The following is a 57,671-nucleotide window of genomic DNA, read 5'->3' on the forward strand; positions in this document are numbered from 1 at the left end:
TTCGTACTCTGCACATCCGCTTTGGATACCCCGTTTTGCTTATTGGTCATGTTTGCACCTCCTTTATGCTCAACAACGGCAAGCATTATGTTTATCATTGTTCGGATAAATTATGCAGCTTTCGGTGGGTTTTTGATATTTGTAGGAGTTTTATGCTCACTGTCAATAATTTTCTCATGAGCTGGTTTGTAGAACCGAAAGCCACAGATATGAAAAAGCGTACTCAATAAAAGGTTAAGCTAAATGGGAAACGATAGCTCAATAAGAACAGTGCAGCAGCCGGTCGATATTGACCGGCTGCTGACAAGACTAATGGAAAGGAAGTACGATCGCAGAAAAAGAAGGTCGAACCAGTAAGTTCTGGTGAACTCGAATCCGATCCGTTAGGTTATGAATTCATGAGAGATATAACCGGGCTAAAGAACAGGGAATCTTGCTAGACCTGACAGACATCCAATGCAAGTAACGATCTATTCTTTAGTGCTAAGTGACAACAAGTGTTTTAGATTGTCATCAATAAATTGATTATCGGCACTGTTGATTCCACGACCGGCAAAATGGCCCCAGATCGATTGGATTGGTTTTAAGACAGCATTAGGTATACGCTTAGCTTCATATTCATTATCGTCCGCTGTGCAGAAGAGATCCGTGCTTCCCGGCATGATACAGGCAAGAGCTTTTATGCTCTGAAGTGCTTTATCAAAGTCTCCGTTATAGGAGGGGGTTGCGCTGATATCTGCATGTTGGCCTGTCCATAACATTGCCAGAACATTATGAGGATCCATATTCATAAAGCTATCTTCCCAGACACCAGCTACAAAATCCTCCAATGTGTCAAATCCCATCTCACGGTATAGCTCTCCTCTATAAAACGCATGTGATAGTCCCCATCCCGCATACACCCGACCAACAGCACGCATGTCTGTAGAACTTAGTTGGTTTAATTTACTTGAGTCGAAGCCGACTGCAGATAGCAGTGAGGCTTTTACACCTTCCAGCACTACATATGTGTGAGGCCAAGGTTTGGCGATGCCTCCGAAAGGTGCGATTCGTTCGACCATCTCCGGGTAACTTGCCCCCCATTGAAATGCTTGAATGCCGCCCATCGACCACCCGACGACGAGAGCAATCTTTTGAATACCGAATTTTTCGGTCAGCAGTTGGTGCTGGAATCGAACGTTATCATAGATGGTTACCTGTGGAAATTTAGCCCGATCAAATGGAGGAGGCGTGTTACTGGGAGAGGAAGATAGCCCATTGCCCAGCAAATTGGGAACAATAATAAAATATTTCTCTGGATCGAGTGCCATCCCGCTGCCAATGAGCCATTCATTCTGAACATGCTGATCCCCAAAAGCCGTTGGATAGACAATAACATTATCCTTCTGTTCATTTAATTTTCCGTATGTTTTATAAGCAAGAAAAGTATTTGGTAACGTCACTCCTGATTGTAAGAGTACATCACCCAAATTAAAAATTTCATAGTCCATCGTATAGTCGCTCCCTTCAAAATGAAAAATCACATGTTCACTGTGATCTCTTGTGCTCAGTATAGAGCTGTGATACCCTCAATAAAAGTGAAAAGAATTCAAGATAGCGTTCAATAAAATTGAAAGATGAAGGGGGAGCATCGGATGGAATTGCGTCAACTGAATACGTTTTGTACGGTTGCAACAACATTGAATTTCACGCGGGCAGCAGAAGTGCTGAGCTACGTTCCTTCCAACGTCACGATGCAAATTAAAGCATTGGAAGACGAGCTAGGTGTTCGCCTCTTTGATCGGTTGGGCAAGCAACTCGCGCTCACAACTGCGGGTAAACGCTTTTTAACACACGCCCAAGGCGTTCTTGAAAAAATGGACGAAGCTCGTAGTGCTGTCCATGATAATGAAAAACTAAGTGGTACCTTAACGATAAGTGCGAATGAGGTTATTTGCTCCTACCGGCTTCCACCTGTCTTCCAACGCTTTCGTTCGCAGCATCCGGGAGTTCGTCTAATTTTCCGCTCAGTTCCGAATCAAGAGCTCAAGCAAACGCTCTTTGAGGGAACCACGGATATTGTTTATATGTTGGATGAACCCATTCGCTCGAGTGGACTTTCCGTGGAACCTTTGCTGGAAGAACATTTCCGATTGTTAGCTGCTCCAGATCACCCACTCGCCAAACGAACTGTGCTTCAGTTGGAAGATTTTCACGGAGAAGTATTCCTGACGAATGAAAAGGGTTGTCCTTATCGAACTATGTTTGATCGATCATTTGAGAAAGAGGGCATTGATAGCATTACATATTTAGAGTTTCAAAGTGCTGAAGCCATTAAACAATGTGCAATTTCAGGAATCGGTATTGCCTTTCTTCCTGAGATCGTCGTGGAATCCGAAGTTGAACGCGGAGAACTTGTTGTCCTCCCATGGCAAATTCCGGACTTGCAGGTATATACACAGATGTTGTGGCATAAAGACAAGTGGCTTTCACCAATCATGTTATCTTTCATAGAAGCAACAAGGTCAGTTTTTGGTTCACAGAATGAGAAACTAGTTTTTCCGACCAAGGGCAAGAACTTAACTCCATAGCTGAAAAGGTTAAGAACATGGACCAATGTCGATTAGAATATTAATCTGTTTCGTTAAGCTAACGGTGAATCGTACCGAGGGAGTTCAATTAATCAGGTTTATTAGCCTGTTTTAAGTAAAAAGGAATACTGATAGTTCATATTTTTAAAGTGCTCCTTAATAAGAATTCATATTTTTGTAGTGTTCTTAATTACGGGATATGTTATTTTTTATAAGTAATTACAATTAATAAATTGGTCTTGTTTGGCGCAACAGAAGCAAAAGGCCGCATGGTGTTTGGTTGTTAGTAAATGAATTTATTTCAAGGAGGTAGAACAATTGGAATTTAGATGGATTAATGAAAGCGCAATCACTGAAACAAATGGTAGAATAGAAATATATGCTACAGAAAAAAGCGATTTTTTCTGTAACCACGGAGCAGATTCAGATGAAGGAATCACACCAAAAACATTGTGTAACGCACCTTTTTACTATACGCAAGTATCCGGGGATTTTGTTATGCGAGTAAAAGTATCGCATGATTTTAAAGATACTTACGATTCCGCTTCCATCATGGTAATGAAGGATATGACCCATTGGGCAAAGGCTTGTTTTGAATTAACTGATTTTGATACTCATGCAGTCGTTAGTGTTGTTACGAAGGAAGAATCAGATGATGCAAACGGCTGCAATATTGATAATAATACGGTATGGCTCCAAATGTGCAGAAGTGGAAAATCATTTGCTTTCCACTATTCTACGGATGGAGAAAACTTTTATATGATGAGATATTTCACCTTACCTGTGGATGAGGCAACTGTCAAAGTAGGTTTATTGGCACAGGCACCGCTAGGAAACGGCGGCAAGAGAATTTATGAAAATCTGATTATTGAAAGAAGAACAGTCAAGAATATTCGTATGGGTAAGTAATGTTGTCTTGTCGTGCTGAGCTTGCATAAGAGGATAAGTAAATAGAAGGTTCAGAAAAGCTAATCGAGAAATCATCCTAATTAACTATCAATTTAGAAGAACATACTAAGAATGTTCAGACTGTCGAGAAGGTCTCGGCAGTCTTTCTTTTTGTCCAGATTGTTTATCAACGTCACCTTCGACTCTTAAACTTCATTACTCGATAAGCGCCTTTTAGGCGTTTTTCTTTTTGAATAGCAAAAGGCAGCCCATCGGCTGCCTTTTTGTATGATAATCTTGCAAGCGAGTGGGAAATCGGAAATGGCAGAAACCGAGAAGTCTATGAGTTATCAAATAACTCTGTTATTAAAATAGCCTTGTCAAAAAGAGGGATTGAAAATAATAAGACAGAGGTGAAGATTTATAAATATGCATCAAAAAAAATAAGGAAACACCTTGGTCATATTAAAAAGTATGCTTCTAAATATAAATGGATCGAGATGAAGAAGTACAAGCTTAATTTCCGAAAGACAAAGATGAATCTGAGGAGACTAAAAAGATTAAAAAAGAAATTTAGAAAGCATGGAATCAAAGCTCTCGATATTTTGAATAAGCATAATAAAGTGCATAGTAGAAATTTAGCTATAGTAAATAAAAAACGCATTGTAGTCATTGATTATGGAAAGTTCAAATTGCTTCGTAAAGGCTAGACGGTATTTTTGTTTGGTTGCATAAGGCACAACAATTCAAATTATACCGAACAATAAAACATACTGACCTTATTAAGCTATCTGGGAACTATAGCTCAACAAGAAAAGAGCAGACGGCGATAATACCGACTGCTACACTTTCTTAACTATGGCAGGATAGTGTAATAAAGGCATTACATAACCATCTCCGTGTATCCATCGTCCTTCCCCTTGTCCCCCCTTAGGAAGCTATACATCGATATCGATGTTAGCATTGTCTGTGTATTTATTGTGGCTCAATATCAAATAATAACGTGGTTACCTATAAAAAAAAGGATGTTTTTACAATTTAAAACAAATAAGAGGTGGCCAATGCAAAAACTACAAGACGAAAACAAGAGCCAAACAGATGGAAATATGTCTAATAAATTAACGTCAGCTGAAATCGGAAAATTATGGGCGACCTATATGGGGAACAGCATGGCTCGGTGCGTGCTGCGCTATTTTTTGCAAAATGTGGATGATGCAGATATTCGAAATGTTCTGAATGAGGCGCTTCAGATGGCCGACCGGTTCACCAGTACGGTAGCGGATATTTTCACCCGGGAGGGTCATCCGGTACCTATCGGCTACACGGAAGATGACGTAAATTTAGAAGCTCCCCGGTTGTATGCCGATGAATTTTATTTGCATTATTTGAAGTATACCAGTAAAGCGGGGATTAGTATTTACGGAATCGCAGTGCCTTTAATGAGCCGGCAGGACGTCCGCGAATTCTTTACCGATTGCCTCACATTAACAGTCAAATTAGTTAATGACGTTAATGATTTGCTTGATGTGAAAGGACTTTTGGTCAAACCGCCGTATATACCCGTTCCGGACAGAATCGATTTTGTCAAAAAACAACGGTATTTAGACGGTTTCTTCGGGGATGTTCGTCCGCTTCAATCGCTGGAAATAACCCATATTTACGATAACATTCAAAACAACGCTACTAGCTGTGCAGTATTGGTAGGCTTTTGCCAAGCGGCCAAGCTCGAGCAAGTTAGGAATTACTTCAAGAGAGGGAAGGAAATCGCACTGAAGGAATACGATATTTTGACCCGGCTGCTGCACAAAGAGGATTTGCCTACACATCCGCTCTTGAATCACTTCGTTACCGATTCAACCATATCGCCATTTTCGGATAAAATAATGCTTACCCATAAAATGGACATGTTTGCCATGCGGATCAGGACATATGGCAATGCATTGGCTTTCAGCGCAAGACATGACGTGGCGGCTACATTCGCAAGATTCATCGCCGAAGTAGGAAATTATGTAGAAGATGGAGCCAATACAATGATTGATTTGGGCTGGATGGAACAGCCCCCTCAAGCGGCGGATCGCAATGCGCTAACAAAGGGGTAGGAAATGGCCAGAGCGTCCCGAACCGAGGCTTTATTGTGGAGTATCGCTTTGCCAGGATTCGGTCAGCTCCTTAACGGTAAATATGTAAAGGGCATCCTGCTGATCACCTTGGAATTTCTTATTAACTTGAAGTCCCATTTGAATTGGGTTATTATAACGAGCTTTCACGGCGATCTTCCAACGATCGAACAAACCAATATGGAGTGGCTTATGTTCTACCCTTGTGTCTACATGTTCGGAATTTGGGACGCCTATAAAGATGGCGGGGATGATCTAAAACCAAATGCTTCATTCCCTTTCGCTTTCGGAGCCTTCATTGGGACGATTGGTGTGGTTTTTTCAAAGGATTTTTTGGGAGCAGTTTGGCTTGGGCTATTAGGAATCGGAGTCGGTGTTTTAGTCGGAATAGGCCTTCAATCTTTCCTGCGAAACCGTTAGATGACATTTAAACATTTACGAGTAACTTAATGAAAAACTAAAAAACCTGACAATATGCAATTAATTGTTCAACTAAACGGAGAACGGTTGTTGAATACAAGCAGTTTAAAACCTTCTATCTGAAGCAAACTAGAATTAATTGCTTCAGTAGGAGGTTTTGTTATGATTATATTAACTCCTATAGAACTAAGAAGGCAGCAGTAGCGTGAAATATTGATGAATATCACAAATTGGTAACTGAAAAAGCACTGGAACCTTTATTAGTTATTGAAATTATTAGTACGAATCGTGCAAAATTTTTATCCATGAATACTAAATCCTGCTTATTTATTAGGATTGAGGCTGTCCGCTACATTGCATATAATGAAGGTACCACCCTTCGGGGAGATCGTTAAGGAGGCCGCGATGAACGAGACTGCATTTGACGAACCATTATTTGCAAGCTTGAAGCCGGGCTTAACCTCGTTCTGTTACCGAATGCTAGGCTCTATGGACGATGCGGACGATGCCGTTCAGGAGACGAGTATTCGGGTCTGGCAGAGCTGGAGCACGTTCAGACAGGATTCCTCGTTCAAAACTTGGGTCTATCGGATTGCCTCCAACCTGTGCTTGGACAAGCTGAGACAATCCAAACGCCGCGCGCTTCCCGTTGACCTGTTCGACCCGGCCGTCGCCATCGTCGAGCCGCGAGACACGCTGCCGGACTCTGCCTGGATCTGGCCGTCTCCCGACTTTGGGGGCAATCCGGAGGATCGGCTCGTCCGCAGAGATACCCTTCAACTGTGCTTCATCGCTCTCCTGCAGACCTTGCCTCCGCGGCAGCGCGCGGTACTCATTTTGAAGGATGTATTTGAATGGTCCTCCAAGCAGATCGGGGAAACGTTTGCGATATCGTCGGCAGCGGTGAACAGCGCCTTGCAAAGAGCCCGAGAGACGATGGACCGGGTGCAGCTTCGATCGGATGAGCTCAGCAGCATGGACGTTCAACAGGAGCAGCAGCTGCTGTCCCGGTATGTGGAGGCCTTCGAGCGATTCGATATTGCTGCGCTCGTCGCGTTGTTCCACGAGGAAGGCTGTATGTCGATGCCGCCCTTCGAGATGTGGATCCGCGGCAAGGAAGATTTGTCAGCCTTCTATTCGCTTACTCGCTGGCATTGCGAAGGTTCGCGATTTGTGCCCATTACGGTGAATGGCGGTTATCCGGCGTTGGCCCAGTATATGCCGGGTAAAAAGGGCTCTGGCTTGATACCCTGGGGCATCCACGTCATCGAAACCAAAGAAAATCAAATCCTGCACGTTCAAAACTTCATTCATACGCCATTATTTTCGCGATTTGGGCTGCCTGAGCGAATTGACCAATGAATTTCGTCATTGACTTACGTCTATATCATTGAGAATAACCAAACAACAAATATCATGAGAGAGGTGTTTATTTAAAATGGAAACGAGTCAACCGACGAAAGTAACCGTGCAAGCCGTCATTCAAGCCCCTGTCGAGAAGGTATGGCGCTATTGGACTGAGCCGGATCACATCACGAAGTGGAATCAAGCGTCCGAGGACTGGCATACGCCGAGAGCCGAAAACGATCTGCGGGTCAGAGGCAAGTTTCTGACACGGATGGAAGCGAAGGATGGCAGCATGGGCTTTGATTTTGGCGGTGTCTACGATGTCGTGAATCGGCATGAGGCGATCGGCTACACCATGGAAGACGGAAGAAGAGTGGATATTGCTTTCGTCGATCAAGGGAATGAGACGAAGGTCATTGAAACGTTCGACGCGGAAAGCTCCAATCCCGTCGAGTTCCAGCAAGCAGGCTGGCAAGCGATCTTGGACAATTTCAAAGCCTATACCGAACAAAACTAATCATCGCGAAGAAGACGCCGGGGAAGATGCCCGGCGTCTTTCTTTTTGAACCCTAGTACGAGCGTGCTCTCCGTTAGCCTTAACCTTGTGCCGCATCCATGTTCATGTAGTTAATGGCCCACAGATGGCCGTCCAAGTCCACGAAGCCCCAATGATACATGAACCCATGATCTTCAGGTTCAGCGTGCAATTTCCCGCCCAAGGAGACCGCGGTATTCACGATTTCATCGACCTTTTCCCGGCTCTCAAAGGCCAATGCGATCGTCATCTGCGCATACTTGCTCGTATCGACGGATTCCTTCTCCGTGAGCGTATTAAAGAATGCTTGATTGATCAGCATGACCTGAAGGTTGTTGCCGATCACGATGGCTACCGAATTCTCGCTCTCGGGGAATTGCAGGTTGAGCTCGAATCCGAGTCCAGTGAAGAACGCCTTCGATTGTCCTACGTTTTTTACAGGCAGGTTGAAGCTTGTGAATGCGGACGTTAATGCCATTTTCAAAACACCTCTTCGTCAAATTAGTTTGTGTTCATTTATGCCTTCCTTTATATAGACGACAGCCGATCCGGGAATTCATCGGTCTTATGGATCTCAATCAGATCGCGACAATCGCCTTATCTAACCTGACAAGCAGGCTGGATTAGGCGATTTTTCATTTATCGTCGACTTTTATGACTGCAATAATCTCATGTAGTCCAGGTATATGCTTATGCTTACTCTTGTAAGCGATAAACAGCTCATTATACACCTTTAAGCTGTCGAAATGAGTATGAATACTTGTTTTCGAATCGTTAAGCAGATAAGTAGGGACAACACTAATTCCTATTCCCATTTCGACGGCTTTCACTATCGCATGCAGATTAGGAATCACATGCTTTGGTTTAATTAAAGGGCGTCTTTTAAAATGCTCCCTCCAAAGTCGTCTAATGATCGGGAGCTCCAGACCGTATGAAATCCATTTTTGCGCGGCTAGCCATTCCTCCTGCTCCTTCAAACTGCCCAGGGGTGGAATGGCCATGCTTCCTGGAGTAATGATTTCAAATGTCTCCTCAAGAAGCTTGTCATATTCGATGCCAGGAACGGCGAATTTCTTAGAAGTTATAATTAAGTCAACCTGATCTTCCTTCAGAAGCTCGATCAGTTGGTCAGCAGTCCCAAAATATGACACACTGCATATCGATACATCTGTAAGCTTGGGAAGGATCCGCTCTTGAAAATATTCAAGAGATAACCCGATCCGAAATACTTTTGAATAGGGTAGTGAAGAAGCTTTCAGGCCTGCGGTCTCATCCTCTAAAGATTCCACCAAAGGTGCAATCCGGGAGTAAAGCTGTTTGCCCCTTTCTGTGGCGACAAGCCTTCTCGATACACGAGAGAATAAAGCCTCGCCTACTTCCGCTTCCAAGGCAGCGAGGTGTTGACTCATCGCAGGCTGTGTCATCATTCTTGTTTTTGCTGCTTCAGAAACGGAGTTATGCCTATAGATCGCGATGAAACTTCGATACCATTCAAAATCAACCATCTAGTCCTTCCTCTCCTACAATCAAGCTGATTGATTAGATTATAAATATATTTATCATTAAACTCAATTTATATAATTAGTTTTATTGTTTGGTGATTAGTATACTTGATGATGTGTTCTTCAAAGCAGGGCACACTAGGCTATAGCCGTGCAAGTGCAGGGAATAAAAGGAGGAGTTTTACTTGAACCACTTATTTAGTCCATTCCAGGTTAAAGGCCTGTCTCTTAAAAATCGTGTTGTTATGCCGCCTATGTGCCAATACTCGGTAGCCAATAAAGATGGTATTGCAAACGACTGGCATTATACTCATTATGTAAGCCGTGCTGTTGGTGGCACAGGTTTAATTATTATTGAGATGACCGATGTTGAACCGGATGGCCGTATTTCTGATTTTGATCTCGGGTTATGGTCCGATGAGCAAATTCCGGCATTAGCCCGTATTATTGAAGCCAGCCATCAGCACGGTGCAAAAGTAGGGATTCAGATCGCACATGCGGGACGTAAAGCTGAAGATGCGGAAGTACCTGTTGCGCCATCTGCAATTCCTTTTGATGAGAAATCCAAGACTCCTAGAGCGCTGTCTACCGAGGAAGTCGAAGAGATGGTTGAGAAATTCCGGCTGGCTGTGCGCAGAGCTGTCCAAGCGGGCGTAGATACAATTGAACTCCACGGTGCCCATGGTTACTTGATTCACCAGTTCCATTCGTCGCTGACGAATAAGAGAACGGATAAGTATGGTCAGGATTTGACGCTGTTTGGCAAAGAAGTCATCCAAGCTGCGAAAAGCGAAATGCCAGTCGATATGCCATTAATTATGCGGATTTCTGCGAAAGAATATGTGGAAGGCGGTTATGGCATTAACGAAAGTATTGCATTCGCCAAGGAATATCAAGAATCTGGCGTTGATTTATTCCATATTAGTGCAGGTGGTGAAGGACCAATCGCCGCTGCGGGCAGACCAGGAACACATGTCGCTTATCAAGTGCCGCTCGCAAGAGCAATCAGAGAAGCGCTCAACGTTCCGGTCATTGCAGTAGGTAGACTCGATGAGCCATCGCTCGCCAACTCCGTAATTGGCAATGAAGATGCTGATCTTGTAGCCGTAGGCAGAGGAATGCTTCGCAATCCTTATTGGACTCTTGAAGCAGCAACTGTACTCCACAAAGAAATCGAGCTTCCAAGGCAATATGCTTTTGGGTTCCCAAAGGCTTAATATAACTTTATTACCACCAGAGGTGCAGAGAACATTCTGCACCTCTCTTTTTTTGCCCTCAGATCCTTTGATCCCTGGTCTTTTATGGTTAAACTTGCGCAGTTTGCGTTTTACCCTAATTTTTTATAGAAAACTAAATAGCATCTGTTGCGTAAAACAGCCCTGCCAGGCAGCGTCAAAAACGTTGCGAGCAGGGCTGTTTATTTATCCATGAGATAGAGGTGTTACTTCACCGTAATCCGTATCGAAGCGGTCTTGCCGCCGAAGGCTGCTTTGATCGTGGTGCTGCCTTTGCGGACCGCTGTAATTTTACCATCCTTGACGGTTGCGATCGACGTATTGGAGGAAGTCCATACGGTGCTATCCGTCACTGCCACCGGGCTTCCGGTATAGTAGATGGCCTGCACGTTGATCGTTAGCGTGTCGCCAACCGACAACTGAGCGGATTTGCTGGAGAGCTGCAGAGCTTTCAGCTTTGGCATGACGGTGACAGGGACTTTAACCGTTTTGCCTTGATAGGCGCCTTTCACTGTAGTCGTCCCCACATTGAGTGCCTTAACGGATGAGGAACCGCTGATCGTTGCGATCTTCTCACTTCCGACGACCCAATTCATCTTCGTGCCGATGGATACCTTTTTGCCACTCTTATAGTAACCTGTAACCTTGAGCGATTTGGATCGTCCCGGATTTAGCTCAAGCTTTGTTGGTTCGACGACTAATTTTACGATCTCCTCTTCGACCTTGACGCGAACGGAGACCGTTTTACTCAAGTAAGTGCCCGTCAGTGCAACGCTCGACGCCTCCAGACCTTTCATCGTTTTCTCCAATAGCACGATATTGTCGGAGGTTGTGTTCCATTCAATTGCTTCTGAAATATCGGCTTCCTTGCCATCCTCATAGACGACGGTTACTTTAGGGAAGTCGGTCTCTTTGCCCAAAATAATGCTCAGATCCTTCGTTTCGGTCAATAGTTTAATCGGCTTCAAATGAACGATAAGCGCAACTTCAACTTTCAGATCCTGCACGGTTCCCGTGAAGGTGGTCTCGCCTAGCTGCTTAGCCGTCCAGACACCGTCCTTCAGATCGGCGATTTCATCATCTGAAACCGTCCATTTCACTAGCTTCGAGACATCGATGCTGGAGCCGTCGAACGTAGTTGCCGTTACTTTTGGCATTTCGCCTTCAATTCCTTTAAAGCCGTCAATTGACGTTTTTTCTGCTTTCAGCTTAGTAATGCTCGGATACACCGTTACATCTATGCTGCGGCTTACACCTCGGTAAGATACCGTAATCTTTGTTGTACCAACTGCCTTTGGCGTCACTTTGCCTTGCGACACGGTAGCGGCGGTAACGTCGGACGATGTCCAGTCGCCTGCAGTCGTAATGTCTGATGTAACATTCGAATTGCTGAGCACCTCGGCTTTAATCTGCAAAGGAGTGTCCTGCAATTGCATATGGTACTCTTTATCGGGAGCGATCTTGATGGACTGGTAAGGCGTCCGAACGACAATGCTCAGCGTATCGGTTACTCCCAGATGGGACACGTTGACAGTTGCTTTGCCTGCGCCAACTGCGGTAATGACGCCTTTGCTTACTGTCAGCACCTTCGTATTGGAGCTTGTCCATTTCGCTTCGCTCGTCACATCTAAAGTTCCGCCTGAGTTAGGAACTGCGGTTGATTTCAGCAGGTAATCATCGCCGCCAACCTCGAGTTCTAGGAGGCCGTTAGCTGCTTCCGGACTAATTGCAATCGATTTGTAAGGCGAGGAGACTGTTAGTTTGATCGAGTCGGACTTGCCCTTATACTTTCCCGTAATGGTAGCTGTGCCAACGCCAATCAGCGTGATGACTCCTTCATTGACGGTTGCGACGGAAGAGCTGGACGTGCTCCACGTCGCATCGTCGCTAATGTTCTGGCCGTCTCCATCGAGCGTGAAGACAAGTGATTGCCCAAGAAGAACATCTGTTAAGGCTGCAGGAGCAGATTGGCCATTCTGCATGATTGTGACTTGGTCATAGACGTAATCCGAAGTCGCTTTAATAGATATCGAGAAACCTTTATAGGTAGCGGTGATTGTAGCCGTTCCTTTGCCTACACCGCTTAAGATGCCTTTATCGACTTTGACGATAGAGCTGTTGGATGATTTCCAGGTTGCGTCTGTCGTTACCGATTTTTTAGATGTCGCACCCGATATAGTAGCGAGTACGGTGAGCCCGACGGTGCCGTCCTCCACGAACATTTCCAGTGAGGACGTGCCAGTATTGTAATCGGAGTCCTCGTAGCTCCACTCGATGCCGGTCACGGTATCCTCCGCCGCATAGGCGGCTCCAGCCATACTTCCCATGACTAGCGTCATGACTAACGCGGCTGCCAGCCATCTGCGGGCTAACTTGAACGACAGAATTCTCTTGCTGTTTTCTTTCACTACATCCCTTCCCTTTCCTTGGAAAATGTTTCTACCTTTCATTGATAACGGCATTTGCATGGCGAAAATGAACCTTAAACGCGGAATATTGCTTTATGTAAACATATAGAGGAACCCGATGGCCGGCTTCTGCCCTTATGGAAAACGTCAGGGATTTTCTGAATGACTTAAAATTTCTGTTATATTTTACATACTAGTTAACGAATGGTAAGTAACTTTAGTTGCAGACAAGACAAAAGCAGCTCGCCCTCGGATAAGGAACGAGCTGAGTTAATAATCATTAATCGAAATGAAGAAAAGCAGGATGAAATGGGTATGTTGGTATGATTATGGTGAGGTAAAGTTTACCATATTGTTATTGTAACGTGAGTGTTCCGTCAGTCGGATGCGATTATAATCAACCTTCGTTTGAGATACGATAATGATAGAGTTTTTCCTATAATTGGTGGGAATCTGTCATGAAAAACGGAGGTGCGACAATGGAAGGCTTTGCATGCCTGTATGTTATTCGCGGTGAGCCATACCGATCGGGCACCTGCATTAATCTGAACGAGGATGAGACGCTGATCGGCCGGTTATCCAATCAGATGACGCCGGATATCGCTTTTACTAACCCTTTTCTCTCTCGGAAGCATCTCGTTATCAGAAAAGAGAAGGATAAGGCAGTGCTTTATGATTTGGGAAGCCGTCATGGTACGGAAATTAACGGAGTACGGTTAACCTCATATACGCCATATCCACTGAAAAACTTTGATATCATTAAGCTCGCCAAAGGGATGACGGTCATCCATTTTTCGTATCTGTTTGCTGATCAAACGATCGAGATTGAACCATTCAGCCATACGAGGAAGCCGGAAGTCCCGGAATCGTCATTGTCGTTTCATTGGGAGAAGAGGGAATGTGTGGTGGAAGGCAAACGAATCCCGATGTCTGAGAAAGAATTCTTACTTATTCGCGTTCTATATGAGAATGCGAACCGGCTTGTCCCGCTGGAAGAAATCAAAGTAAGAGTATGGCCAGAACGTTTGCCTGGGGCAGGAGGTATCCCGGATGTTTCGCTTGATGAATTAAACGCCTTGATCTACCGGGTACGTAAAAAATACGGAAAAGAGACCTTCCTAATCAGTGCGGTGCGGGGCAGCGGATACCTGCTCGAATCGGAATTAATAACGTCATAACGGAGGAGATGACTTCTGAATGTTCAGGAGTCGTCTTTTTTTATTCCCGGTCTCTCAAGTTTACACAAAAATTTGCGCTATAATTGACTGGACACATTATTAAACGCTATAATTTCCTTATTGTGCAAAAATTTTCGTAAGAATTGGAGGGAGCTCGTATCAAACTTAAAGAGATTGCAAAAAAAGCAAATGTTTCAATAAGTACAGTGTCCAGGATCATAAATAATCAGGGCAACTTCAGCGAGGAGACTCGCCGAAAAGTATTGGATATTGCGAATGAACATTTAAAGCCAGGGACCGCTCCCTCCAAGCTTGTAGGTATATCCTATAATATTATCGTCATCGTACCAGGCGATAATGATTTCTTTGATAATGACCCCTCTACCTCTGCGGACTTGAATCACTTAAAGGATGAATTTGAAGCATACGGTCATCAGATTCATATTGTGAAGCATTACACGGACATGCATTCTTCTCCAGCCTATAAGCTTTTGAGTGAGGAAAAAGTGGACGCGGCCATCATATTTGACCCTTTTGTGGGCGATAAGATGTTTGAGGAATTTAATAAACTCGGCATTCCGTATTTATTTACGAATGGAAGAATCTATAAGTCCGGTCAAAACTATATTGACTACGATAACCGAAAAGGCGCTTATGAGGTCATTCGATATTTGCATGGATTGGGTCATCGGAAAATCGGGATGATTGCAGGGCCTAAGAATCATCTGGTGAACTCAAACCGGCTGGATGGATGCAAAGACGCCTTTCGTGATTTAGAAATGCCATGGACCGACACCAATGTTGTAATGGGATCATTTGATCCTGCACATGGTTATGAGGCAGTGAAACAATTGATGAGTGATCAGCCGTCAATAACGGCGATTTTCGCATTTAACGATATCATTGCTTATGGGGCTATGAAGGCTTTGGCTGAGATGAATCTCCGTATTCCTAAGGATGTCTCCTTGGTTGGGTTTGATGATCTAAAGCTCTCGGAGTTCATGGTTCCGCCATTAACGACCGTTCGAAGGTTTAGATATGATATCAGCTCAATTATCGTAAAAGTACTGACTGAATTGATAACAAACAAGAACATCTCAGAAGTATTCATTAGTCTTAAGACCGAGTTCATTGAGCGGGAATCATGCTCAAAGGTAGTGGCTAAGCTTTAAAAAGCTCTCTCGCAAATGAATCGAAAAGCCGTCCTCCGATCATACGATGATCGGAGGACGGCTTTTCGATTCATTTTCAGTATGATTCTCATTGACGAAGCAAACGATGGTAGAATATACTAAGAGCGCAAATTAGTTGCGCAACTAATTTGCGTAAATTCCACTAATCTGGGAGGGATGATTGATGAAAGGGATTTATTCAAGGTCAGTTTTGAAAGCGTTTTCCGTTTTGCTATCATTTGTGTTACTGACAGGAGGTTTTGTATTGCCGTTTCCTGATAAGGCGTCAGCAGCGGTTGGTTCAATCACGGTTAATTTAACGGAAACGCCAGAGGCGTTCAAAAATCCATTAAAGGGATTTAGGCCGACCCGGTTCATGAATGACACTAGTTTTTCGGATCAAGAGTACGGGACTGTGTTTAAGCACTATATCAAATACACCGATTTGGAGAATGCGGCATCCGACTCCGTTCAGAAGATTAAGGATTGGAGCAATACAGCTTGGGCAGGGATTGAAAGCCAGAATAAAAAGGTTATCCCTCGCGTGTTTATCGTCTACCCGAATGGAGGGGAGTATTGGCCGGAAGGCGTTCCTCATGGAGACGTGACGACTCAATGGACGACAGAAACATTGAAGAATCGTCTGACAGCTTTCATCCAGAAGCTTGGTCAAGCTTGGGATAATGATCCAAGAGTCGCCTATGTCGAGCTAGGCTTATGGGGGAATTGGGGGGAGCATCATATTTGGCCGGATAAGCTTGCCGACGGGACTGACCGGATGCCGCTCACGTTCCAGACGGCATTAGGCGACGCGGCTTCGCAAGCTTTTCAGAACAAGAAGGTCCAAGTGCGATATCCCGACACCTTCACAAACTATAACTTTGGATTCTTGTGGGACTCCTTCGCATTAATAGATGATCTGTCAGGCGGGGAAGGTATTGTTGCAAGAAATTCCTGGAGAACGCAAGTTAACGGCGGCGAGGTAGCCTACGATTGGGGGCAGAAGGAAATTCAGCCGGGGGATTCGCCAAATGATACGTTAAGCGATCCGAACCATCGGAATTATGTCATCGACTGGATTAAAAAAACACATACAACAAGTCTAGGATGGATTGATTTGTACGATGCAGGCAATGCTGCTGTCGCACAAGGAGCAGCATTGATGCAGAAGGAATTTGGCTATCAATTCGTCATCAACCAGGCTACATATTCCGGAAGTGTGCAGCCAGGCGGGTCGCTGAATGTGTCCTTCTCCGTTGTAAACAAAGGGTCGGCACCGTTCTACTATAACTGGCCTGTGGAAGCAAGTTTGTTGAGAAGCGATCGTACAGTAGCTTGGAAAGGCATATTCAATGGTGCTGACATTCGAAGCTGGATGCCGGGTGACGACTGGAACAGCACGACACGTCAATATAATCAAGCGCCAGCCGTTCAACAAGTTTCCGGTGCATTTACCATCCCATCAAATATGCCGGCGGGAACATATACTTTGGCGCTTTCCATTCTTGACCCATTTGGTTATAAGCCAAGCGCTAGATTTGCCAATACGAACTACTATACAGGCGGCAGAACTCCGCTTGGTAAAGTGGGAATCGGTATGGATCCCGTTGATCAAAATATAGGGCCATTCAATCTGTTGAAGCCAGATAATACGCTCTCGTATAACCTGACCCAAACAGCATATGATGGCGGCTATAGTGGCGGCGGAAGCACAGATACTCAGGCACCAACTGTTCCGGGGAATCTGGCAGTAAGCGGCACGACTTCGAGTAGTGTCAGTCTTACATGGTCGGCTTCAACCGACAACGTAGGCGTGACCGGCTATGATATTTACCGTGGAGGCGTATTGGCAGGCTCTGCGACAGGCACTGCTTTTACGGATACGGGACTTAGCCCGAGCACGAATTACAGCTACACCGTCAAAGCCAAGGATGGGGCGGGGAACACCTCCAGTGCAAGCAGCTCTGTAAGTGTGACCACAAGCGCTTCCGGAGGAGGAGGTACATCAACGGCCTATGAAGCAGAGGCTGCTGCTAATGCACGGACCGGTGCAGCGATTGTTTCCACGTGCAGCACCTGTTCAGGAGGCTCGAAAGTGGGGTATGTCGGCAATAATGACGGTACATTGCAATTTAACGGAGTAAGTGCGTCAGCAGCTGGAACGTATACAATGACCGTTTCTTACCTCAGCGGCGAGGCTCGTTCCGCTCAAATCCGTGTGAATGGCGGTTCAGCTACAACACTCAATATGCCGAGCACAGGAAGTTGGACGGCTATTGGCACCGTTACGACGCAAGTACAATTGAATGCAGGTAATAACACCATCCATTTCTCTAATCCAACAGGATGGGCGCCTGATTTTGACCGCATTCAGATCAGCGGCGGCGGTAGCAACGGAGATACCCAAGCACCAACTGCGCCAACCAATCTGAGCGTATCTGCCACAACAACGAGCAGCGTCAGCTTAGCATGGACTGCTTCAACAGACAATGTGGGCGTGTCGCAGTATGTGATCTACAGAAACGGGAATCAAGTCGGCACGTCAACGGCGACCAGTTTTACGGACACAGGCTTGAATGCCAACACAGCATACACGTATACGGTAAAAGCGAAGGACGCAGCTGGCAATCTATCGGCTGCCAGTGCAGGAATTAATGTAACGACCAATGCCGCATCCGGCGGAACATTGCTGGTAGATAACTTTGACAACTCGCCGAGTTGGCCTGGTAGCAACGATCTTGGCAAATGGGCAGGTGCAAACAGCTTCCTAAACAATGCAGGCGTTATTGACTCAGGGGCATTGAAGCTTGAGTACAACAACAATGGATGGTTAGGTACGGATATTACTCAAAACATCGGCAGTTACACGAAGATGATCATTCGCATCAAAGGCGTAAATGGCGGCGAGCAAAGTCATATGCAGATCACGCTTGGCGGAGTAACTCAGACCCTGGCGGATTTCAGCGGGGATACGGTTACAACGAGCTACAAGGATATTGCTATTAATTTGGTGTCAAAAGGGGTAGATCGCACCACCCCTGGCCAGTTGACCATGACATTCTGGCATGGAGGTAGCAGTACCGTCTGGATCGACGAGATTCGTTTCGAATAAATAAATCAAAATGGGCTCAAATAAAAAGTTTCTGGGCAAACCGAAAAGAGAGGCAGCATCATGCTGCCTCTCTTTCTTGTTGAATTTAGTGGAATAAGTCCAACGTAATGGCCTGGTTGGGGAGTGATGTATTCAGAGTGTACTCAAGATTTGGGCTACGTTGGATTACATACATTAAAATGCAGCTTTTTCGCTCAATAACTTAAGCTATGTTGGATTGCATGCAGTATAATTCCATTCATTTGAATGATAGAAGTCCATTTTTTCGATTTTTACTGGAGTAATTCCAACGTAGCGCCGGGCTGCATCCTCATTATCTGATTTTAGTGGAGTTAATCCAACGTAAGGGAGGAAGGACTAGCACTCGATGCAAAAGATTGACGGAAGTGCTTCATGTCCACTACGGACCCGCCATTCAGCCTGGATTCCTCGGCAGCGAAGGCCATGAGATGACTTTCCAGAGAGGCTTGCGCGGAGGTCAAGGTGTCGATATACCGCTCATTTCGCAGATCGGACACAAATTGCCGCATGATTCCGTCGTCGCCTCCTTGATGCCCGCTTTTACTGACTGGAATTTGAATGTCAGACTGCGTGCCGGATGAGAACTCGAATAATTCGATACGGCTGCTTAACAAATCACCGCGAATTTCTCCTTTGGTCCCCATGATTTGAACGATGCGATTAATATCTCTAGTAAACCCGCTCATGCTGAACATGACGGTAACGCCATTCTCGAATTCCATATTTACCGTTTGATGATCGACTACATTATTATCTGTTCGATAAACGCATTTGCCATAGGGACCTCCCAGTATGGCGTTCATTCGATTCGCTTCGGTAGGCGGATCGGCTATGAGTGCAGCAAAATGATTGGACTCCGTGTCTTGCATATAAAATCGTAATGCCGAATAGGGACAGGTTGATTCTACTTCGCAGCCATCCGTACATCGGTCAGTCGAGCCTGCGGGGGCATGCTCGATCCTGAAGTGGCTTAACGAACCAAAGGAGCTAACCTTCGTACAGTCTGCATCAACAATCCAGCGAATTAGATCCATGTCATGACAAGATTTGGCTAATATCATTGGACTTGAGAGCGTGTCGTTCCGCCAATTGCCTCGGACAAAGCTATGAGCGTAGTGGAGGTAACCGACGTTTTCATTATGTTGAATGGACATGATGTCCCCGATAGAACCATCACTGATGAGCTGCTTCATTTTTTGCCAGAAAGGAGTGTATCTTGAAACATGACAGATCGAGAGTAAGCGCCCCTCTTCACGGGCGATGGCCTCCATTTCGACGCACTCATTCGGATTGTTGGACATTGGCTTCTCTAGAAGGACATGATACCCCTTCCTGAGAGCGGTAATCGTAGGCTCGTAATGCATCTGATCCTGCGTACAGATAAGGAGTGCATCACAGAGCTTTGGCTCGTTCAAGAGCTCTTCCCATGATGAATAGAGCTGCTCTGAATTTAGGTTTAGGGCTTCCGCAAATCTCATTCTTCTCTCTTCGTTTGGTTCGGCAACGGCGACCACCTCTACCTCGCGGGGAAACCTCTGAACATACGGCATATAGGATAAGAAGCCTCGTGCGCCTGCTCCTATTACAGCTAGTTTGATTGTTTTCATAAGCTGATCTCCTCAAAGGAACGATTTATATTTTTCGATACCATGGCAACCGGGAAAGAGGTGCATTCACTTCGATCTGGATAGGGCCTTCAACTATGCTTTCGTCGTCACCGAGCCATCGGCCTTCCGGGAATTGAATCACTCGAGTTCTCTGTCCCTTTATTAACACCGGAGCTACCAGAATGGAGTCGCCAACCATAAATTGATCTTGAATTGTATGATAGCCTTGCTGCGGAAAAACAAATTCCAAGCTGCGCATGATAGGAAGTCCATCTTCAGCAGCTAGACTCGCAAGCTCAAAGAGGTGAGGGCCTACCTTCGTTCGGATCTGGACAGCGTCCATACACCAGGATAATTCCTCTCCATTTAGTACTCGCCAAGGAGCCATGGAGAACTGCATGGCGGGGAATAAAGCGGAACATTGCACAAAACGGATAAAGAGCTCAGAATCAAAACGGAAATCTGGTGAATTAATATCACCATCCATCCCGCCGCCAATCATATCCGGACAATTATAGGCATATCCCATCAAGCCTTGGGCGATGGCATTAGGGATTAGTCCCCCGAGTCCAGTTGCATCCCATGTATGTGTTTTATCGCGCTGGCGCTGAATGAGTGCTTGACCTCCAAGCTTCCAGCACATGCGCAATTCGCTAAGTGCATAACCGATTCCAAGCCTCGCATAACATTCGCAGTCTTCCATTGGGAGGATAGGACGTGACCATGCGACATCCTGCGAAACGTCATCCAATAGGCCTGGCAGCACAGGTTCTCCCGCATCGAGTTTGAAGCCGTCAACTCCATAATCTTCTACTAACCTATCTAATTGCCGCTTAAACCATGCGGATCCTTCTGTGGTTGTATAGTCAACGACCGCACTGTACCCATTCCACCATCTCCTTAGGACAGGCGTGCCATCAGCATGCTTCATTAATAGACCCTTCTCACGTAATTGCCGGAAGGTGATACTGTCAGGACTTACATATGGACATACCCAAAGCATCACCTTGAACCCTAGTTCGTGCAGGGAATTAATCATTCCAGCAGGGTCGGGGAATCGATGCTTCTCAAAGTCCCACGTTCCGTAGTCTTGCATCCAGTTATCGTCAATGATTAACACACCTGGCGGGAAGCCGTGCTCAATAATAGATTTCGCATAATTAAGAAGTTTGTCCTGTGTTGGTTCATAAAACATTTCTACCCAAGTGCAGTATTGCGGCGCTAAAAAGGCTAGTTTGTCAGGCGTATCGCCGGAAGGCGGGAAATGGTTCATACATGCATGCTGGTATGCGCCCTGAAGGGTAACATGACCTTCTTCAAGCTCGATCTTCTCTTTGTGGTTGATTGTAACAGTATCTTCATTAAAGGAGAAAGCAAACGGCTCTTCACACCAAATATATCTTCCCATATTAGAAAGTAATAAGGGAGAAGCTTGGTTATCATCGGTCAAACGCAAGTCACGTGAATGCGGCCCGTCGCCAAACGGCATAAGATGGCCTTCATTTATAACGCCTCCCCACCAGAATTCTCCTGGCTCTCTTTGCAGTACAGTAATCGTCATCGCAGACACTCCCAATTTGTGTTATGAAATAATTTGCGCAATTATTTACTGATATTATGGAGGATTATGTAATCGAATGCAAACCTTTTTTCATCTTAACAATTAGGCATGTAATCTTAAAAAAGGGGCATTTAAAGCGGTTGTACATATCGATTACACTAAACATGTAAAGAGGCAACGCGGTTTGCATTTACGCAAATTTTTGCCTAAACACTCAAATTTATTAGGGGGATATCAAATGGTGAAAAGAAACAAATTTTCATTCATGTTAGTGGCTGTGATGATGGTTTTATCTTTAATCACTGCAGCATGCGGCAACAACTCGAACAACAGCTCAAACAACAAAGAGAGCAACAAACCAGACAACAGTGCGAGCAACAATGCTGGGGCAGCGACTGAAGCACCTAAAAAGAATGTCACGCTGACCTATGCGATTTGGGATAAAATTCAACAGCCGGCGATGGAAGCCATCGCGACAGAGTTTACTGCTCAAAATCCAAACATTAAGGTGAAAGTCGAAGTCATCCCATGGGGCGATTTTTGGACAAAAATGTCCGCAGCTGCTCCTGCTGGCACATTGCCTGATGTGTTCTGGATGCACGGAGGTCAATTCGCTACCTATGCATCTGGTAAATTCCTTGAGCCGATCACAAGCAAGGTAGAGGCTGGAGAAATTGATCTGAATAACTATGCCGCGAATCTTGCTTCTATTTATACGCTGAACGGCGAGAACTATGGTATTCCTAAGGATTTTGACACAATTGGTTTGGCATATAACAAAGAACTGTTCGACCAAGCGGGCATTGCTTATCCAGACGACACTTGGACTTATGCGAAGCTAGCTGAAGTTGCTAAACAACTGAGCCAGCCTGACAAAGGCATCTATGGTTTCGGAGCGAAGATGGACACGCAAACCGGCTATTGGAATGATATTTTGGCTAATGGCGGTAAAATTATTGCCGATGATATGAGCAAGTCGGGGTACGATGACCCAGCTTCTATCGAAGCTTTGCAAGCTCGTTATCAAATGACGGTTGACGGAGCTTCTCCAACTCATCAACAAATGACGGATATGGAAGCAACTGAGATGTTCAAATCCGGCAAATTAGCGATGATCTTCGATGGATCCTGGCGGATCAGCGATATTGATAGCAGCGATATTATTAAAGGGAAATGGGATTGGGCGAAATTGCCTATGGGCAAAGTGAAAAGAGCTAATATTATCAACGGTCTTGGCAACGTTATGGCTGCAAGCGGTAAAAACAAAGAAGAGGCTTGGCAGTTCCTTAAGTTCCTGGGATCCCAAAAAGCAGCAGAAATTACGGCTCAAATGGGTGCAGCTATACCGGCATTTAACGGTACACAAGATGCATGGCTGACTTCGAGACCATATTTGAATCTGAAAGTATTCACGGAGCAAGTAGGGGATGCAACTCCTTATCCAAGTGGTTCGATGGCGTATCCGGTATGGTTCGCGAAAGAGCCTGAGATTATGTCCCAAGCATGGGGTGGAGCGATCTCGGTAGAAGAAGCTGCGAAGAAGGTTGCTGAGATGATGAATCAAGCAATCGCGGATACGAAATAAGCGTACTGAACAAGAAGTGATTCAGGAGACGTTCCTAGCGATTAGGAACGTCTCGAATGAATAGGGAGTGGTGAATTTGAATTCCAGAAGCAAATATGTGTGGGCCTATTTCATGATTGCGCCAACTCTCATAGGCACATTGGTTTTCTGGGGTTGGCCGGTTGTTCAATCGATTTTGCTGGGATTCCAGCATTCTTCAAATTTCGGAACCGTTAACCATTGGGTTGGATTTGATAACTATGTCAAGTTAGTTCATGACGAAGAGTTTTGGCAGAATTTACGTAACACCCTGCTTTATGTGGCTATGTTTGTGCCCGTTACACTCGTGCTCTCTACCTTGTTTGCTGTTCTGCTAAATACGAAGGTCAAAGGGGTTTCCCTTTATCGTGTTATTTTCTTCTTGCCTCAAGTGACCATGCCTGCCGCGGCAGCGATGGTATGGGTTGTCTTGTTCGCTAAAGACTTCGGACTTATCAACCATTTATTGGGAACGCATGTTGCATGGCTGTCTAATGGAAATTATGCGATGATCGTGCTCGTTATCGTTGGCGTGTGGGGGGCCATCGGCATGAATATGCTGCTCGTTCTCGCAGGCTTGCAAGGGATACCGAAATCTCTTTATGAAGCGGCAGATATTGATGGCGCCAAGCGATTTAACAAGTTTCGCTTTATTACGATTCCGATGTTGACGCCTACCTTGTTTTTCACAAGTATCATTCTATTAATTGGAGCGACGCAGATCTTCGACTCGATCTATCTGATTATCGGAAAGACGAATGTAGCGCTTCCGTCGGTTCGCTCGCTTGTGTATGCCTATTACCAAAACAGCTTCATTTATAATGATCGCAATTATGGCGCTTCCATTATCAATGTATTACTGATGATTAACCTTGCACTGACAGGTATTCAATTTGCATTTCAGAAAAAATGGGTCTACTACGAATAAGGGAGGGAGGAGACCTAACTATGCACAGCTTATCGCCTAGGAAGATCAATCTGGTTGTTCATATCATTCTTATTATTAGTGCCATTGCTATGCTTGTTCCATTTGTATGGATGGTGCTGACTTCGCTGAAGACAACGACGGAGGCTACGCAAATTCCGATCCGTTATTTCCCGGATGCTCCTAGCCTTAGAGGATATATTGAGGCAATCAAGCAATCGGAGTTTCCGCATTATTACCTCAATACGATTATTTCAGCTGTAATGAAGACCGTGTTTCCGGTTATTTTTAGTTCAATGGCGGCGTATGCCTTTGCTCGAATAAAGTTTCCAGGAAGCTCCCTTCTGTTTATCTTGCTTCTCTCGGTCATGATGGTGCCGAATCCTGTTTTCTATACGCCGCAATACATGATGATGAGTGACTTAGGACTCGTCAATACTGTTACTGCTCTTTGGATTTGTTCATTGATCAGCCCTTTTGCTACTTTTCTTCTAAGGCAATTTTTCATGGGTATATCGAAGGAATTGGAAGAAGCCTCCGTGCTGGATGGCTGCAATCCGTTCCAAATTTATTGGCATATCATGCTTCCTTTGGTCAGGTCGGCTTTGGTAGCTATTGTTATTATTCAACTGCAGTGGGCTTGGAATGAGCTGCAATGGCCGCTTATTATTAACAGCTCTCCAGAAAAGATGACCTTGTCATCAGGCATAGCGACGTTAGTGTCTATGTTTGGGACCGATTACCCGGTGTTAATGGCAGGTGCCTTTATGGCGGTCGTTCCGATGATTATTCTCTTCTTTATATTCCAAAAGCAATTTATTGAAGGGATCGCCTTCAGTGCGACAAAAGGTTAATAGGTATCCGGACTTCTGTGAGTCCGGATTAACTTGCTGCGCATTGACAGCGCTTTCAAAATTAAAAGGAGGATTTTGATGAAACGATTATCCGTGCAAGATCTTAGGAAATCATCATTAAAAGTGATGCTCATTGTAAGCTTGTTATTGAGCACGTTCTTTGGGAATAGTCCGAGCAGAGTTAGTGCGGACCCAGCCCCAGTCCCAACCCTCGCGAGTGTACCAACGAATCCCTATCCCAGTCCTGCGGTGGATAATGCTCTAACCAAGCATGACCTGACCTATGCACCAAGCCCGCTGGACAATCCGTTGAAAGGATTCGCTCCCTTCTATCCTTGGGAAACGGAAACTTCATTTCCCCACAGCTTGGAATGGTATTATATCCCGCTGAAAGCGGTAATGAATGGCCCGGATTCCTATACCTTTGATGCTGGTCTTGAGCCAGCGCTAAATGCCATTGCGGCAAGAGGGAATCAGGCGGCGATTAGAGTCTATCTGGAGTATCCGGGTAAAGAGGATGCTGTACCGGCGTTTATTCACGACAGCGGTGTTGCGATGCGTCATAACGATACCTTTAACCAGGACGAACCTGATTATGACGATCCGTTAATGGTCACGTATTTGACGAACTTTATTAAAGCTTTTGGTGCAAAGTATGATGGTGACCCGCGTATTGGGTTTATTCATATGGGCCTCGTTGGTTTATGGGGGGAGTGGCATACTTACCCTTATGATGAGGATGATGCAGACGGGCTGCCGAACTACATGCCTAATGCCGATACAATCGAAGAACTTTTCACCGCATATGATACGGCTTTCGATCAAACGAAGATAGAGGTCCGATATCCTGGCCTGCCTGGTGCATCGGAATACAATATGGGCTACCATGATGACTCGTTCGGATATAAGGAAGGTGATCCGCTGCAAAGCGTAACGCAGCCTGAGAGTATGGACGGAGCCTATTATTCGTTCTTGACCAAGATGCTGGAAGCTGGTTCGGAGAACAAATGGATAACAGAATCGGTTGGCGGTGAAGTGCGGCCGGAAATTCAGAGCAATTTCTTTGCTGGCGGCTCTAATGTGGATAATGCTATGGATGATATTGAACTGACGCATGCGACGTGGATGATCAACCAAGGTGGTATCAGCAGCTATGATGCTAACAATGCAGCTGTTGCCGCTGGCGTGAGAAAGATGGGCTACGACTTGAATGTGAAGAGCTCCTACTATAATGATGTTGCTCAAGGTGACCCGCTTAAGGTCGGTGTAACCATTCAGAATAATGGTGTTGCACCTTTCTCTTATCCTTGGAAAGTAGAGCTGGGAGTTAAGAGTGCAACGGGTAAGCTTGTTAAACAGTGGGATACAACATGGGATATGACCAAGGTTATGCCTTCGGAGATCAGAACGTATCCCGAATGGAATGTATCTGGCGATCCGAAATATGTCCCATTTGGTGAACCCTATTATTTCGATACGACAATTGCTGAACCAGACTTGAATGACGGTTACTACTATTTAGTGATGAAGGTCGTTAATCCGTTAGAGGCTATAAGCAATAAGGCGAAAAAGGTAGGATTTGCGAATACGGATCAAGACAGTGCAGGTTGGCTGAATTTGGGGCCAGTACGGGTAGGGGATTGCACTTCACCTTGTTCGGAGCCTCCAACTTCACCGCCGGCGCCGCCAAAGCGCTTACTCGTAGATGATTATGACGGTACGCCAGCCTGGTCTGGAGAGACTGCAAATGATCTGAACCAATGGACAGGATCAAGCAATTTTGCCAATGGGAATGGCGCTGGTGTTGTTGAGAATGGCGCATTAACGCTGCAATATCAAAATATGTCACGTATGGAGACCAATATCGGACGAAACCTTGCAGATACAAGCAAACTGGTTATCCGGGTGAAAGGAGCCGCCGGAGGCGAAGAGAATCAGGTCAATGTCAGTATTGGCGGTGTGACGAAAACACTCGGACAATTCAGCAGTGATACGATAACAACAAGCTATAAGGATATCGTAATCGACTTACCTGCCCAAGGAGTGAATTTATCACAAACGATCTGGAGCATTGCGATTTCACAAGCTGCTTGGGATACTACCGGTACAATCTATATAGATGAAATCTACTTTACAGACAAGTATGAATCAGATACGAATCCTGGTACGGATCCCGGCACTGATCCAGGCACCAATCCTGGTTCAGGTTCTGGTTCTGACAAACCGGGGCTCATAGACGATTTCGAATCCTATGCAGATAACGCTGCTCTTGGGCAAGCATGGACGGAAGCATGGTCCGACAAACCGGGCTCCGTTACAAGAGCACTAGGCCAATCAAGCGGAAGCAAGGGCCTAAAGCTTTCGACTGCAATTGCTGATTCGGAGTGGTCGAATATCATTCATTCCATTCCTACAGAGAAGAAAGACTGGTCCAAGTATGACGGGTTAAGCTTCTGGGTGGACAACACAACAAACGATAATAAGGATTTCAGCTTAAATGTCGCACTCCAAACCCCTGTTACGAAAGGCGAGTTTGGGCTAAAAGAAGGCGGATCGGCCTTAACGATCTCATCTGATGGAAGCTGGCACCCTGCAGCATTTAATGGAAGCTCGCTTAATGTTCCTGCAGGCTTCAAGGGTGTCGTGAAGATTGCCTGGGATCAATTTGTTCAATCCGCGTGGCAGTGCGACGGTGTTCAGGCAGACTGCGCAGCCGCGCTTGATCCAAGCGAAGTAACCGGACTTCAGTTCGGATACCCGCCAGCGGGCTATAGTCATAACGTCATCACTATTGATGACATCATGCTCTACCGGGCAGATAAAATATTGGATGATTTTGAATCGTATGCTGATGATGCAGCATTGCAAAATATCTGGAAGATAGACTGGGAATCCGGAGAGCCGTCTACGCTTCGTGCGATTGACCATGTGAATGTCTCGAATGGCAGTCAAGCAATAAAGTTTTCTGTTTCTCCTCCTCCGGGCAAAACGACATCCGATTGGGTAAACATCAAACGTGCAGCCTTTAACCAGGCGGAATCAGATTGGTCTGCTTTTGACGGACTCACCTTCTGGGTCAACAATACGTCGCCAAGCAACAAAGCTATGGACTTGAACATTTCGCTTGTAACTGATGCGCCAAAAGGCGAGTTTTCCTTAAAACAAGGAGGAACTGTACAGTTCTATCAAGCTGCTGGGGGCTGGGTATCAACCACTCTTGGCGGAGGCTCCCTATCCATCGCTGCAGGTTACAAAGGAATGGTTCGAATTCCTTGGAGCTCATTCGTTCAATCGTCATGGCAAGGCTGCGACGCTTGTGACGCTGTGTTCAACTCTAGCAAAGTTCTTCAAATTCAATTCGGCTTTGGTCCAATAAATCAATCTGACAATGTTCTCAGCATTGACCAGATTAGCCTCTATGCGTTAGCCGGCAGAACCAGCGGATCAGGGGGGGGCTCAACAACAGAGCCTGTTGACCACCCTGCACCGCCAGCTTGGGCAACATCTGCAGGAACGGATGCGCTTACGTATCAAAGTGCACCTGTAGACAATCCGCTCAAGGGCTTCCTTCCTTTCTATGATGCAGCGGAGGAATCCTATTTCACGGAAGGCGATGACTGGAGAGATCAGCCGACACAGCTGCCTTACAGCATGGAGTTCTTCTACTTGCCGCTTAATAAGCTGATGAACAACCTGAATGACTTTGATTGGACGGAGCTGGACAAACGACTTGAAGCCGTAGCATCCAGAGGCAACCAAGCTGTATTTAGAGTCTATCTGGACTATCCGAATAAGCCTTCAGGAATACCGCAATTCCTTATCGATGAAGGGCTGGACACGTATGCTTATTCGGAATACAACAACGGTAAAGATGCAACGAGTTTAGCACCGGATTACAATGATGAGCATCTAATGGGAGCTTTGGACAATTTCATTGAGGCACTAGGAGCACGCTATGACGGTGATCCTCGCATCGGTTTCCTGACAATCGGATTGATTGGTTTCTGGGGCGAGTGGCATACGTACCCGTATGACGGAAATATTAAATCACCAAACTTAATGCCAACCGACGCCAATCTGAAGCGGGTTCTTACCGACATGGATAACGCATTTAACGAAACACAGCTCGTATTGCGTTATCCAATGGACAACAGCACCCTTAAAACCAAAAACTTCGATGTCGGCTATCATGATGATTCCTTTGCATTCCAGACACTCCCGCCAAGTCTTGGAGGGCAAGGCTGGCACTTCTGGGGAAGAGTTAATGACGCAGGGGTAACGGATTTCTGGAAAACAAACAGCATGGGCGGAGAGATGAGACCGGAAATTCAAGTGAAGATGTGGAACAATGATCCGCCAGTATACAATGAACCATCGACACCGATCGAGGGTGCCCAAGGTGAAGATTACTATACAAGTCTAGACTTGACCCATGCATCCTGGTTAATTGCACAAGGAATATTCCAAACTCCGCTGGAGTCTGCGGCACTAGCAAGAGCGACAGAAGGATCGCGCAGCATGGGCTATGAATATTATGTGCCTGCAACCTATCTGGACGCATCGGATGGAAGCTTGAAGGTAGGAGTAGAGCTTGAAAACAAAGGAGTAGCGCCGTTCTACTACAACTGGAAGGTAGAGCTTGCTGCGCAATCAGAAGATGGCATTGTGAAAGTATGGGAACCAGGCTGGGATCTGAAGGATGTTCTTCCAAATACGAATGGATTTGATAACAATAAGCTGTTTGAATCCACTAGCAACCCGGAATTAAGTAATGGAAGCTATCAAATATTGATGCGTTACGTGAATCCATTAGAGCAGATCAATGCAGACGCCAAGAAATTCCGTTTCGCTAATGCGGAGCAGAATAGTGACGGATGGCTGAATCTAGGTCGTGTAGACGTATCGAATAGTGCTGCCGCAGCACCAATTAGAGTTACGGGTTTAACGGCGAATACGGCAAACCAAATTCAATTGACTCCAGACTCCACTGCCCAAATTAGTGTGACAGTAGCACCTGCAGAAGCTAGCAATAAAAGAGTAGTGTGGTCTTCAACAAACAAGAAAGTCGCCTATGTATCTGCTGCTGGCTTGGTCAAGGCGGTTGGCGTTGGCAGCACTGTGATTACGGCTAAGTCTTCTGATGGCAATCTGGAACAGCAATTCCAGGTGACAGTTGCGTCGGGTTCAACTTCGAATCCGTCCACCGGCGGCTCATCGACACAACCAGCTCTCGAACTTACGGAGAACGGAATCAAGCTGGGACAAAATGGAGTAACCATTATTCCATCAACAAATGGCGTAACTGAAGCAACCATTGATTCGAAGAAGCTACAGGATGCGTTCCAAGCTCTTCACAACAAACCAACTAGTGTAAAATCAAATTCGGTTATTATCGAATTGAAAAACAAAGGTGGAAGTGTGAAGGTCAATATTCCGTCATCTGCACTAGCAGAGGCAGGCAATGGACTGCTGAATGCTTCAATACTAGTACAGACGGATTTTGGCAGCTACAAGGTTCCTGTCCAATCGTTTGGCCTCACAGCTTTAGCACAAAAGCTAGGCGTGAGTACTGGAGATATGACGATAAGTATTGTCATCGACAAAGTTGCAGGCAAGACGGCGGATCTATTGACTGAACAGGCAGGTAAAGAAGGGTTGACATTGCTTGCCCCTGCTCTGGATTACAAAATCTTTGTTCAAGCAAAAGGACAGTCAATCGAGATCGCTAGCTTTGGCAGCACCTACATCGAGAGAACGGTTATGGTGCCGGGAACTCTTGATCAAGCGAATACGACTGCACTTCTATTCAACCCAGATACAGGGACATTTACGTTTGTTCCATCGCTCCTTCAAGATAATGGGGGCCATACAGAAGTTGTCATCAAACGAAATGGGAATAGCATTTATGCGGTGGTGTCTAGCTCAGGCAGCAAAACGTTCGCTGACCTTAATGGTCACTGGGCAAAAGCAGATATCGAATTAATGGCTGCCAAGCGGATTATAAACGGTGAGGCACCTAATCGCTTCTCACCGGACAAATCAATTACTCGTGCAGAGTTCACGGCTATACTTGTTCGTTCCCTTGGACTCAGTGTTCCGAATAAAGCAGCCACATTTAGTGACGTAGCCAAAGGTGAATGGTTCGCAAATGCGATTGCAGCAGCGGTTGATGCGGGAATCGTTAACGGCTTTACGGATGGTTCATTTAAACCAAATGAACAAGTCACCCGTGAACAAATGGCTGTTATGCTAGCTAGAGCGCTGAGCTATGTGAACAAATCCGTCGAAGTAAATGAAAATGCTCTTGAGAAATATACGGATAAAGGTTCCATTAGCGCATGGGCTAAACCTGCAATTGCTGAGTTACTCACTTCTCAAATTATGAAAGGGAAATCAGACACGACAATCGATCCTGCTGCGTTTGCAAGCCGAGCAGAAGCCGCTGTTATGATCAAACGGTTCTTACAGTTTGTACAATTTATAAACTAAAGGTTGAAAGGAATAAAGGAGCACATGACGGTAGTATTCATGTGCTCCTGTTCTATGATGGTAAGCGTATTCACGTTAATAGAATTAGTGTAGACTAGCAATGAGACTCTATGGTGAAGGGGAAGCATTATAAGATGAAGCCTGCTGCTGTAATTGGTAGTGTTGCGATACTTTTCTTATTTCTTATGTACATCTTATTCAACCATTCTAATAGCCCAGGCCAATCACGTTCGCAAGGATCCCCTAATACTGATCTAGCGAATAACGAAGTTGAGGGTGCTCCAGAATCATTTGTCACGTTAAAAATGATAATGCCTGGTGACCAGTCGGCGCGTATGGGTGACTTTGTTGAGAATGAATTAAACGATCGCTTGAAGAAAGATTTGAATATGAATCTTGAATTGACGTATATCCCATGGTCGAATTACCAGCAAAAGCTGGAGCTCGCCTTATCAACGGGAGAAGATTACGATTTGTTCTGGTACGGTGCACCATTTGTCTCTGTCTACTCCACGAAAGGTTATATTCAACCGTTAGATGAGCTTCTTGACCAATATGGTCAGGATCTTATTCAACATATCCCCGATGAAAACTTCAAGCAAAACCGGATTGACGGGAAGCTTTGGGCGATACCGTCTCAAGCCTTTACGTCCGCCGGGAAATTCTCATCTGTCATGGTCCGCCAGGATTTGCTGGAGAAGGTTGGCATGACAGACATTAAGACGATAGCTGATTTAGAACAGTTTTACCAAAGCATGCATGCGATAGATCCGAGCTATTACGGTTACTTGGAGACCGATCGTGGTCATGAATTGTTGTGGCGTGAATTAACAGATCGCAACTATTCCTCACTGGATGAACGAATGTTATTTATGGTGGATGAGGATTCTGGAGAGATGTTAAGCTACGTGGAATCTGATTTATTCAAAAAAGTAGCTCAATTACGTGAGTCATGGGTGAATAAAGGGATTATTGATAAGAATCTTGTAGGTAATCCAGCAGCGAAGATCGACCAGGAGAATGCCGGTAAGCTTCTTTTCCGTGTAGGTGCGGTGTCCAGGGCGATGGAGAATCTGCAAACGGCACGGAATGCCGATCCAAATGCAAGACTCCGTGAGTATTATCTTGCAACGGCGAAACCCAAGTATATTACGACCCCAAGCAATGAAGCCTTTATGATTACCTCAGCATCAAAAAATCCTGAGCGCGCGATGATGTTTATGAATTGGATTTTGCATAGCAAAGAAAATTACAATTTTATTATTTATGGGGTAGAAGGCAAGGACTATGAGCTGGAGAACGGTAAAATTAAGCAATTAACCAATGATCAGCTGATGTACGAATGGATGTGGCGGAATAAGGACTACTTTATCGCGCCAGCTAGTGTAGAGGACGACATTATCGATGATATGCTTAAGAATGACGAGAACTCTCGCATATCGAAACTATTTGGTTTTCATTTCAACGAGGCCCCCGTTAAGAATGAAATCGCGCAAGTCATGGCGGTCTATAAGGAGAAATTCGAGCCGATCAATTTTGGACTGGCCAGTTACGATCACTATTATGAAGATGCCCTCGCAGCCCTCAAGAAGGCGGGCTTTGACATTGTTTTTGCTGAATTGAGAAAGCAGTTCTCTGAATTTAAGCTTCAGGCTCGAAGTGGAGAGGATAATCCATCATGAGCAGATTCAATATATTCACCAAATTGATAGCTACTTTGTTAATTTTACTTATCCCAATCCTACTCCTATTTGCTGTGTCGAATCGAACAAGTACGAATGTATTAACGGACGAGATTATTAAGGTAAAGCGATATCAGATTGAAACGTTCGCCAATCAATTGGATCAGTTGTTTTTCCGGCTGGACACCTATAAGAAAATGCTGTATGAAAGCACGGATGTACGAAATTTAGCCTACCCTGATTTGCTTGACGATGTCTTAGGTAAATATAGAATCAATCGAACCGTTTCTGAAGAAATTAATCGGCTTGCCGGTTATGGGGATTGGAAAGCCGTGATCGCTGTTGTTTATCCGAAGACCCAAATCGTCATCAAAAGCAACTCCAGCTTGAATGCTCTTCCAAAGGAGCTTCCGACCAAGGATACATTCTGGCAATACTATTCCGATGCCAATGAAGATTATTTCATGGAGATATTATCTTATCCTGAGAACTCAGCGGAGTCAGGCGAGGCGCATATGCGAGTTGTGCTTAAATTCGGCGTAGCGGCACTAAGAAGCGCCTTATCTGAATTTAAAGCGAATGGTTCGGGAGATCCGTTCCTGTACCATCCAGGTGCAGAACCTATTTATAATTATTCGGTTAATGTGAAGCAAATCGATGAGTTTCTACCACGGCTTAAGGAGATCGATCCCTCGAAAGAAAGTGGATACCTGTTACTGAAATCCGATAAGACGAAGTTTCAGGTTCATTATCAAAAGCTGGAATCATTAGATTGGTACCTTGTTGATTACGTACCCATCAGTCATATTATGGCGCCTATCAGTCGGAACCAGACCATGTTTTATGTGATAAGCGGTATGCTTCTGTTTATGGGAGCCTATCTGGCCTTTGTTATGTATCGTAATATTCAGATTCCATTCCGGAAGATGATCCGCAACATGAATTTGATCGAAAAAGGGATTTATTCCGTCAGAATGACAGATAAGCCAAAAGGGGAGTACCGGTTTCTTTATGAGCGATTTAACTCCATGGCATCAAAAATAGAGGAATTGATTGTGGATGTGTATAAAGAACAGCTTCGGTCGAAGGATGCGACGCTAAAGCAGCTGCAATCGCAGATTAACCCGCATTTTCTATATAACACGCTTGCTTATATCAAAAGTATGATTGAGCTGAATGAAAACAAAGCCGCCATTTCGATGACCATGAATTTGAGTAAATATTATCGATATACGACAAAGACGGGAAGCAAGATGGTGCCACTGAAAGATGAACTGGACTTGATCCATTTCTATCTGGAAATTCATTGCATGCTCCGAGACGATTTTGAATTTCATATAGACATTGAGCCGCAGATGGAGGATCTCGAAGTGCCGCGGTTAATTGTGCAGCCGCTTGTTGAGAATGTGATTCTTCATTCATTCAATAATCAACAAGGTTACGGAATGATTCAAATCAAGTGCTGGAGTGAAGAGGGGATGAATCATGTAGCCGTTGAGGATACGGGTACTGGAATGGATTACTCGGTAATCGAGTCTATCCGAAAGAAGATTTATTCGAGCAACGAAGAGATAGAATCCGGGCTGAAAAATGTTCATCAACGTCTGCGGCTTATGTACGGCAGCGACTCAGGCCTGCAGCTTAGTCAATCCGATTTAGGCGGACTTTGCGTACAATTAAGCTGGAGCAGCAAGGAAAGCGTGACCTGATGGAAAGGGGAACATAATATATGTACGAAATATTGATCGTGGATGATCACACCCACTTGGTTGATAGTCTGGCAATTGGGCTTCCGTGGGAGCAAATGGGGATTTCCCATGTCTACAAGGCCTACTCCGGCGAAGAGGCTCTTGAGCTGCTGAATTATCGTTCCGTGGATATTGTGGTGACGGATATCCATATGAACGGAATGACTGGTCTCGAATTGATCGCCCGAATAAATGAGAAATGGAAGAACACGAAGGCTGTTATTATTACGGGCTATGATGAATTTCAATATGCGAGAGAAGCCATTGGGCAGCGAGTATGCGATTATCTGCTCAAGCCGGTGTCGAACGAGGAATTGGAACAAACCCTCCGAACTATTATTGATCGGATTACAGAAGAAGGAATTGAGCTGGTCAATCAGCAAAAATTTGCTTACCGTTTCCGGGAAAGTCTGCCGAAATTAAGAGAAATGTTCTTGTTTGATCTGATATCAGGCAAAAATTATCCCCTATCTGACTTGAAGGACAAGATCCAGTTATATGGTCTTCCCTTTTCTGTTGAAAAGGAGGCGATCCTCTTATGTATGAGAGTAGAGGAGGATTATTCGAATACGGATCTTTATAGTCTCTCGTTAATCGAATATGCCATGTTTAATATCGTAGAAGAAGTTTTTACGAACAAGTTAAATGTGATGTATTGTAAAGATTCACATGATTATTTGATTTTCCTGGTTCAAGCCAATCAGATCGAACAAACGGAAAAAGCTAGTATAGAAGATTTGGCCAGGCTCTCCCAGCATCAAATCAAATTATATTTAAAGTCGAAAGTTTCCATTGTACTTAGCAATTGGGGAGCATTCCCTAAGGACATCATGCCCATGTATCACTCAGCATTATCGATCTATACCGATTACATAGGCTATCAGACGGAAAGCTTTTTTCATGCGACGCAAGAAAAAGAAGTTTTTGAAATTCAGCCGCTTGCGGAGCTTTATCGCTCCCATACTTTTATGGAGTTAATTGACTTCGAACAGTGGACGGCATTTGAGACTAAGCTGAACCGGATTTTTGATGAGCTTGAAGGTGCAGGCAGTGGAGCCCGTGAATACGGGGTTGAAATCTACGTTACCTTACTGCAAGCCTACTCCTATTATTTGCACAAGAAAGGTAAAAGGATTTTTGATGTGTTTGGAAGAGATATTGAGAAGATGTTGAAAATTGATGCCAGCTGGAGTGTGGAGCCGTTAAAAGAATGGGCCTACAGCAGTTTTATCCAAATCAAAGCTTACAGCGACAGACGTTCGGACAATATACGATCTGACTTGATGGAACGCATTCGCCGATTTATACAAGAAAATATCATTGATATAACGCTTCAAACGGTAGCCGATCATGTCAATCTGCATCCCGTATATGTATCCAACCTATTCAAGCAGGAGACAGGAGAGAATTTCTCCAATTATGTGCTTCGCCTGCGAATGGAGAAAGCCGTTCAATTGTTGAATCACAAGGATTTGAAGATAAGTCAAATTGCGCATGAAGTCGGCTATCAGAAGCCGCAATATTTCATTAAGCTGTTTAAAACACAATTTGGGATGACACCGCAAGAGTTTAAGAACAGTCTATGAGAAGGATTCATGGCGGGTGTCTAACGGTATTCGAGAACACCTAACCAAAGGCAGATGTTCTCCAATTGTCTAGGGCTTTCCATGGTCTCGTTTTAGTGTTCTTCCTAGTGGACGTTAGTTGAATGGCAGGGGTTCACCGTCTATTTTACTCTGAAATAGCGATTTCGCTTTGGCTTGGTTTTTTGCGAATGCTTACTAGTTCGAAAGCTTCTTTAGGAATCCCAAGTTCTTGGGCTTTGTTCTTCTTAATAACCATGGCCTGCTGTAAGCTGGTGGCTTGAAATTCAATTGTAGTGCCGGCTGGATCTTCGAATGAATAGTAGTTCTTCTTATTTGACATGAACTAAGCGCCTCTCCTTTACTCATATGATGCTGCACTTCGTTGTTATTCTCGCAATAAACTTAACTCATTATGCGCTTCTTATTTATTATGCTGACAGACATGTTTGTTTAATAAAACAGCAGCAGTTAGGTCTGTCCATGACTGCTGCTGTTTAGGTCCTAAAATCTAACAGTTATTACTTCAACACAACCGATAGTCCCGTGAAAATAACACCAAGTGCATAAGCGCCGGCATCAGGATAACCGATGCTGCGTTCGCCAACCGTGCCGGCGCGGCCCATACGGGCAACGATCGTCGCGGTTTGCTTGGCGCCTTGGACAGCAGCCTCAGCAGCTGCAATACCGGCAGCCTTCAGCTCTGTTCCAGCAACAGCAGCCGACTTCCAGCTTTCCGCATAAGGAATCAGCGCATCGATTAAAGTCTTATCGCCAACAACAGCACCGCGGCCAAACGATCTTTCTCCAGTCGCTTGAATACCCTTCACAACAGCGTCGAGCAGCACTGCAACCTCTGCGACCGAAAGCTCTGTTTTGCCTTCAGCATATTTGCCGCCTGCACGGAAAGCCGAGCCCCAGATTGGACCGGACGCGCCGCCGCAATGCTCCATAATGATGAGCGAGCAGGCATGCAGGAAGCTGCCGATATCGGCGGATTCACGAATGATTTCATTCCACTCCGATTTCAGCTGCTTGAAGCCTTTGGCTACACTCATGCCAAAGTCGCCGTCGCCGGCATGGGAATCCAGCTCGCAGAAAGGCACTTCATTCTCAATAATAATCTCGCTCATCTTATCAATGAGATAAATCATATTGTTAAGCGACAGCTTATTTCTCTCTACTACCGCAGACTCTTCGCTTGTCTCCACTCGGTAAGACACCGATTGGCCGACTTGTTCTAGCTCTTCTAGCGCCACATAAGACACAGGCTGGGAAGCATCTCCGCCGCGTACGAGGAAAGCAGATGTGTCGCATTCTGCATTCAGAAGCTGCTTCAGCTGCTCGTCCAGCTTCATAATGGAGAGTGATGCTCCAGCCATATCGATACTCGTCATGTAATTGCCGACAAACACTTTATTTACGGCAATACCTTTTGTATGCAATTCACGCATCACAGCGTTATTGAGCAGGTACAGCTCTTGAAGAGGGGTGCTGCCAAAGCCGTTAACAAGTACAGCAATCTCCTCTGCAGCATGGTCTTTCAAGTTCAAGCTTGCTAATAGTTCAGACACCATACGATTTGCCAGCTCGTCTGCGGAAATACGCTTTTCTCTACGGATACCTGGCTCACCATGGATGCCAACACCGTACTCCATTTCGTCCTCGCCAATCGAGAACGTTGGAGTGCCCTTGGCAGGAACTGTACAGGAGGTAAAAGCGAACCCAATGCTTCTGACATTAGCAATCGCATTTTCAGCTGCATACTTCACCTGTCCTAAAGTCATACCCGCTTCCGCTGCTGCACCTGCAATTTTATGAACGAGTACTGTCCCAGCAACGCCCCGACGACCAACCGTATACAGGCTGTCTTCAACTGCGATATCGTCATCCACTTTGACATAATCGACCCGGAGGCCATCTTCCGCAGCAAGGTTTGCAGCATTTTTGAAATTCATCATATCGCCGCTGTAGTTCTTAATAATAAGAAGCGTACCTTGTTCGCTGGCTGTAGACTTGATCGCTTGGTAAACCTGAATTTGAGATGGAGAAGCAAATACGTCGCCGCATACGGCTGCATCAAGCATACCTTTGCCAATAAACCCGGCATGAGCGGGTTCATGTCCGCTGCCGCCGCCGCTTATTAATGTCACTTTAGAAGTATTAATGTTCTGCTTTTTAATCACTTTATATTTAGAGACAAATTCCAAACCCGGGTGCGCCATAACAAAACCGTTGCACATTTCTCTTACTAGCGTCTCCGGTTGATTCATGATTTTTTTCATGTTTTTAGTTCCTTCCTTGTTTGAAAGCCTGGCCGAGCTGATCTGCTACAATGATCGCAGCTGCTACAGCTTCCTCCGTAATCGGGAATGGCATAGCATGAATCGATTCCTCTGGGATACAGGCCAGCTCAGCTACCTTAGCAAGCTCCTCCTCCGTCATACTGTTTACACCGATGTCAGCAAGACATACCGGGAGTCCAACAGATACGCAGAACTCGAGTACTTCATTCACTTCTTCCTTCGGCGCATTCTCAAGAACGAGCTGAGCAATTGTACTAAAAGCAACCTTCTCGCCATGGAAATAATGATGAGTACCTTCGAGTACAGTCAGGCCATTATGGATCGCATGTGCTGCTGCAAGTCCGCCGCTTTCGAATCCAAGACCGGACAACAGAATATTTGTTTCGATGATGTTCTCAAGAGCAGGCGTCACTTTGTTGCTGTCGCAAGCTGCTTTCGCCTGGAGTCCGTCTTCAAGCAGTGTTTCATAACACAACTTTGCAAGGGCAAATGCAGCTTTAGTGCCGCGGGCAATCGGTGCTGCACCAGCGTGTACGCCGTTTGGCAGGCCAGCATTCACTTTGGAGAAGGAGCGGGAAGTTGCTCTCGCTTCGAAATACGTCGATAACGCGTCACCCATRCCGGATACAAGGAAGCGGGTTGGAGCATTCGCAATAACGGTAGTGTCGATCATCACGACGCTTGGGCTTTGTTTGAAGTAAGCGTAATCCTCGAAAGCTCCTTCATTCGAATAAATAACAGCAGAATGGCTTGTTGGAGCATCAGTAGCGGCAATGGTTGGAACAATAATAAGCGCATCGCCTTCCGCTACACATTTCGCCGTATCAATCGCTTTTCCTCCGCCAAGACCAATTGTGCAGGAACAGTTTTTCTCACGAGCGAGGTCCTTGAGCCGCCCGATCTCATCACGGGAGCATTCTCCGCGGAAACCGCTTTCTACAAGCGTAATATTGAATTTATTTGAAGTGAAGTCCAGCTTGTCCTTTACACGTTTCACATCGTCTGGATGAGCAATAAGAAGGGCGGAATCACCGTACGTTTGAATAAAATACCCCAGGTTTAGAAGTTCGTTTTCACCTTGAACATATTTACTTGGACTAATAAATGCTTTTCTCATTATGAATGACCTCCTGGAAATGAATTGATTACTGCCATTATAAGCGTTTATGAAAGGGGATTCATTGTACGATAAGCGCAAATTTATGCATAATCTGATGGTGTTTTTTTGTGCAAAACGACCTGGAATTGTACTATTTTGTCATCAGTCCGCCTTCGAGTATAATAATGTTGTACACATTAGGCTGGACGTTTGGGGCGAACAAGATGAATTCACGATACGATTTGAAGAAAATTATGGATATAGATAAATGGCATAAGCTGCAGGACTCAATGTCGCTGGTCACGAGGATGGCCATTATTACAGTGGATTACAAAGGTGTCCCTGTATCGAAGCATAGCCAGTGCCAGGCATTCTGCTCAGCGGTGAGGGAGGATCCCGCTCTATCTTCCTATTGCCAGAAATGTGATGCGCGGGGCGGGCTTGAGGCGGTGCGGTCGAATAAGCCTTATATATATCAGTGCCATTTTCAAATACTTGATATCGCCATTCCAATTGTAGTCGATGATCAATATATTGGTGCCGTCATGGCGGGGCAGGTCAAGCTTCGTGATCCTGATGTGCCAATCGAGCAGATTGTAACGAGACCTCCCAATGTGGAGACGGATAAAAAGTTTAAAGCGCTAAGCGAGGAATATGAATCGCTGCCAGTCTTGTCCTTCGAAGAGGTTGAGAAGATTGCGGATATGCTGTTCCATCTATGCAACTATATCGTAGAGGAAGCGATTCGGAAGAGCGATATGCTTGAGATGTACCGTAATTCTATAACGCTGGAGCATCCGGCACATGCACCAGACTCCTCTTATGAGCATATACAAGCGCTGCAAAGCGAGCTGTCGAATACATTAATTGAAAAGAAGATCAAGAAGTCTTCTAATGTTTATCAGGCAGGTAATTCGCTCTTACAACCTGCTTTTGACCATATATTCCGGCATAAGCACGAGAATGTGGACTTAAAGGATATGGCCGCCTTGTGCCATGTCAGTCCAAGTTATTTCAGCCGGATCTTTACGAAGGAGACAGGGGAGAACTTTTCGGTGTTTGTCCCTCATCTAAAGATTGGCTGGGCGAAGGAGCTGCTAGAGACAACGGAGCTGGCTGTTAATCAGATCAGCGACGAGCTGGGCTTCGCTGATGCAGGTTATTTTATAAAGACGTTTAGGAAATTCGAGAACCTTACACCTGCTGCCTATCGGAAAATCTATCGGAATAATCGAGAACTTTAGTAAAAAAATTAACTATACTAGCGCGATTGACATAAACTTTTTCACGCCCATATAATTTGAGAAACCGGTTACGTAACCGGAGACACTACTTTAGCGGGAATGAGAGGGATGTTACGCCATACGTTGGATTTTCTCCAGTAAAGTAGAGCTTAGTGCTGTCACTTAGCCTGATTATGTTGGATTCCATCCAACATAATCAGGCTAATTGAATAGTTACTGTCTGATATGAGCTCATTATGCTGTATGGAATCCAACATAGCCGAGCAAGTAAGAGTAGCAGCCGGGATTCTACTGTAATAAATCCAACATAGTATTGGGCGGGCGCGTCAGCGGCGTTTCTTTTTTCATACTTGTCGTGATTTTCTAGTTTTATATTGAACAATCTCTCCCAGATGTTATCATTAATTGACATAAGAGGCTTGGACGAATATCAGACAGCTGATAACGACAGTCCGTTATGAAAGCGATCTCAATATCTCAGGTTGTGCAAATACGGAGGGGATAGGATGGCGGATCAACAAATGGCAATCATAAGGGAGGAGCTGGAACAATGAATATACTTATTACGGGTGCCAATCGGGGACTTGGTTATGAAATGGCAATTGAGGCGCTTGAGCGCGGCCATCATGTAATAGCTGGAGCAAGGCAGACAAGCCAAAAGCTGGCGGGTTTACAAGAGAAGTATGTTGAGCAGCTTGAGACTGTACAACTCGATGTTACGGATGAGGCTGGACTGGCTGTTCTAGCGGCTTCTCTGAAGGAGCAAGGAAGGACGTTAGGTGCCATTATTAACAACGCAGCGATTCTAGCAGCGCGGAATACACCAATCGAAGAGCTTGATATGAACGAGGTTCTGCAGTCTTTTGATATTAATCTGTTTGGACCGATGCGAGTTGTGAAGCATTTCCTTCCTCTCTTAACGGAGCCGGGCGCAGCCATTATGAATATTTCCTCTGAAGCGGGCAGCATCACGAATGCTTATCCGGGCGATTATCCGTATGGGATAACGAAGACAGCATTAAATATGTTCACTCAACAGCTGCTTTCCGCTGTGAGGGAGCGGGGAATTCAAGTAGTGAGTGTGCATCCGGGATGGATGAAGACAGACATGGGCGGGGAGCAGGCTCCTACTGATCCACGGCAAAGCTCGAAGGGCATTCTCGATATGCTCGAGGGCCGGATTGTACCTCAAGGCAAGTTCAACTTTGTGGATTATACAGGTAAGGAAATGCCAATCTAACCGATACATTTTCTCTTTCTCCGCTTCTGAGGTTGATATGTCAATTCAACTTGGCAAATAACATATATCATGATATATTATTATATATATTGAACACTTGTCAGGTGGAAGACGGGGGAACGAACAGGATGAATGAATCATCGAAACCGATGTATGAGCGTATATTTGAAGCTCTCCGCGAAGACATTCGTGAGAAGAAATATGAACCGGGCGACCGTGTTCCTTCCGAGAAGGAGCTAGGCGACGAATATAATGTCAGCCGGATCACAAGCAAGAAGGCGCTTGAGCTGCTGGCCACTGAAGGGTATATAGTGAGGCAGCCGGGCCGAGGCTCGTTCGTATCCGATCAGCCAACGCCGCAGGCGAAGCAGTCCGCCGCCGCAAGCATTCCGGCTCAAAAGACGCGTAAAGAAGACGGCAGACTGCTGATCGGCCTTGTCATTACGGACTTTGCGGACAGCTATGGCAATGGATTGATCTATGGCATGGAGGAGGCATCGCGCCAGCATAACTGTTATCTGGTCCTTCGGCGGACGTTTGGTAATCCGGCTCTCGAAGAGGAAGCTATTAAGGGGCTGCTGGAGCTTGGGGTAGATGGCCTCATTATTTTCCCTGCGCAGGGCGAATATTTTAATGCGGAGATCTTGAAACTGGTCATCAATCAGTTTCCATTTGTGCTTGTCGACCGCCATTTGAAAGGCATTTCGGCGAGTTCAATTGCAACAGACAATGTAGGCGCGGCGAAGGATGGTACAGACCATCTGTTCGAGCTTGGGCACAAATCAATTGCCTTTCTTACCCCTCCGCCGGTTGATACAACCGCGATTGAGGAGCGGATCGAAGGGTTTATTCAGGCCCATGCGGAGAAAGGTATTGTTGTGGACCGTGAGATCTGGATGGAGAATATTACGTCTACGCTCCCGAAGCATAATACAGAAGAGAATAAGCAGATGGATATTCAGAAGATTATTGACCATCTGATCAAGCATCCGCAGATTACAGCGCTGTTTGCGACTGAATATAATATCGGGCAGATTGCTTATCAAGCGGTGCGGCAGATGGGCAAGTCTGTACCTGAGGACTATTCAATCGTCTGCTTTGACTGTCCCGAGACGAACGGACGATATCCATTCACTCACCTTAGTCAGAACCAGCATGAGATGGGGCGTGTTGCTTTCGAGAACGTGCTCAAGCTTTGGGGTGGACAATCCGTACCAAATAAAATCCTGCTGGATGCTTCGCTCGTCATCAGCGACTCGACAGGTCAGGCTAAACAATAAGGCATGATTAAGGCGACAACAGCCTCCATTCTTGGAGGCTGTTTTTTGTTGAGTCCAGGCAGTGATTTTGTCGAGGTATGGCGGAAGGGAACTCAAGTTTCCAGATGAGGGGCTTTTTTTGTGTGCCATAAGTCCTGCGTAAATAGTATAAAAGATTGGTATAAACAATATAAAAAAATACATATTGACATACCATATGCATGCCAATATAATAGCAATATCAAATGAAAGCGTTTTACAAATCATTGATTAACGGCAACAAGGAGGAAGGAATAGCATGGCTCAATCGACAGAAATCCCTGTATCCCTCACAAAACTGGTGGATCGTATAAAGGATAAATTACCGGACCACCCCAATTGGGCCGCAATATTCGAGAAGGCGATCCATAATACACTGCAGACAACTATTCAGCGGATGCCAGATGGTACGACATTTGTTATAACAGGTGATATACCAGCTATGTGGCTTCGTGATTCGGCGGCTCAGCTTCGTCCGTTTCTGGTGCTGGCATCTGAGGATGCCGAGCTGGCTGATCTAATTGAAGGTCTGGTCCGTAGACAAATGGCCTCGGTGCTCATTGATCCGTATGCGAATGCCTTCAACAACGGACCAACGGGGAAAGGTCATCAGGATGACCTGACAGATACAGGCCCTTCCATCTGGGAACGCAAGTACGAAATTGATTCGCTTTGTTATCCGCTCCAGCTCAGCTACCTGCTGTGGAAGAATACCGGCCGCACCTCGCAATTTGATGAGACGTTCAGGCAGGCGGCAGATGCAATTCTGAATCTATGGACAACGGAGCAAAATCACGAGACCGCTTCACCTTATAGGTTCCAGCGCTTTAACTGTGCACCAACGGATACGCTTCTCCGTGAGGGGAAAGGGACAGAGACTGGCTATACCGGTATGACATGGAGCGGCTTCCGCCCAAGTGACGATGCTTGTACATACGGCTATCTCATTCCAGCGAATATGTTTGCGGTTGTTGTGTTGAACTATTTGAAGGAAATTGCGGAAGAAGTGCTTGGCGACCAAGAGCTTGCAGCTCGTGCGGCTAAGCTTGGCGGGGAAATTGATCAAGGTATTCAAACTTACGGCATTACCGAGCATCCGCAATTCGGAAAAATTTACGCTTATGAAACAGATGGACTTGGCCATTACAACTTTATGGATGATGCGAATGTCCCAAGCCTCTTATCGATTCCATATCTAGGCTATACCTCGCAGGAGGATCCGATCTACCGCAATACGCGAAGTTTTATCTTGAGCAGCAGCAATCCTTATTATTTCGCAGGCGAAGCAGCAGCCGGAATCGGCAGTCCGCATACGCCTGACCAATACATCTGGCATATTGCGCTGGCGATGCAGGGTTTAACGACGGAGGATCGTTCCGAGAAGGAAAGACTGCTTACTCTCATGGAGGCAACAACTGCCGGAACTGGCTTCATGCATGAAGGTTTCCATGTGGATGACCCGTATCAGTTCAGCCGTCCATGGTTCTCCTGGGCGAACATGATGTTCAGCGAGCTTCTTCTCGATTATTGCGGGATTAAAGTGCAGACGAAATAACAGCGATTTCATAGAGAGACCTGCTAATAAATGCAGCTTTCTTTTGAAATAGATAGGGTAACTAAAAAAGGGAGGCATGAAAAGTGAAAAAATGGATCACGATGATGGCCTTGGTCACAGTTGTAGCAACAGCTGGCTGCGCAAACACATCTACAAGCAGCAACGGTAACAGCAATACGAATGCAAACAGCGGGACAAATGAGAAAGCGGATAACGCATCTGGGAATTCTGGCGGCGGCAAAGCAGTAGATCTGACGTTCTGGGGTGACTGGGCTGGTGACGGCCAGAAGCAATTCGAGACGATGGTTGATGCCTTTAATAAGTCGCAGGATAAAATCCATGTCAAATATGTGCTGCAGCAGGACTTGATTACGAAGTTCCTGACAGCTGCTACATCCGGCGGCGCACCGGACGTTCTGCTCTGGGATAGATGGCGTACACCACTCTATGCTCCGAAAAATGTCCTTCACCCGATCGATGAATTTATGACAACGGACGGCTTAAATAAGGATGATTTCTACGGAGAAGCACTGAAGGAATTGACCAATGGCGACAAGCTTTACGGCCTCCCTTTAACGGTAGATGCCCGGGCGCTCTTCTATAATAAAAAGCTTCTGGCTGATGCAGGTGTAACGACACCTCCTACGACATGGGATGAGCTCGAGCAGGCGGCAATTAAGACAACGAAGTGGAATGGAAGCAAGCTAGAAGTGTCGGGCTTCTCCCTTGGTGATAACGGCCTCTTTAATATGTATCTTCAGCAAGCAGGCGCTCAAATGCTGACTGACGACGGCAAAACAAACTTCAACAATGAAAAGGGTCTGGCGGTGCTTAATTTCTGGGACCGCATGCTGAATCAGGATAAAGTGTATAAGGTCGGCTTCGAGCAAGGTCTTGGCGAAGGGACAGATGCCTTCGCGACTGGCAAGGTTGCTATGACTTATAACGGTCCATGGATGCTCAGCACTTATAAGAAATATGGTAAAGATCTGGACTTTGGAGTTGTTCCTCCTCCGGCAGGACCAAATGGAGACAAGGGCGGCGTGATGGGTGGCTTTGGCCTTGTTATTCCGGAAGCCTCGAAGAATCAGGAAGCAGCATGGGAGTTCATCAAATGGTGGACGGCTAACAAAGACAATGCACTGATGTGGGCGAAAACAAGCCTTAACATCCCAGGCTACAAACCGGCGCTGGAAGATCCGTTCTTCCAAAATGATCCGCTCTATAAGCCATTCCTCGATACGCTTGAATTCGCAAAAGTTCGCCCGGCTCACCCTGGCTATTCCGTCATGGAGACCGAAGCACTTATTCCGAACCTGCAGTTGTTCCAGCAGAAGAAGCAAAATGCAGAGGAAACTCTGAAGAAAGCGCAGCAGCGGGGAGATCAGCAGCTCGCAGACAACGAAGACGTAAAATAATATCGCAGCCTTACAGCTTATAGAAGAGGGATAGAGGGAGGGAGACCTCCCTTTATCACTTTTCAAAATATAAGAAAGTATCAATTTATTCTATACTGCGCTTATATTTTCACCCGCGAAACGAATGCTCCTCATAAGGAGGGTGCAGCCGTTTACGCTTGCACAAGGAAAGGAGAAGTGCTGATGTCTTCAATGGGTAAGCTGAACCAACATCAGGCCCGCATGGCCTATCTGTTTGTTACACCAACGATGCTGCTGTTTATCGCTTTTACCGTTATACCAGTCATCATGGCGCTCTACTTAAGCTTTACGAATTATGATGTGGTCAGCCGGATGGAATTTGTTAAACTCGATAACTACAAAAAGATGCTTGAAGATGATTTGTATTGGACGACGTTTAAAAATGTATTCTTCTACGCGGTAATCTTCGTACCGCTCAACATCATTATTTCCTTATTGCTTGCCATGCTCCTTAACTTCAAGCGGTTTGGCGTTAAGCTGTTCCGCACAATGAACTATCTTCCGACACTGACTTCTTCCGTTGCGGCTGCGACGGTGTGGATATGGCTGCTTCATCCGGAGTTTGGTCTTGTTAATAATCTTCTAAGTTATGTTGGTATTACAGGTCCGGCTTGGCTCGCTCAGACGGAGACGGCAATGTTATCTATTATTATGGTGACCTTATGGCAGTCGGTAGGTTCTAATATGGTCATCTATATTGCCGGCCTGCAAGGTGTACCAGACTATTTGTATGAATCCGCTAAACTTGATGGTGCGACCGCTTTTAATCGTTTCCGCTACATTACATGGCCGCAGCTCCGGCCGACAACCTTCCTTGTCAGCACGATGGCGATTATCGGGGCGCTTCAGATGTTTGACCAGGCTTTTGTTCTGACGCAAGGTGGTCCGGGCAACGTGACCAAGACGCCGGTATACCTGATTTATAATCAGGGCTTCAACCAGCTCAAGATGGGTTACGCTTCCGCACAAGCCTTTGTGCTCGCAGTAGCGATCCTGATCTTTTCTTTCATTAACATGCGCATTAATAAATCTGAAGAGCCCATTGTGTGATAATGCTTACGAGGTATGAATAATCACAACTAGCTTTAAAACAGCTATGGATGATCATTCATTTTAGGAGGACTTCATATGGCACAGCCAATTGTTACATCAGTTTCAACGCCTACACCTAAGCTGCCTTCTCAGGCCTTGAAAAAGGTGCTGGTTACCGTCTTGTTTTACGTAGTCGCGGTGGGCATAGCAATAGCCATGTTTTTACCATTTTTCTGGAGTCTGATTACATCATTCAAACCAAGTAATGAAATCTTCGAGGTACCTATCAAATGGATTCCGTCAAAGCTTACTCTTGAGCATTATAGATCGGCATTTACGACGGTTCCCTTTGCCGGCTATTTCGCTAACTCGTTTATCCTGGCTACGGCAGGTGTATTGTGTAACCTGTTCTTTGGTTCAATCAGTGGTTACGCTTTTGCAAAGCTGAACTTCAAGCTAAATAAGCCATTGTTCCGCATTCTGCTTGCTGCAATGATGATCCCGGGTATCGTTACGATGATCCCGAGTTTCTATGTACTGAAGCATTTTCCGCTTATTGGCGGCAATGACATTCTCGGAGCCGGAGGCAACGGCTTCCTGAACTCGTTCTGGGGGATTATCCTGCCAGGTGCATCAGGTTCCTTCGCGGTCTTCTTCATGCGTCAGTTCTTCTTGACCTTGCCTTCCGACATGATGGAGATGGCGCGGATCGAGGGCGCTGGAGAGTTCCGTATCTTCTGGAACATCTACCTGCCGCTGACTAAGCCGGCACTTGCAACACTTGCGATCTTCACCTTCCAAGGAGGCTGGAATAACTTCCTCTGGCCGATGATCATCCTGAACGATCCGGCGAAAGCAACGATTCAGATGGGGCTACAGGCCTTCTCGTATAACCATCAGACCGACTTTGGACCCATGATGGCCGGAGCGCTGATCGCGATTTTACCAATTCTCATCTTGTTCCTCCTTCTTCAGAAGTATTTCGTGCAAGGCATTGCCTTTACGGGGACTAAAGGGTAAGCGGGGGATTCGAATTGAAACAAAAGAAGCTGATAGCCGGCTTGGCCGTGCTGCTCATTCTTGCGGCGGCCGTTATCTGGCAACAGACGCGTAACAACGAGACAACTGCCCCCTCTACCTTATGGCAGGAGCGGGCGGAAGAAGCGCAGCTTGAACTCTCGAGCTCGTTCTGGGACGAGAAACGTGGACTCTTTAGTAATGCGGCACCATGTATTGCGCAGCTGTGCTCTGACCCGTTCAATTACTGGTGGCTGGCTCATGCCGTAGATGTATTAACAGATGGTTACGAGCGTACCGGTGATGAACGGTATACCGAGCAGCTCGTCAAGCTGTATCAGGGACTACTCGACCGTAATGCCGGCGTAATGATTAACGATTATTACGATGATATGGAATGGATGGCACTTGCCTGGCTAAGAGCCTATGATGCGACCAAGGATGATCGGTATAAGCAGGCATCGCTTGAACTGTGGGAGGAAATTAAAGGCGGCTGGAATGAGGAGATAGGCGGCGGCATCGCATGGCGCAAAGAGCAAATCGATTATAAGAATACGCCGGCGAATGCGCCAGCTGCGATTTTGGCGGCGCGTCTCTATGAACATTTTCAGAACGAGGAAGATCTGGACTGGGCTAAGAAGATTTACAACTGGCAAAAGCAGACGCTCGTTGATCCGGATACCGGGCTCGTATGGGACGGCATTAACCGGACTGGCGATGGCAATATCGATAAGGACTGGCAATTCACGTACGGCCAAGGTGTGTATATCGGAGCCGGCGTAGAGCTATACCACGCGACAGAAGATAAGGCTTATCTGGAGGATGCCCGCCAAACGGCAGCTAATCTGAAGGACATATTCCTATCTCCTGCAACCGGCATGCTTCCTTCGGAAGGTGAAGGGGACGGTGGCTTGTTCAAAGGTGTATTAGTTCGTTATGTAGGAGAGCTGATTGCTGCTGAACCGGATGGTCCGGAGCAGAAGGAACTGATTGGCATACTTGAGACAAACGCAGACAGCTTATGGCAGTACGGCAAAGCGGAGGATAAAGCGGTATTCAGCAATTCATGGGTACAGACGCCAGATGCCGTGGTGCAGTTAAGTACGGAATTAAGCGGTATTATGCTGCTCGAGCAGATGGCCGTATTAGAGAAAAATGGACAATTACATTAGGCAGTAGATATGGGGAGAGTGAGAACTATGATGTGGGCAGCACGGGCGGAAGAAGCGCAGCAGGCATTGGAGCAATTATATTGGAATCCCTCGATTAACATGTATGACATCGAGATCCCATGCCCGGATGGTGCTTGTAATACGATTTTTCATTATTGGTGGATGGCGCATGCCGTAGACGCCTTGGCAGATGGTCTGAACCGGACGGGCAGCGCAGCTTATCGAGAGCGACTGGCTGCTTTTTACGAAGGGATCCTGCAGCGTAACGACGGCGCTTGGCCAAATGAGCTGTATGACGATATGGAATGGATGGCGATTGCTTGGCTCAGGGCTTATCAGGCAACCGGAGTAGAGAAGTATAAGGCGGCGGCCCTCCTATTGTGGGATGATATCCAGACCGGATGGAATGATCATGTGGATGGAGGAATTGCTTGGCAGAAATCTCAGCTGGATTATAAGAACACTCCTGCGAATGCACCAGCTGCTATTCTGGCAGCACGGCTATATCAAGAGTTCGGCAGGGAAGAAGATCTGGCCTGGGCAAGCAACATTTATAACTGGCTGAAGGCTAAGCTCGTTAATCCGGAGACCGGCTTTGTCTGGGATGGCATGAACCGTACCGGAGACGGCTCGATCGATAAGGACTGGAAATTTACGTACTGCCAAGGTGTCTTTATTGGCGCAGGCGTGGAATTGTACCGGATTACAGGTGACGCAGGTTATTTGCAGGATGCTGAACGTACGGCACAGGCAGCTCGCGATGAACTGCTCAGTGACGGGTTATGGCCTGATGAAGGTAATGGGGACGGCGGTTTGTTTAAGGGGATACTCGTCCGTTATTTGGGAGAGCTGGCCGCCGTATCTGCGAATCGGGAGGAGCTTGCAGCTTTGCTGGAGCATCAAGGGCAGATGCTATGGCAAAATGGCATAGATGCTTCACGTAAAGTGTTCAGCACCTCTTGGGCCATTCAGCCTGAGGAACGCGTCACGCTCAGCACGCAGCTTAGCGGCATTATGCTGCTGGAGCAGCTGGCAACGTTGGAACAGCGCGGCTTGATCATCACGGAACAGACAGAGGAGGTACGCAAGTAATGACCGTACAAGTTAAAGCGGAATGGGAACAACGCGCGGCAATTGCGCAGGAGGACTTCAAGCGACTGTTCTGGAATGAAGATCGCGAAGTGATGGATCAAGTGGTGCCATGTAACGGTACCTGTAATGATCATTGGATTTATTGGTGGCATGCGCATGTTATAGATGTGCTGGTCGATGCTCTTGAGAGAACAGAAGCAAGCGAAGATGAAGTGCTGCTGGAGCGGGCGTTCCGTGGCGCGAAGAAGTGGAACGGCGATACACTGCTGCATAACTACTATGACGATATGGAATGGATGGCATTAGCGCTGCTGCGTGCCTATCATAAGACAGGGAAATCGTTTTATAAGGAAGGCGTTCTTGAGCTTTGGGAAGATATCAAGACAGCCTGGAACGACAATATGGGCGGCGGTATGGCGTGGAAAAAGGATCAGCTGGATTACAAGAATACGCCTGCTAATGCTCCTGCTTCTATTCTGGCTGCACGAATCTATCAAATGGACCGCCGGGAAGAAGATTTGGAATGGGCGCAGCGGATCTATCAATTCAATAAGGAACGCCTTGTTGATCCGGCGATCGGATTTGTCTGGGACGGCATGAACCGTCTGGGCGACGGCCAGATTGATTACGACTGGAAGTATAYGTATTGCCAAGGCGTCTTTCTTGGCGCCGGCATCGAGCTGTTCAACTGTACGGGAGATGAAAGCTATCTCGTTGATGCGCAAAGAACTGCAGCAGCAACCGTTCGGGAGCTTGTAGATCCAGACACGGGTATGCTGCCGCGTGAGGGTAATGATGATTGTGGTTTGTTCAAAGGGATTCTTATCCGTTATTTAGTGAATCTCATTCACATTCAGCCAGATTTATCACTGCCATGGATCAATCTGATCCAGCATAATGCGGTCTCCTTATGGGAGCAGGGCCGTTCAGAGGCCGGCTTGTTCAGCTTATCCTGGGCAGGAGAGCCGGAACCGGAGGTCCAGCTCAGCGGCCAGCTTAGTGGAGTTATGCTGCTTGAGGCGATGGCGGAGCTGGAGAGAACGGGCTTCCTGGACCCTAAGTAGAAGACGAGAGCTGCCGGTACTGCATCCGGAACTGCTTTGGGGTCTTGCCGGTACGCTTGTGAAAACAGCGGACGAAATACGGGAAGGAACCAAAGCCAGTCTCCTCCGCAATAGTTCCAACAGGCACATTCGTATGAATAAGCAGCCGTTTCGCCTGTTCAATCCGGAATTGGGTCACATAATCGAGTGGTGTGCAGCCAAACGTTCTTTTCATGCATAAGGCAATATAGTTCGGATGAAAATGCAGCTCCTCTGCCATCCGCTTATAACTGAGCGGGTCGCGGTAAACTTTACGCAAGTAGAGAGCGGCCTCCTCAGCAAGCTGAAGATGAGAGTTTTGTGCCGCTTCTTCCTTACTATCCTCCTGAAGCCGGAGCAGAATAGCATGGAACTGCTGCTGCTCCTGCCAGCGGGTGTTGCCGGAGGGGTTCTCATACAGCTGAAGAAGCCCATGGAATTGTTCTTCTGTGAGCCCAAGGCTTTGTACGGAACCTGATCGCGGCATATAGAAGGAGAAGTATTCAATTGGGGAATACAGATGCTCTTGCTCAGGCGGCAAGGGCTCTTTTTCATAGGGCTCGTGATGCCATTGTCCGGTCGTCTGGAAGTGCAGCCAATAGAAATGTGTTTCTTCCCTGCAAGGGGAGACGGTGCGATGCTCTAAATCCGGGCGGAGGATGCCAAAGTGTCCGGCTGGCAGGGTGAGCTCATGCTCGCCTTCAGCCAGATATAGACAGCCGCTTGTCACAAACAGGAGGTCAAATACACCAATGCTGCTGCGGTCGGGATGTTTTCTGCCGATGCTGTAGGTATCTTGGCCAATTTGGATGAAGTGGGGCATAGGCGGACATTCAAAATGAAACATTATTGTTCTCCTTATATCACGGAATTATGGTTCCAGTATAAGTAAATACAAGAGATTCGTAAATAAGCGGATTCTCCCTATTATGTTGTAATCGGATAAATAGTGGTTGCGATTGTCTATCCATCGGCAGACGGCTCTAGTGGTATATTCGAAGGAGTTGCAACAGAAAGGGAGGGAATCTAGCGATGAAGAGTGCATTTGAGGCACTGCCGCTTGGCAGTATTCAGGCGGAAGGGTGGCTGTACAATCAGCTTCGGATTCAGGCAGATGGATTAACGGGGCATCTGGAGGAGCATTGGGCAGATGTAGGTCCTGATAATGGCTGGATTGGCGGGAACGGTGAAAGCTGGGAGCGTGGTCCGTATTATTTGGACGGATTGCTGCCGCTTGCTTATATCTTAAACGACGAGAAGCTGATCGCTAAGGCGGGCCGCTGGGTCGAGTGGGCACTGAACAGTCAGCAGGAGAACGGTATGTTTGGGCCGGCACGGATTGAAACTGTGAATAACGATATAGACAAGGAGCAGGACTGGTGGCACTACATGATCATGCTCAAGGTGATGATGCAGTATGAAGAAGCGACTAGTGATTCCCGGGTTATTCCTTTCCTGACGAAATTCACTAATTATGTGTCCGGACAGATCGAACAGCATCCTTTGCGTGGATGGGCCAAAGCCCGTGGAGCGGAGCTGTTGCTCTGCCTCGTCTGGCTGTATAAGCGGACCAAGAAAGAAGAGCTGCTGAAGCTCGCATCTATTGTGAAGGAACAGACAACGGATTGGACCGATATTTTTTACGATTTCCCGTTCTGGCGGAAGGTAGAGCAGTGGGATTGGAGAACACATGTGGTGAATGTGGCCATGGGACTTAAAACTCCCGGAGTCCTCTATGAACTGACGGAGGACAGCCAAGAGCTGGAAGCGGTGTACCGCGGGATTGATAGTCTGATGAATTACCACGGGCAAGCACATGGTATGTTCTCTGGCGATGAATGGCTGTCGGGAACAGACCCAAGCCAAGGCGTTGAATTATGCGCGGTCGTTGAATATATGTACACACTTGAGCAGTTGACGAGGATTTCCGGAGACGGCAAGTTTGCGGATGTGCTGGAAAAGGTGGCCTTTAACGCGCTGCCTGCTGCTATTTCGGCAGACTGGACTTCCCATCAATACGATCAGCAGGTGAATCAGATTATTTGTAATGTTGCACCACGCGCTTGGAGCAACGGTCCTTATGCTAATGTGTTTGGCCTGGAGCCGAATTTCGGCTGCTGTACAGCGAATATGCATCAGGGCTGGCCTAAGCTGGTCTCGCATTTATGGATGCAGGACAATGAAGGCGGACTAGCAGCGGTGTCATACGCTCCTTGTCTCGTTCGTACAACGGTTGCAGGAGACGTAAAGGCTGAGCTTCGTGTATCGGGAGAGTACCCTTTCCGGGAGCGGGTGAAAATCGATATCCAACTGGACCGTTCTGCGAACTTCTCTATGCAGCTGCGAATTCCAGAATGGTGCAGTTCCCCAACTATTATGGTGAATGGAGAAGAAATTACAGTTGCCATCAAGCAAGGATATGCTACAATTGACCGCGAATGGCGCACTGGTGATCGTGTGGAGCTTACACTGCCGATGGAAGCGAAAACGGTATCACGTAATCTGTTTGCCGTGAGTGTGGAACGTGGCCCTCTCGTTTATGCTCTTCCTCTGGAGGAGAACTGGCAGCTGCTGCGGAAACGCGAGCGGTTCCATGACTATGAGCTGTATCCAGCTTCGCCATGGAAATACGGCTTGCTTGCGGATACCGAGTTCAAGGTAGTCGTGAATGAAGGGGACCTGCCTTATCAGCCGTTCTTGGCTATGGATTCTCCTATTAAGCTGGAGGCGCAAGGCAAGCTGGTGCCGGATTGGCGGATGGAAGGCAATAACGCGGGAACCCCGCCACTTGCTCCAGCTACAGATGATCAGCCAGTAGTAGATCTCGAGCTTGTACCGTATGGCGGAGCCAAGCTGCGAATCGGGGAATTCCCGCTGATTGGCGAACGAAAGACATTTAGAATGAACAGCAGAGGAGAAGGATGAGGACGATGAATCAAGCTAATGAAGGATTGTTTAATGGCGAACGCGCGATCTGGCTGCGTTCAGGGCGATATGAAGCGGCGCTGCTTCCGGAGATTGGCGGCAATCTGATCGCATTCCGGGATGTAGAAGCGGAGCACCGTTTTCTGCATGAGCCAACGATGGATGAGATGGAGAGCTTCAAGGCAAGACCGATGATCCACGGTATTCCTGTGCTTTTCCCGCCGAATCGTTATGAGGATGGCAAATTCCCTTGGGCTGGGAAGACGCTTCAGTTCCCTGTGAATGAGCCTGCAACGGGCAATCATCTGCATGGTTTTCTCTATCAAACGCCATGGCAGGTAGATGACTATGGTTCTACGAAAACGGAAAGCTATGTAGTCGTATCCGTTCAAGTGGATGAGCAGCATCCTTCCTATGAAAGCTTCCCGTTCAACTATACGATCCAGCTTCGTTACTCATTAAGCGGGAACGGTCTGCTTCAGCAGGTTACGGTCCGTAATGACGGGCAATCGGATATGCCATGCCTGCTTGCTTTCCATACCTCGGTGAATGCACCATTCGTGCAGGGAGGACAAGCTCAGGATTACCGCATTCATATGACAATTGGCGAGCGCTGGGAACTGGATAAGCGGATGCTTCCTACTAAGGAGTATCAGCCGCTGAAGGAAGAAGAACTCCAAATGCAAGGCGAAGGCGTGTACCCGTTCTTCGAGGCGATGGATAATCATTACACATCTCGTTCGCAGAACGGACGTAACCGGATGGAGCTTACGGATACAAAAGCAAATATTAAGCTTGTCTACGATGTAGGAACCTCCTACAAGCAGTGGATGATCTGGAACAATAACGCAACAGAAGGCTTCTTCTGTCCGGAGCCTCAGATCAATCTGGTGAACGCTCCTAATGTGGATCTGCCGGCAGATGAGATCGGCCTCCTGAGCCTGGCTCCTGGGGAGATCTTTGAGGAATCCAGCAGACTTTATGTGATCAAAGGCTAGTCTTATATATCGAAGTGGACTGTCCCATGAGCCGTTGGCTTATGAGACAGTTTTTTTTTGTATGCCTTTCTGTCGTACACCAACATAATTGGAACTTAATAGGAGGGTTATGCGTTACTATGTTAAGTACTAGGTTTGCTAACGAATCCTCATATCGCTATTGTCCGTAAAAGCGCCATGTTTTGCTTCTAATCAACTAAATAACGATATGAGGATTCGTTATAATTGTAAAGCTGCTAGTTTTTGATAAATAAGAATCTGACGATTCGTTAGCGGACGGAAGGTTTGAATGGAGTGCTGATCTACAATACTAGCGAGAAAAAGGAAGTGGTTTTGCTGAGAAGCCTTTTTACTATATTGTTCATATCACTTTTTACCGCACTCTCTATGACAGGCTGCATGGATCCCTATCAGATAATACACAAGGACAGCCCCGCAATTATATACGGTGATAAATTTAATCAAGAGACTAGGCTTACTCTGGACGGGCATTATGATAAGCGGAATTATAGTTTCAAAGGTACACTAACGTTAGGAGACAATAAGCTCGAAAATGTTATAATCACGAACGGATTCAGTTTAAGATTTTACGAAGGCGCAACACGAACTTCTATAGGTCAGGGGTTTTTTGATCATAAAAGTTTAAAATTATCCTTTGAGGTAACAGACCCTGTGATTTATAAGCTTATAACTTCAGAAAGCTATGATGGCGCATCTGAACTGGTTGTCAGCTCTCCTGCCTGTACTTTAGAAGAGGCGAAACGAGTTACTGAAGAGCTGAGACGAATGAAAGCTCCATATGAAAAATAAAAAGGGCTGTCCCATAAGTCATAAAGATGACTTACGGGACAGCCCACTTTCTATGTCAGGCTTTTCACATTGGATTCTCTCCAGCAGGAGCAGGATCTAGCTAAAAAGATAAACAGCCATATTGGATTTCATCCAGTAGATTTCACGGTAAAAGGTTATATCATTCAAATAGAGCTAATTCTACTGTATTAAATCCAACGCCGCTTAATCTGTCGCTCATTTGCAATGAATTATACTGGATATAATCCAGCATAGCTCTATCCTGGCTAGTTGTTGAAGGCTTTAGCGGAGCAAATAAGTCATCCTTTACGTAAGTCAAGCTGTCCCAAATTTCCTTCACACTAAGCTCAGCGCAAGCCAAGGACGTATCGGCTACGCCATAATACATCTTCACGACATCGCCCTCGACTAATGCGCCGCAGGAGAACACAACGTCTCCAAAAAATCCGTTCTTCTCATAGTCGGTTTCTGGCTCCATGATTGGTTGATTGGAGCGGGCGATGACTTTAGACGGGTCATTCAGATCCAGCAGCAGAGCGCCCATGCAGTAGCGGTGATCCAGCGTTGCGCCGTGGTATAACTCGAGCCAGCCTTTTTCAGTGCGGAACGGTACAGCCCCGCCGCCCAAGATTCCGTCAGATATTTCTATTGTAAGCTTTGATAATGGACAGCTTTCCACACTAGCCACACCAAGAACAACAACAATGGGTGTAGACCTTGGGTTATTCGGGAAAACGGCTATCCGGCAGCTCTTCTGGCGGACGAAGCAGCCGGAAGCACCACATATGGAGCTGCTGCTGCCGAC

General features: G+C 46.2%; 43 protein-coding genes and 1 pseudogene (1 of these 44 running past the window's edge). 33 read left to right on the forward strand and 11 right to left on the reverse strand.

Annotation, left to right across the window (positions count from 1 at the left end; genetic code table 11):
• Positions 1-230, forward strand: a 230-nt coding sequence (locus tag AB4Y93_RS07565; protein ID WP_441890543.1) for a hypothetical protein, incomplete at its 5' end; no start/stop codon positions are given.
• Positions 231-470: 240 nt separating this feature from the next.
• Here the strand turns inward: AB4Y93_RS07565 and AB4Y93_RS07570 are convergent.
• Positions 471-1,490 (reverse strand): alpha/beta fold hydrolase, encoded by a 1,020-nt coding sequence (locus tag AB4Y93_RS07570; RefSeq protein ID WP_441890545.1) that lies wholly within the window; start codon positions 1,488-1,490, stop codon positions 471-473.
• A gap of 144 nt (positions 1,491-1,634) precedes the next feature.
• On the opposite strand from AB4Y93_RS07570, the gene AB4Y93_RS07575 reads away from it, so the two are divergent.
• The 7 genes from AB4Y93_RS07575 to AB4Y93_RS07605 all read left to right on the forward strand — a co-directional run bounded on the left by AB4Y93_RS07575 (position 1,635) and on the right by AB4Y93_RS07605 (position 7,859).
• Positions 1,635-2,570 (forward strand): LysR family transcriptional regulator, encoded by a 936-nt coding sequence (locus tag AB4Y93_RS07575; RefSeq protein WP_441890547.1) that lies wholly within the window; start codon positions 1,635-1,637, stop codon positions 2,568-2,570.
• Positions 2,571-2,888: 318 nt separating this feature from the next.
• The gene (locus tag AB4Y93_RS07580; protein ID WP_441890549.1) at positions 2,889-3,479 is read left to right on the forward strand and encodes a DUF1349 domain-containing protein; all 591 of its coding nucleotides are present in this window, start codon (positions 2,889-2,891) and stop codon (positions 3,477-3,479) included.
• A 263-nt stretch (positions 3,480-3,742) separates the two neighbouring features.
• The gene (locus tag AB4Y93_RS07585; RefSeq protein WP_441890551.1) at positions 3,743-4,168 is read left to right on the forward strand and encodes a hypothetical protein; all 426 of its coding nucleotides are present in this window, start codon (positions 3,743-3,745) and stop codon (positions 4,166-4,168) included.
• A 351-nt stretch (positions 4,169-4,519) separates the two neighbouring features.
• On the forward strand, positions 4,520-5,557 hold the full coding sequence (locus tag AB4Y93_RS07590; RefSeq protein ID WP_441890553.1) for a DUF3231 family protein: 1,038 nt from the start codon (positions 4,520-4,522) through the stop codon (positions 5,555-5,557).
• Positions 5,558-5,590: 33 nt separating this feature from the next.
• A complete protein-coding gene (locus AB4Y93_RS07595; protein ID WP_441890555.1) occupies positions 5,591-5,995 on the forward strand; it encodes a hypothetical protein in 405 nt (134 codons plus the stop codon).
• Positions 5,996-6,400: 405 nt separating this feature from the next.
• Complete coding sequence (locus AB4Y93_RS07600; protein WP_441890557.1) at positions 6,401-7,357, forward strand: sigma-70 family RNA polymerase sigma factor; 957 nt, start codon at positions 6,401-6,403, stop codon at positions 7,355-7,357.
• A gap of 76 nt (positions 7,358-7,433) precedes the next feature.
• Positions 7,434-7,859, forward strand: a complete 426-nt coding sequence (locus AB4Y93_RS07605; RefSeq protein WP_441890559.1) for an SRPBCC family protein — start codon at positions 7,434-7,436, stop codon at positions 7,857-7,859.
• Positions 7,860-7,938: 79 nt separating this feature from the next.
• Here the strand turns inward: AB4Y93_RS07605 and AB4Y93_RS07610 are convergent, their stop codons facing one another.
• Together AB4Y93_RS07610 and AB4Y93_RS07615 are read right to left on the reverse strand one after the other, a co-directional pair.
• A complete protein-coding gene (locus tag AB4Y93_RS07610) occupies positions 7,939-8,355 on the reverse strand; it encodes a VOC family protein (protein WP_441890562.1) in 417 nt (138 codons plus the stop codon).
• 157 nt (positions 8,356-8,512) lie between these two features.
• Positions 8,513-9,382, reverse strand: coding sequence for a LysR family transcriptional regulator (locus tag AB4Y93_RS07615; RefSeq protein WP_441890564.1), 870 nt, complete (start codon positions 9,380-9,382; stop codon positions 8,513-8,515).
• A gap of 182 nt (positions 9,383-9,564) precedes the next feature.
• Between AB4Y93_RS07615 and AB4Y93_RS07620 the strand changes: the two genes are divergently transcribed.
• Entirely contained in the window at positions 9,565-10,596 is a 1,032-nt protein-coding gene (locus AB4Y93_RS07620; RefSeq protein ID WP_441890566.1) for an NADH:flavin oxidoreductase/NADH oxidase, read from the forward strand.
• Positions 10,597-10,820: 224 nt separating this feature from the next.
• On the opposite strand, the gene AB4Y93_RS07625 is transcribed toward AB4Y93_RS07620, so the two are convergent.
• On the reverse strand, positions 10,821-13,022 hold the full coding sequence (locus AB4Y93_RS07625) for an Ig-like domain-containing protein (RefSeq protein ID WP_441890568.1): 2,202 nt from the start codon (positions 13,020-13,022) through the stop codon (positions 10,821-10,823).
• 458 nt (positions 13,023-13,480) lie between these two features.
• On the opposite strand from AB4Y93_RS07625, the gene AB4Y93_RS07630 reads away from it, so the two are divergent.
• From AB4Y93_RS07630 to AB4Y93_RS07640, 3 genes are all read left to right on the forward strand, one after another.
• Positions 13,481-14,200: an FHA domain-containing protein gene (locus AB4Y93_RS07630; RefSeq protein WP_441890570.1), complete on the forward strand. Its 720-nt coding sequence runs from the start codon at positions 13,481-13,483 to the stop codon at positions 14,198-14,200.
• A 143-nt stretch (positions 14,201-14,343) separates the two neighbouring features.
• A complete protein-coding gene (locus tag AB4Y93_RS07635; RefSeq protein WP_441890572.1) occupies positions 14,344-15,372 on the forward strand; it encodes a LacI family DNA-binding transcriptional regulator in 1,029 nt (342 codons plus the stop codon).
• A gap of 265 nt (positions 15,373-15,637) precedes the next feature.
• Positions 15,638-18,484, forward strand: a complete 2,847-nt coding sequence (locus AB4Y93_RS07640) for a fibronectin type III domain-containing protein (RefSeq protein ID WP_441890574.1) — start codon at positions 15,638-15,640, stop codon at positions 18,482-18,484.
• A gap of 332 nt (positions 18,485-18,816) precedes the next feature.
• On the opposite strand, the gene AB4Y93_RS07645 is transcribed toward AB4Y93_RS07640, so the two are convergent.
• Together AB4Y93_RS07645 and AB4Y93_RS07650 are read right to left on the reverse strand one after the other, a co-directional pair.
• The gene (locus AB4Y93_RS07645; protein WP_441890576.1) at positions 18,817-20,112 is read right to left on the reverse strand and encodes a Gfo/Idh/MocA family protein; all 1,296 of its coding nucleotides are present in this window, start codon (positions 20,110-20,112) and stop codon (positions 18,817-18,819) included.
• Positions 20,113-20,137: 25 nt separating this feature from the next.
• Positions 20,138-21,673 carry a glycoside hydrolase family 31 protein gene (locus AB4Y93_RS07650; RefSeq protein ID WP_441890578.1) on the reverse strand — a complete coding sequence of 512 codons (1,536 nt, stop codon included), beginning with the start codon at positions 21,671-21,673 and terminating at the stop codon, positions 20,138-20,140.
• 238 nt (positions 21,674-21,911) lie between these two features.
• Here AB4Y93_RS07650 and AB4Y93_RS07655 point away from each other — a divergent pair, with 238 nt between their 5' ends.
• From AB4Y93_RS07655 to AB4Y93_RS07685, 7 genes are all read left to right on the forward strand, one after another.
• Positions 21,912-23,258: an ABC transporter substrate-binding protein gene (locus AB4Y93_RS07655; RefSeq protein ID WP_441890580.1), complete on the forward strand. Its 1,347-nt coding sequence runs from the start codon at positions 21,912-21,914 to the stop codon at positions 23,256-23,258.
• 70 nt (positions 23,259-23,328) lie between these two features.
• Positions 23,329-24,204 carry a carbohydrate ABC transporter permease gene (locus AB4Y93_RS07660; RefSeq protein ID WP_441891587.1) on the forward strand — a complete coding sequence of 292 codons (876 nt, stop codon included), beginning with the start codon at positions 23,329-23,331 and terminating at the stop codon, positions 24,202-24,204.
• A 20-nt stretch (positions 24,205-24,224) separates the two neighbouring features.
• Entirely contained in the window at positions 24,225-25,055 is an 831-nt protein-coding gene (locus tag AB4Y93_RS07665) for a carbohydrate ABC transporter permease (RefSeq protein WP_441890582.1), read from the forward strand.
• Positions 25,056-25,133: 78 nt separating this feature from the next.
• Complete coding sequence (locus AB4Y93_RS07670) at positions 25,134-31,544, forward strand: S-layer homology domain-containing protein (protein ID WP_441890584.1); 6,411 nt, start codon at positions 25,134-25,136, stop codon at positions 31,542-31,544.
• A 134-nt stretch (positions 31,545-31,678) separates the two neighbouring features.
• Positions 31,679-33,226, forward strand: coding sequence for an ABC transporter substrate-binding protein (locus tag AB4Y93_RS07675; protein ID WP_441890586.1), 1,548 nt, complete (start codon positions 31,679-31,681; stop codon positions 33,224-33,226).
• On the forward strand, positions 33,223-34,935 hold the full coding sequence (locus AB4Y93_RS07680) for a sensor histidine kinase (protein ID WP_441890588.1): 1,713 nt from the start codon (positions 33,223-33,225) through the stop codon (positions 34,933-34,935). Before AB4Y93_RS07675 ends, AB4Y93_RS07680 begins: the two co-directional genes overlap by 4 nt.
• 20 nt (positions 34,936-34,955) lie before the next feature.
• Positions 34,956-36,560 carry a response regulator transcription factor gene (locus AB4Y93_RS07685; protein WP_441890590.1) on the forward strand — a complete coding sequence of 535 codons (1,605 nt, stop codon included), beginning with the start codon at positions 34,956-34,958 and terminating at the stop codon, positions 36,558-36,560.
• A gap of 145 nt (positions 36,561-36,705) precedes the next feature.
• Here AB4Y93_RS07685 and AB4Y93_RS07690 read toward each other — a convergent pair whose 3' ends face one another.
• The 3 genes from AB4Y93_RS07690 to AB4Y93_RS07700 all read right to left on the reverse strand — a co-directional run bounded on the left by AB4Y93_RS07690 (position 36,706) and on the right by AB4Y93_RS07700 (position 39,980).
• The gene (locus AB4Y93_RS07690; RefSeq protein WP_441890592.1) at positions 36,706-36,900 is read right to left on the reverse strand and encodes a hypothetical protein; all 195 of its coding nucleotides are present in this window, start codon (positions 36,898-36,900) and stop codon (positions 36,706-36,708) included.
• A 178-nt stretch (positions 36,901-37,078) separates the two neighbouring features.
• Positions 37,079-38,842, reverse strand: a complete 1,764-nt coding sequence (gene dhaK, locus AB4Y93_RS07695; RefSeq protein WP_441890594.1) for a dihydroxyacetone kinase subunit DhaK — start codon at positions 38,840-38,842, stop codon at positions 37,079-37,081.
• Positions 38,843-38,846: 4 nt separating this feature from the next.
• Positions 38,847-39,980 (reverse strand): glycerol dehydrogenase, encoded by a 1,134-nt coding sequence (locus AB4Y93_RS07700; RefSeq protein ID WP_441890596.1) that lies wholly within the window; start codon positions 39,978-39,980, stop codon positions 38,847-38,849.
• A gap of 206 nt (positions 39,981-40,186) precedes the next feature.
• Between AB4Y93_RS07700 and AB4Y93_RS07705 the strand changes: the two genes are divergently transcribed.
• From AB4Y93_RS07705 to AB4Y93_RS07750, 10 genes are all read left to right on the forward strand, one after another.
• Complete coding sequence (locus AB4Y93_RS07705) at positions 40,187-41,206, forward strand: PocR ligand-binding domain-containing protein (protein WP_441890598.1); 1,020 nt, start codon at positions 40,187-40,189, stop codon at positions 41,204-41,206.
• 550 nt (positions 41,207-41,756) lie between these two features.
• Positions 41,757-42,446, forward strand: coding sequence for an SDR family oxidoreductase (locus tag AB4Y93_RS07710; protein WP_441890600.1), 690 nt, complete (start codon positions 41,757-41,759; stop codon positions 42,444-42,446).
• Between the two features lie 128 nt (positions 42,447-42,574).
• Positions 42,575-43,726: a GntR family transcriptional regulator gene (locus tag AB4Y93_RS07715; protein WP_441890602.1), complete on the forward strand. Its 1,152-nt coding sequence runs from the start codon at positions 42,575-42,577 to the stop codon at positions 43,724-43,726.
• Between the two features lie 277 nt (positions 43,727-44,003).
• A complete protein-coding gene (locus AB4Y93_RS07720) occupies positions 44,004-45,299 on the forward strand; it encodes a glycoside hydrolase family 125 protein (RefSeq protein WP_441890604.1) in 1,296 nt (431 codons plus the stop codon).
• A gap of 83 nt (positions 45,300-45,382) precedes the next feature.
• Positions 45,383-46,717, forward strand: a complete 1,335-nt coding sequence (locus AB4Y93_RS07725) for an ABC transporter substrate-binding protein (RefSeq protein ID WP_441890606.1) — start codon at positions 45,383-45,385, stop codon at positions 46,715-46,717.
• 183 nt (positions 46,718-46,900) lie between these two features.
• Positions 46,901-47,788, forward strand: coding sequence for a carbohydrate ABC transporter permease (locus AB4Y93_RS07730; RefSeq protein ID WP_441890608.1), 888 nt, complete (start codon positions 46,901-46,903; stop codon positions 47,786-47,788).
• A gap of 78 nt (positions 47,789-47,866) precedes the next feature.
• Complete coding sequence (locus AB4Y93_RS07735; RefSeq protein WP_441890610.1) at positions 47,867-48,790, forward strand: carbohydrate ABC transporter permease; 924 nt, start codon at positions 47,867-47,869, stop codon at positions 48,788-48,790.
• A gap of 14 nt (positions 48,791-48,804) precedes the next feature.
• Complete coding sequence (locus AB4Y93_RS07740) at positions 48,805-49,959, forward strand: glycoside hydrolase family 76 protein (protein ID WP_441890612.1); 1,155 nt, start codon at positions 48,805-48,807, stop codon at positions 49,957-49,959.
• Positions 49,960-49,986: 27 nt separating this feature from the next.
• A complete protein-coding gene (locus tag AB4Y93_RS07745) occupies positions 49,987-51,051 on the forward strand; it encodes a glycoside hydrolase family 76 protein (RefSeq protein WP_441890614.1) in 1,065 nt (354 codons plus the stop codon).
• Positions 51,051-52,115 carry a glycoside hydrolase family 76 protein gene (locus AB4Y93_RS07750; RefSeq protein WP_441890617.1) on the forward strand — a complete coding sequence of 355 codons (1,065 nt, stop codon included), beginning with the start codon at positions 51,051-51,053 and terminating at the stop codon, positions 52,113-52,115. Before AB4Y93_RS07745 ends, AB4Y93_RS07750 begins: the two co-directional genes overlap by 1 nt.
• On the opposite strand, the gene AB4Y93_RS07755 is transcribed toward AB4Y93_RS07750, so the two are convergent.
• Entirely contained in the window at positions 52,108-52,980 is an 873-nt protein-coding gene (locus AB4Y93_RS07755) for a helix-turn-helix transcriptional regulator (protein ID WP_441890619.1), read from the reverse strand. The two genes, AB4Y93_RS07750 and AB4Y93_RS07755, sit on opposite strands and share 8 nt — an antisense overlap.
• A gap of 185 nt (positions 52,981-53,165) precedes the next feature.
• Here AB4Y93_RS07755 and AB4Y93_RS07760 point away from each other — a divergent pair, with 185 nt between their 5' ends.
• The 3 genes from AB4Y93_RS07760 to AB4Y93_RS07770 all read left to right on the forward strand — a co-directional run bounded on the left by AB4Y93_RS07760 (position 53,166) and on the right by AB4Y93_RS07770 (position 56,866).
• Positions 53,166-55,058: a beta-L-arabinofuranosidase domain-containing protein gene (locus AB4Y93_RS07760; RefSeq protein WP_441890621.1), complete on the forward strand. Its 1,893-nt coding sequence runs from the start codon at positions 53,166-53,168 to the stop codon at positions 55,056-55,058.
• 5 nt (positions 55,059-55,063) lie between these two features.
• A complete protein-coding gene (locus AB4Y93_RS07765) occupies positions 55,064-56,056 on the forward strand; it encodes an aldose 1-epimerase (protein WP_441890623.1) in 993 nt (330 codons plus the stop codon).
• A gap of 294 nt (positions 56,057-56,350) precedes the next feature.
• Positions 56,351-56,866 carry a hypothetical protein gene (locus AB4Y93_RS07770; RefSeq protein ID WP_441890625.1) on the forward strand — a complete coding sequence of 172 codons (516 nt, stop codon included), beginning with the start codon at positions 56,351-56,353 and terminating at the stop codon, positions 56,864-56,866.
• Between the two features lie 307 nt (positions 56,867-57,173).
• On the opposite strand, the pseudogene AB4Y93_RS07775 reads toward AB4Y93_RS07770, so the two are convergent.
• Positions 57,174-57,500, reverse strand: a pseudogene (locus AB4Y93_RS07775) (glycosidase); the annotation flags it as partial.
• On the opposite strand from AB4Y93_RS07775, the gene AB4Y93_RS07780 reads away from it, so the two are divergent.
• Positions 57,466-57,671 carry the 5' portion of a substrate-binding domain-containing protein gene (locus AB4Y93_RS07780; protein WP_441890627.1) on the forward strand. 43 nt of this gene lie beyond the right edge of the window, so 206 of the gene's 249 nt are visible here — the first part of the coding sequence; its start codon is at positions 57,466-57,468; the stop codon falls past the right edge of the window. The pseudogene AB4Y93_RS07775 and the gene AB4Y93_RS07780 overlap by 35 nt on opposite strands.

Origin of the sequence: Paenibacillus sp. YAF4_2 (genome assembly GCF_052113225.1) — a bacterium.
Lineage (GTDB): Bacteria > Bacillota > Bacilli > Paenibacillales > Paenibacillaceae > Pristimantibacillus.

Coding starts and splice junctions, on each gene's coding strand:
- AB4Y93_RS07690 (WP_441890592.1), bottom strand. CDS start 36,900: ATGTCAAATAAGAAGAACTACTATTCATTCGAAGATCCAGCCGGCACT.
- AB4Y93_RS07615 (WP_441890564.1), bottom strand. CDS start 9,382: ATGGTTGATTTTGAATGGTATCGAAGTTTCATCGCGATCTATAGGCAT.
- AB4Y93_RS07765 (WP_441890623.1), top strand. CDS start 55,064: ATGAATCAAGCTAATGAAGGATTGTTTAATGGCGAACGCGCGATCTGG.
- AB4Y93_RS07715 (WP_441890602.1), top strand. CDS start 42,575: ATGAATGAATCATCGAAACCGATGTATGAGCGTATATTTGAAGCTCTC.
- AB4Y93_RS07650 (WP_441890578.1), bottom strand. CDS start 21,673: ATGACGATTACTGTACTGCAAAGAGAGCCAGGAGAATTCTGGTGGGGA.
- AB4Y93_RS07675 (WP_441890586.1), top strand. CDS start 31,679: ATGAAGCCTGCTGCTGTAATTGGTAGTGTTGCGATACTTTTCTTATTT.
- AB4Y93_RS07600 (WP_441890557.1), top strand. CDS start 6,401: ATGAACGAGACTGCATTTGACGAACCATTATTTGCAAGCTTGAAGCCG.
- AB4Y93_RS07755 (WP_441890619.1), bottom strand. CDS start 52,980: ATGTTTCATTTTGAATGTCCGCCTATGCCCCACTTCATCCAAATTGGC.
- AB4Y93_RS07665 (WP_441890582.1), top strand. CDS start 24,225: ATGCACAGCTTATCGCCTAGGAAGATCAATCTGGTTGTTCATATCATT.
- AB4Y93_RS07710 (WP_441890600.1), top strand. CDS start 41,757: ATGAATATACTTATTACGGGTGCCAATCGGGGACTTGGTTATGAAATG.
- AB4Y93_RS07680 (WP_441890588.1), top strand. CDS start 33,223: ATGAGCAGATTCAATATATTCACCAAATTGATAGCTACTTTGTTAATT.
- AB4Y93_RS07730 (WP_441890608.1), top strand. CDS start 46,901: ATGTCTTCAATGGGTAAGCTGAACCAACATCAGGCCCGCATGGCCTAT.
- AB4Y93_RS07570 (WP_441890545.1), bottom strand. CDS start 1,490: ATGGACTATGAAATTTTTAATTTGGGTGATGTACTCTTACAATCAGGA.
- AB4Y93_RS07720 (WP_441890604.1), top strand. CDS start 44,004: ATGGCTCAATCGACAGAAATCCCTGTATCCCTCACAAAACTGGTGGAT.
- AB4Y93_RS07685 (WP_441890590.1), top strand. CDS start 34,956: ATGTACGAAATATTGATCGTGGATGATCACACCCACTTGGTTGATAGT.
- dhaK (WP_441890594.1), bottom strand. CDS start 38,842: ATGAAAAAAATCATGAATCAACCGGAGACGCTAGTAAGAGAAATGTGC.
- AB4Y93_RS07705 (WP_441890598.1), top strand. CDS start 40,187: ATGAATTCACGATACGATTTGAAGAAAATTATGGATATAGATAAATGG.
- AB4Y93_RS07655 (WP_441890580.1), top strand. CDS start 21,912: ATGGTGAAAAGAAACAAATTTTCATTCATGTTAGTGGCTGTGATGATG.
- AB4Y93_RS07745 (WP_441890614.1), top strand. CDS start 49,987: ATGATGTGGGCAGCACGGGCGGAAGAAGCGCAGCAGGCATTGGAGCAA.
- AB4Y93_RS07645 (WP_441890576.1), bottom strand. CDS start 20,112: ATGAAAACAATCAAACTAGCTGTAATAGGAGCAGGCGCACGAGGCTTC.
- AB4Y93_RS07630 (WP_441890570.1), top strand. CDS start 13,481: ATGAAAAACGGAGGTGCGACAATGGAAGGCTTTGCATGCCTGTATGTT.
- AB4Y93_RS07590 (WP_441890553.1), top strand. CDS start 4,520: ATGCAAAAACTACAAGACGAAAACAAGAGCCAAACAGATGGAAATATG.
- AB4Y93_RS07670 (WP_441890584.1), top strand. CDS start 25,134: ATGAAACGATTATCCGTGCAAGATCTTAGGAAATCATCATTAAAAGTG.
- AB4Y93_RS07605 (WP_441890559.1), top strand. CDS start 7,434: ATGGAAACGAGTCAACCGACGAAAGTAACCGTGCAAGCCGTCATTCAA.
- AB4Y93_RS07610 (WP_441890562.1), bottom strand. CDS start 8,355: ATGGCATTAACGTCCGCATTCACAAGCTTCAACCTGCCTGTAAAAAAC.
- AB4Y93_RS07735 (WP_441890610.1), top strand. CDS start 47,867: ATGGCACAGCCAATTGTTACATCAGTTTCAACGCCTACACCTAAGCTG.
- AB4Y93_RS07760 (WP_441890621.1), top strand. CDS start 53,166: ATGAAGAGTGCATTTGAGGCACTGCCGCTTGGCAGTATTCAGGCGGAA.
- AB4Y93_RS07575 (WP_441890547.1), top strand. CDS start 1,635: ATGGAATTGCGTCAACTGAATACGTTTTGTACGGTTGCAACAACATTG.